At 34.4% G+C, this 57,671-nt stretch carries 50 protein-coding genes, 3 tRNA genes and 1 riboswitch (2 of these 54 cut by a window edge); of the genes, 26 read left to right on the top strand and 27 right to left on the bottom strand.

Annotation, left to right across the window (positions count from 1 at the left end; genetic code table 11):
• On the bottom strand, positions 1–536 hold the 5' end (the start) of the coding sequence (locus PSA_RS09250) for a hypothetical protein (RefSeq protein WP_042144716.1). Its footprint begins 907 nt before the window's first position; only the first 536 of its 1,443 coding nucleotides appear in the window; it begins with the start codon at positions 534–536; its stop codon lies beyond the left edge, outside the window.
• Between the two features lie 184 nt (positions 537–720).
• Between PSA_RS09250 and PSA_RS09245 the strand changes: the two genes are divergently transcribed.
• Positions 721–1,128, top strand: a complete 408-nt coding sequence (locus PSA_RS09245) for a hypothetical protein (RefSeq protein WP_042144714.1) — start codon at positions 721–723, stop codon at positions 1,126–1,128.
• Between the two features lie 19 nt (positions 1,129–1,147).
• Positions 1,148–2,107, top strand: coding sequence for a ribonuclease Z (locus tag PSA_RS09240; protein WP_042144712.1), 960 nt, complete (start codon positions 1,148–1,150; stop codon positions 2,105–2,107).
• A gap of 53 nt (positions 2,108–2,160) precedes the next feature.
• On the opposite strand, the gene PSA_RS09235 is transcribed toward PSA_RS09240, so the two are convergent.
• The gene (locus PSA_RS09235) at positions 2,161–4,545 is read right to left on the bottom strand and encodes an NERD domain-containing protein (RefSeq protein WP_197276817.1); all 2,385 of its coding nucleotides are present in this window, start codon (positions 4,543–4,545) and stop codon (positions 2,161–2,163) included.
• Between the two features lie 485 nt (positions 4,546–5,030).
• Here PSA_RS09235 and PSA_RS09225 point away from each other — a divergent pair, with 485 nt between their 5' ends.
• Positions 5,031–5,249 (top strand): DUF3313 family protein, encoded by a 219-nt coding sequence (locus tag PSA_RS09225; RefSeq protein WP_337589992.1) that lies wholly within the window; start codon positions 5,031–5,033, stop codon positions 5,247–5,249.
• A 36-nt stretch (positions 5,250–5,285) separates the two neighbouring features.
• Here PSA_RS09225 and PSA_RS09220 read toward each other — a convergent pair whose 3' ends face one another.
• A complete protein-coding gene (locus tag PSA_RS09220; RefSeq protein ID WP_042144699.1) occupies positions 5,286–6,200 on the bottom strand; it encodes a chemotaxis protein in 915 nt (304 codons plus the stop codon).
• 158 nt (positions 6,201–6,358) lie between these two features.
• On the opposite strand from PSA_RS09220, the gene PSA_RS09215 reads away from it, so the two are divergent.
• The 3 genes from PSA_RS09215 to PSA_RS09205 all read left to right on the top strand — a co-directional run bounded on the left by PSA_RS09215 (position 6,359) and on the right by PSA_RS09205 (position 6,665).
• Positions 6,359–6,435, top strand: a tRNA-Met gene (locus PSA_RS09215).
• A 48-nt stretch (positions 6,436–6,483) separates the two neighbouring features.
• Positions 6,484–6,568, top strand: a tRNA-Leu gene (locus PSA_RS09210).
• 22 nt (positions 6,569–6,590) lie between these two features.
• Positions 6,591–6,665, top strand: a tRNA-Gln gene (locus PSA_RS09205).
• A gap of 80 nt (positions 6,666–6,745) precedes the next feature.
• Here the strand turns inward: PSA_RS09205 and PSA_RS09200 are convergent.
• Together PSA_RS09200 and PSA_RS09195 are read right to left on the bottom strand one after the other, a co-directional pair.
• Entirely contained in the window at positions 6,746–7,381 is a 636-nt protein-coding gene (locus PSA_RS09200) for a transporter substrate-binding domain-containing protein (protein WP_042144660.1), read from the bottom strand.
• Positions 7,382–7,681: 300 nt separating this feature from the next.
• Positions 7,682–10,006: a TonB-dependent receptor gene (locus PSA_RS09195; RefSeq protein ID WP_082305685.1), complete on the bottom strand. Its 2,325-nt coding sequence runs from the start codon at positions 10,004–10,006 to the stop codon at positions 7,682–7,684.
• Between the two features lie 247 nt (positions 10,007–10,253).
• On the opposite strand from PSA_RS09195, the gene PSA_RS09190 reads away from it, so the two are divergent.
• From PSA_RS09190 to PSA_RS09180, 3 genes are read left to right on the top strand one after another with little or no spacing between them, the layout of a single operon-like run.
• A complete protein-coding gene (locus PSA_RS09190; RefSeq protein ID WP_042144658.1) occupies positions 10,254–10,568 on the top strand; it encodes a hypothetical protein in 315 nt (104 codons plus the stop codon).
• Positions 10,568–10,819: a hypothetical protein gene (locus tag PSA_RS09185; RefSeq protein WP_042144655.1), complete on the top strand. Its 252-nt coding sequence runs from the start codon at positions 10,568–10,570 to the stop codon at positions 10,817–10,819. The genes PSA_RS09190 and PSA_RS09185 overlap by 1 nt, the downstream gene beginning before the upstream one ends.
• A 3-nt stretch (positions 10,820–10,822) precedes the next feature.
• A complete protein-coding gene (locus PSA_RS09180) occupies positions 10,823–12,391 on the top strand; it encodes a PepSY domain-containing protein (RefSeq protein WP_052379939.1) in 1,569 nt (522 codons plus the stop codon).
• A 61-nt stretch (positions 12,392–12,452) separates the two neighbouring features.
• Here the strand turns inward: PSA_RS09180 and PSA_RS09175 are convergent, their stop codons facing one another.
• Positions 12,453–13,070: a cold shock and DUF1294 domain-containing protein gene (locus tag PSA_RS09175; protein ID WP_042144653.1), complete on the bottom strand. Its 618-nt coding sequence runs from the start codon at positions 13,068–13,070 to the stop codon at positions 12,453–12,455.
• 103 nt (positions 13,071–13,173) lie between these two features.
• Positions 13,174–13,809, bottom strand: a complete 636-nt coding sequence (locus PSA_RS09170; RefSeq protein ID WP_042144651.1) for an MBL fold metallo-hydrolase — start codon at positions 13,807–13,809, stop codon at positions 13,174–13,176.
• Positions 13,810–13,970: 161 nt separating this feature from the next.
• Positions 13,971–14,130, top strand: a riboswitch (FMN riboswitch).
• Between the two features lie 101 nt (positions 14,131–14,231).
• Here PSA_RS09170 and ribB point away from each other — a divergent pair.
• Entirely contained in the window at positions 14,232–14,885 is a 654-nt protein-coding gene (gene ribB / locus PSA_RS09165; RefSeq protein WP_042144648.1) for a 3,4-dihydroxy-2-butanone-4-phosphate synthase, read from the top strand.
• A 107-nt stretch (positions 14,886–14,992) separates the two neighbouring features.
• Here ribB and PSA_RS09160 read toward each other — a convergent pair whose 3' ends face one another.
• The 3 genes from PSA_RS09160 to PSA_RS09150 all read right to left on the bottom strand — a co-directional run bounded on the left by PSA_RS09160 (position 14,993) and on the right by PSA_RS09150 (position 18,771).
• Positions 14,993–15,445: a hypothetical protein gene (locus PSA_RS09160; protein ID WP_042144645.1), complete on the bottom strand. Its 453-nt coding sequence runs from the start codon at positions 15,443–15,445 to the stop codon at positions 14,993–14,995.
• Between the two features lie 90 nt (positions 15,446–15,535).
• On the bottom strand, positions 15,536–16,615 hold the full coding sequence (locus PSA_RS09155; RefSeq protein ID WP_042144643.1) for a DUF418 domain-containing protein: 1,080 nt from the start codon (positions 16,613–16,615) through the stop codon (positions 15,536–15,538).
• A gap of 74 nt (positions 16,616–16,689) precedes the next feature.
• Positions 16,690–18,771: a TonB-dependent siderophore receptor gene (locus PSA_RS09150; protein WP_052379938.1), complete on the bottom strand. Its 2,082-nt coding sequence runs from the start codon at positions 18,769–18,771 to the stop codon at positions 16,690–16,692.
• A 254-nt stretch (positions 18,772–19,025) separates the two neighbouring features.
• On the opposite strand from PSA_RS09150, the gene PSA_RS09145 reads away from it, so the two are divergent.
• Positions 19,026–20,849: a M20/M25/M40 family metallo-hydrolase gene (locus tag PSA_RS09145; protein WP_052379937.1), complete on the top strand. Its 1,824-nt coding sequence runs from the start codon at positions 19,026–19,028 to the stop codon at positions 20,847–20,849.
• Positions 20,850–21,167: 318 nt separating this feature from the next.
• Here PSA_RS09145 and PSA_RS09140 read toward each other — a convergent pair whose 3' ends face one another.
• From PSA_RS09140 to PSA_RS09120, 5 genes are all read right to left on the bottom strand, one after another.
• A complete protein-coding gene (locus tag PSA_RS09140; protein ID WP_052379936.1) occupies positions 21,168–21,671 on the bottom strand; it encodes an EamA family transporter in 504 nt (167 codons plus the stop codon).
• An 88-nt stretch (positions 21,672–21,759) separates the two neighbouring features.
• The gene (locus tag PSA_RS09135; RefSeq protein WP_042144641.1) at positions 21,760–22,224 is read right to left on the bottom strand and encodes a YbaK/EbsC family protein; all 465 of its coding nucleotides are present in this window, start codon (positions 22,222–22,224) and stop codon (positions 21,760–21,762) included.
• Between the two features lie 98 nt (positions 22,225–22,322).
• Positions 22,323–24,989, bottom strand: coding sequence for a M14 family zinc carboxypeptidase (locus PSA_RS09130; protein ID WP_042144639.1), 2,667 nt, complete (start codon positions 24,987–24,989; stop codon positions 22,323–22,325).
• A gap of 74 nt (positions 24,990–25,063) precedes the next feature.
• Positions 25,064–26,452, bottom strand: a complete 1,389-nt coding sequence (locus PSA_RS09125) for a RimK family alpha-L-glutamate ligase (protein ID WP_042144637.1) — start codon at positions 26,450–26,452, stop codon at positions 25,064–25,066.
• A 1-nt stretch (position 26,453) separates the two neighbouring features.
• Entirely contained in the window at positions 26,454–27,377 is a 924-nt protein-coding gene (locus PSA_RS09120) for a RimK family alpha-L-glutamate ligase (protein WP_042144634.1), read from the bottom strand.
• 217 nt (positions 27,378–27,594) lie between these two features.
• On the opposite strand from PSA_RS09120, the gene PSA_RS09115 reads away from it, so the two are divergent.
• The 3 genes from PSA_RS09115 (at position 27,595) to yeiP (ending at position 31,964) form a co-directional block, all read left to right on the top strand.
• Positions 27,595–28,743 (top strand): M20 family metallopeptidase, encoded by a 1,149-nt coding sequence (locus tag PSA_RS09115; RefSeq protein WP_042144631.1) that lies wholly within the window; start codon positions 27,595–27,597, stop codon positions 28,741–28,743.
• Positions 28,744–29,070: 327 nt separating this feature from the next.
• Positions 29,071–31,254, top strand: a complete 2,184-nt coding sequence (locus PSA_RS09110) for a M4 family metallopeptidase (protein WP_052379935.1) — start codon at positions 29,071–29,073, stop codon at positions 31,252–31,254.
• Between the two features lie 134 nt (positions 31,255–31,388).
• Entirely contained in the window at positions 31,389–31,964 is a 576-nt protein-coding gene (gene yeiP / locus PSA_RS09105) for an elongation factor P-like protein YeiP (RefSeq protein ID WP_042144629.1), read from the top strand.
• Between the two features lie 73 nt (positions 31,965–32,037).
• Here the strand turns inward: yeiP and PSA_RS09100 are convergent, their stop codons facing one another.
• The 5 genes from PSA_RS09100 to PSA_RS09080 form a co-directional block, all read right to left on the bottom strand.
• Positions 32,038–32,505, bottom strand: a complete 468-nt coding sequence (locus tag PSA_RS09100) for a glycine zipper 2TM domain-containing protein (protein WP_042144626.1) — start codon at positions 32,503–32,505, stop codon at positions 32,038–32,040.
• Between the two features lie 21 nt (positions 32,506–32,526).
• Positions 32,527–33,096, bottom strand: a complete 570-nt coding sequence (lpoB, locus tag PSA_RS09095) for a penicillin-binding protein activator LpoB (RefSeq protein WP_193216500.1) — start codon at positions 33,094–33,096, stop codon at positions 32,527–32,529.
• A gap of 70 nt (positions 33,097–33,166) precedes the next feature.
• Positions 33,167–33,592 (bottom strand): YcfL family protein, encoded by a 426-nt coding sequence (locus PSA_RS09090; protein ID WP_042144681.1) that lies wholly within the window; start codon positions 33,590–33,592, stop codon positions 33,167–33,169.
• Between the two features lie 24 nt (positions 33,593–33,616).
• The gene (locus PSA_RS09085) at positions 33,617–35,041 is read right to left on the bottom strand and encodes a COG3014 family protein (protein WP_052379934.1); all 1,425 of its coding nucleotides are present in this window, start codon (positions 35,039–35,041) and stop codon (positions 33,617–33,619) included.
• 250 nt (positions 35,042–35,291) lie between these two features.
• Complete coding sequence (locus PSA_RS09080) at positions 35,292–36,764, bottom strand: glycoside hydrolase family 19 protein (RefSeq protein ID WP_231665237.1); 1,473 nt, start codon at positions 36,762–36,764, stop codon at positions 35,292–35,294.
• A 303-nt stretch (positions 36,765–37,067) separates the two neighbouring features.
• On the opposite strand from PSA_RS09080, the gene PSA_RS09075 reads away from it, so the two are divergent.
• Positions 37,068–38,717 (top strand): CocE/NonD family hydrolase, encoded by a 1,650-nt coding sequence (locus PSA_RS09075; protein ID WP_042144622.1) that lies wholly within the window; start codon positions 37,068–37,070, stop codon positions 38,715–38,717.
• Positions 38,718–38,835: 118 nt separating this feature from the next.
• Here the strand turns inward: PSA_RS09075 and PSA_RS09070 are convergent, their stop codons facing one another.
• Positions 38,836–39,675 carry a class I SAM-dependent methyltransferase gene (locus PSA_RS09070; RefSeq protein ID WP_042144619.1) on the bottom strand — a complete coding sequence of 280 codons (840 nt, stop codon included), beginning with the start codon at positions 39,673–39,675 and terminating at the stop codon, positions 38,836–38,838.
• A 242-nt stretch (positions 39,676–39,917) separates the two neighbouring features.
• On the opposite strand from PSA_RS09070, the gene PSA_RS09065 reads away from it, so the two are divergent.
• Together PSA_RS09065 and PSA_RS09060 are read left to right on the top strand one after the other, a co-directional pair.
• Positions 39,918–40,853 carry a cytochrome-c peroxidase gene (locus PSA_RS09065; protein ID WP_042144615.1) on the top strand — a complete coding sequence of 312 codons (936 nt, stop codon included), beginning with the start codon at positions 39,918–39,920 and terminating at the stop codon, positions 40,851–40,853.
• Positions 40,846–42,240: a diguanylate cyclase domain-containing protein gene (locus PSA_RS09060; protein ID WP_052379933.1), complete on the top strand. Its 1,395-nt coding sequence runs from the start codon at positions 40,846–40,848 to the stop codon at positions 42,238–42,240. The genes PSA_RS09065 and PSA_RS09060 overlap by 8 nt, the downstream gene beginning before the upstream one ends.
• A gap of 28 nt (positions 42,241–42,268) precedes the next feature.
• On the opposite strand, the gene PSA_RS09055 is transcribed toward PSA_RS09060, so the two are convergent.
• Entirely contained in the window at positions 42,269–43,279 is a 1,011-nt protein-coding gene (locus PSA_RS09055) for a GlxA family transcriptional regulator (RefSeq protein WP_042144613.1), read from the bottom strand.
• A 130-nt stretch (positions 43,280–43,409) separates the two neighbouring features.
• Here PSA_RS09055 and PSA_RS09050 point away from each other — a divergent pair, with 130 nt between their 5' ends.
• On the top strand, positions 43,410–45,305 hold the full coding sequence (locus PSA_RS09050; protein ID WP_042144611.1) for a beta-ketoacyl synthase: 1,896 nt from the start codon (positions 43,410–43,412) through the stop codon (positions 45,303–45,305).
• Positions 45,306–45,425: 120 nt separating this feature from the next.
• Here PSA_RS09050 and PSA_RS09045 read toward each other — a convergent pair whose 3' ends face one another.
• Positions 45,426–46,226, bottom strand: a complete 801-nt coding sequence (locus PSA_RS09045) for a MerR family transcriptional regulator (RefSeq protein WP_052379932.1) — start codon at positions 46,224–46,226, stop codon at positions 45,426–45,428.
• Positions 46,227–46,249: 23 nt separating this feature from the next.
• Here PSA_RS09045 and PSA_RS25170 point away from each other — a divergent pair, with 23 nt between their 5' ends.
• Entirely contained in the window at positions 46,250–46,444 is a 195-nt protein-coding gene (locus tag PSA_RS25170) for a hypothetical protein (RefSeq protein ID WP_127924096.1), read from the top strand.
• Positions 46,445–46,602: 158 nt separating this feature from the next.
• Entirely contained in the window at positions 46,603–47,709 is a 1,107-nt protein-coding gene (locus PSA_RS09040) for a c-type cytochrome (RefSeq protein WP_042144609.1), read from the top strand.
• 43 nt (positions 47,710–47,752) lie between these two features.
• Here PSA_RS09040 and PSA_RS09035 read toward each other — a convergent pair whose 3' ends face one another.
• Positions 47,753–48,568, bottom strand: coding sequence for an ABC transporter substrate-binding protein (locus PSA_RS09035; protein ID WP_052379931.1), 816 nt, complete (start codon positions 48,566–48,568; stop codon positions 47,753–47,755).
• Between the two features lie 3 nt (positions 48,569–48,571).
• Positions 48,572–48,748 carry a hypothetical protein gene (locus PSA_RS25165; protein WP_157575760.1) on the bottom strand — a complete coding sequence of 59 codons (177 nt, stop codon included), beginning with the start codon at positions 48,746–48,748 and terminating at the stop codon, positions 48,572–48,574.
• A 340-nt stretch (positions 48,749–49,088) separates the two neighbouring features.
• Here PSA_RS25165 and PSA_RS09030 point away from each other — a divergent pair, with 340 nt between their 5' ends.
• The gene (locus tag PSA_RS09030; RefSeq protein WP_042144607.1) at positions 49,089–49,979 is read left to right on the top strand and encodes a LysR substrate-binding domain-containing protein; all 891 of its coding nucleotides are present in this window, start codon (positions 49,089–49,091) and stop codon (positions 49,977–49,979) included.
• Between the two features lie 15 nt (positions 49,980–49,994).
• Here PSA_RS09030 and PSA_RS09025 read toward each other — a convergent pair whose 3' ends face one another.
• On the bottom strand, positions 49,995–50,366 hold the full coding sequence (locus PSA_RS09025; RefSeq protein ID WP_042144604.1) for a hypothetical protein: 372 nt from the start codon (positions 50,364–50,366) through the stop codon (positions 49,995–49,997).
• A gap of 384 nt (positions 50,367–50,750) precedes the next feature.
• Between PSA_RS09025 and PSA_RS09020 the strand changes: the two genes are divergently transcribed.
• From PSA_RS09020 to PSA_RS09000, 5 genes are all read left to right on the top strand, one after another.
• Positions 50,751–51,230, top strand: coding sequence for a DUF3015 family protein (locus PSA_RS09020; protein WP_042144602.1), 480 nt, complete (start codon positions 50,751–50,753; stop codon positions 51,228–51,230).
• 71 nt (positions 51,231–51,301) lie between these two features.
• Positions 51,302–53,158: a DUF4105 domain-containing protein gene (locus PSA_RS09015; protein ID WP_042144600.1), complete on the top strand. Its 1,857-nt coding sequence runs from the start codon at positions 51,302–51,304 to the stop codon at positions 53,156–53,158.
• A gap of 182 nt (positions 53,159–53,340) precedes the next feature.
• Positions 53,341–54,945 (top strand): ABC-F family ATPase, encoded by a 1,605-nt coding sequence (locus PSA_RS09010; RefSeq protein ID WP_082305679.1) that lies wholly within the window; start codon positions 53,341–53,343, stop codon positions 54,943–54,945.
• A 188-nt stretch (positions 54,946–55,133) separates the two neighbouring features.
• Positions 55,134–55,382: a hypothetical protein gene (locus PSA_RS09005; protein ID WP_127924095.1), complete on the top strand. Its 249-nt coding sequence runs from the start codon at positions 55,134–55,136 to the stop codon at positions 55,380–55,382.
• Positions 55,382–56,581, top strand: a complete 1,200-nt coding sequence (locus tag PSA_RS09000) for a PPC domain-containing protein (RefSeq protein ID WP_052379929.1) — start codon at positions 55,382–55,384, stop codon at positions 56,579–56,581. The genes PSA_RS09005 and PSA_RS09000 overlap by 1 nt, the downstream gene beginning before the upstream one ends.
• A gap of 224 nt (positions 56,582–56,805) precedes the next feature.
• Here the strand turns inward: PSA_RS09000 and PSA_RS08995 are convergent, their stop codons facing one another.
• Positions 56,806–57,671, bottom strand: the 3' portion of a protein-coding gene (locus tag PSA_RS08995; protein WP_042144596.1) for a glycosyltransferase. Its footprint extends 46 nt past the window's final position; 866 of the gene's 912 nt are visible here — the last part of the coding sequence; its start codon lies beyond the right edge, outside the window — the gene reads right to left on this strand; its stop codon occupies positions 56,806–56,808.

The raw sequence follows: 57,671 nt of genomic DNA, 5'->3' as shown, positions 1-57,671 counted from the left end.
TCTTGGATATAAGCATTTGTGATAAGCTGATCTTTCATGAGTTGCTCAAACAATAACAAGCTCAAAATAGCACGGTATAAATGCTTACTTCTTTTATTTTGGTTATTAGCAGCTTTTATTGCCGTAGGTACCATCAATTGAATTGTGCCTAAAATACGCGCAAACTTATTATGTCTTTCATGACAATCTTTACCTTTGCATAAAGACAAAATATCTTCACAGACATTTTTTATAGGTAATAATCTTGCTGTTCTTTGCTCTCTTTGTTTAATATCAAAATCTTTTAATTTATTTTCTAGCTTTTTTAAAGCCAACTTTAACTTGTCTGATTTAACATTTTCAGCTATTTTCTGTTTTACTTGCGTTATTTGCGCTTCAATACTGAGTTTTTCGGCTTCATTTTGCGAAGCACACTCAAAGTAACTAGCCGCAACTTCATATATAGAATCTTTTAATGGTGTATTTGAAAAAATAGATGCAATTATCGTTTTTATTGTTTTAGTATAAACAGATTCTTTGACTATATTTTGTACCATAAATTACACCGAATAAGCTTTAAAAAGAGAAAACGACTAATAATGTCAAAAGAATATGCACCTAAAGAGATTTAAGCAAGGTGGTATCAATTATTAGGGTTCTATTTGATTTAACTGAAAAACTAAATTAATTTCTAAAGGTAATAATTAAATACTATCACTTTCGAATATAAAAGGAATAACAATGAAATTTGAAAACTTACTCAATTACCTAGATATGGGTGTATGTGTTGAACAACTACAAAGAGAAGCATTAGTTGATTTAGTTGTGCTCTTTATCGAGATAGATGGTGTTATTGATGATGCTGAACTTGCTTATACTAAAAAGTGGTTAAAAACTCTAACTTGGACTTCTCAAATGTGTACCGATACTTATTTACATGATGTGAGTGAAAAATGTAAATATGCCATAAAACATAATCAAATTAACGATTTTATCCTTCAAAGAAGTCACAATATCCATGATAAACCACTACAACTTGAAGCTATCAAACTAGCTGAAGGTGTATCGCTCGCTGATGGTGTATTATCGCCGATAGAAGAGCAAGCAATTGCATTTTTAAAAGTTTGCTTTGAAAAAGAAACAGCTTAATTACTAATTCAGGTTACTCATGAAATTTACATTTTTAGGTACTTCAGCCGGTGTACCTACTAAAAAACGTAATGTCACAGGCTTGGCAATTGGTTTAGAGCGAGAAAAAACGTGGTGCTTAATTGATTGTGGTGAAGGCACACAACATCAATTATTGCATACGCCCTATTCTTTAGCCGCATTAGAGGCCATTTTCATTACTCATGTTCATGGTGATCATTGTTATGGTTTACCAGGTATATTAGCCAGTGCGGGTATGGCAGGACGTCAAAGCGCTATAAAAGTCATTGCGCCAGCAAGTATTAAAGAGTTCATTGATGTCACTCTCAAAACGACAGATTGTTATATTCCATATCCTATAGAGTTTATTGCAACTGAAAACCTTAAAGCGCCAATTGAAGTTGCGGGTTTTGAAGTTGAAGCATTTGAATTATTGCACCGCGTGCCTTGCCATGCTTGGCGTTTGACTGTATCAAATTTAGCCCATAAGCTCAATATAGAAAAACTAGAACAAGAAAATATTCCAAAAGGTCCTATATGGGGCAAGTTATGCAAAGGTGAGACTGTTTCTCTAGATAATGGTCATAAATTAATAGGTAAAGATTATTGGATGACAGATCATAGAGTGAGAAAAGTCATCGTTGCAGGAGATAATTGCAAACCGGAACTATTATCCCAAGCAGCACATAATATTGATGTATTGATCCATGAAGCAACCTATACGCAAGAAGTGTCAGATAAAGTAGGTCCCTCACCTATGCATTCAAGCGCCAAAGAAGTGGCCCTCATGGCGAATAACATTAATTTACCAAACTTAGTTTTAACCCATTTTAGCGCTAGATATTCAGATTTTGGAGACTCTTCTCTTGATTTGATCCGCCAAGAAGCTGAAGATAATTATGATGGCAAACTATTTTTAGCACAGGATTTAGCATCTTACCATCTTAAAAAAAATGGCCAACTTTGCATTGACCATTAATCAGTTTTTCATTTGGCTTATTTTTTAATAATCCCTAATCTTAGTCTCTTATCTTACTCTTTAGGTTTTTCATCCCAATTTTCATCTAATGTGATATTAGACAAACTACTCACATCTGATTTATTTTCAATTTTTAGAGACTTATCAGTATTACCTAATGTTGGATTTTTTGGTGTCTCTTTTGAATCAGCAGCCCAAGTAGGATCTAGTGACAGATTCGAAAATAAATCACTGCTTTCACTTACTTTATGTGACGTTTGTGCTTGTTTTAAATCATCAACACTTTGGGTATTCACTTCGACAGCATCATGAGATAAATCATTTTCTAAGTTGTTTGAATCATCAAGCTCAGATTCTAAATAAGAAGCCAACGCATCATCAGCTTGTTTAAAATCATCAGCACTGTGAACTTCCACTTCAAGCGTATCATGAGATAAATCGTTTTCTAAGTTGTTTGAATCATCAAGCTCAGATTCTAAATAAGAAGCCAACGCATCATCAGCTTGTTTAAAATCATCAGCACTGTGAACTTCCACTTCAAGCGTATCATGAGATAAATCGTTTTCTAAGTTGTTTGAATCATCAAGCTCAGATTCTAAATAGGAAGCTAAAGCATCATCTGCTTGTTTTAATTCATCATTACTTTGAATATCAACTTCCAGTGTAATTTCACTAACATCCTCAGAATTAGATTCAGACTCTAAATAAGAAGCCAAAGCATCATCTGCTTGGTTTAAGTCTTTAACTTCTATATCACTAACTTTATCAACAACTTTTGCTTGCGGAGGTAATTCATTTTGACCTTGAGCTATCGAAGCTAACTGCTCTATAATATCATCCGATACAGCTTCAATACTTGATTGAGGTTTTGAATTTGGCTCATCCAAATAAGAGTCTAATTCTTTTTTTGCTTGCTCAATTTCAGCTAGTATCTCGTCACTTTCTGAGGAAGCAATTTGCTTAGCTTCAATATTAGTAAGCGTTTCTTCATTTTCTTTTTCATTAGACAGCTCAGGCATTTCTAAGCTTGCTAAAAATTCATCTTCAGTTGGAAGTTGAGTCAGCTCTTCTTCCACTGTATTGTCAGTATTATTTGTTTCATGTAAATTTACTACGACTTCTTCAACCTTGTTATCTTCTGGCTCTTCTACATGTTGAGTTGCAATATGTGCTTCATTTTTATAAAGCTCATTTAGTGTTTCTTCCAGTGAAAGCGGTTTAGCAGATTCTTCTTGCTTAGGTATATCGGAATTATTTATGACTCCATCACTTAAGTTTTGGTTTGAAGTTTGGTTCATTTGCTGATCTTCAGAGGCGCTATGGGTGACTTTCGGTTTTTCTTCTAAGTTATTTATAAGTGGCGCTGTTTTGTATTCTTCTGGATGTCCATTATTCTGACTTTTATTCCAATCTGCCGTTACTTTGTTATTTATTAATTGAGCGTAATCTTCAAAGTCATCATCACTTAAAACAAGTTCTTTAAAACTTTTAATATAAGTATTTAATTTACTTCGATTCATCACAGCTGCTGGCATAGGCGCCTTAAATTCTGTTGCATCATCGAATAATACAATTAACTGAATTTCTATTTTTACTTCCAAAAACTTTGCCAATGCAGCGGACTTTTGTTTTACATCTTTAATTGGATTATTAAACTCGAGCGTTTTATCGCCTGTTTTACTTGTCCATTTATCAGAATTTAAACCACCAAATATACCACCGGTTTGTGTTTGTGATGCAATCACAAAAATACCATAGGGAGAAACAGTGATCCGCTCTACTTTAACTAATTCTTTGTTCTCTAATCGCAATTCAAGTTGCTTAAATGACTTGTAAATATCTTTATCTAACTCATCTTTTTTTCGTTTTTTTGCTACAGGTCGTTTTTTAGAGATAGGTTTTATTATTGATTTTTCTTTGTTGTGTTTCTTTTCAGCATGTTCTATTTTTATGTTTTCTGCTTTGGACTTTATAGCTTTAACACTATTTTTTAGCTTTCCTGCTCTGGGTTTTATATAAAAGAGAGAGAAAATAACGAGCAATAAAACGCAGACTAATACCAGTGTTGGCATTAAATAAGCGTCAAGTAAAGTACTTTTACTTGAAGAGTTTGGAATAACAGGGGCTGTGTTCTTTACCTCTTGAGTAACTGGCTTAACCCCAATAGGTTTTACTTCTACCGCTTTCACTTCAACTGGCATCACTTCAACAGGCATGACTTCTGCTGGTAATACCTCAACAGGGGTAACTCCTATCGGTTTTACTTCTGTAGGTATTTCTTTGGCAGTTTTTGTTTTATTTGAAACTGGCTGTGTGGAGGACTTATTTACCTTAGCTCTATAACACCCTTGATCGAATGCACGTTTAGCTTGCCTATAACTACGGCTTTGTTTTGCATGACTAAATTGCTGTACTTGTTGCTTTAATAAAATACACATACCATCACTTACAGGAGCTGATAAACTCTTATAACTGATAAAACTAAACAAAAAAAAGATACAAAGTAAAATTCGATTAAATAACATATAGAGCACAATGGGATTTTAATATTTGTGTTAATTTTAGGTCTTTACAACAAATATTACCATCAGTCTTAAATCTTAAAATCAAAAAAAGTATCTATCTCAAACCAATTAAGTGTGTAATTAACATAAATATTGTTACAGATTTAAAAATAAATGCTCCTACTAAATTACTTTTAGTCACTTTTCACTTGTTATAGTTAATTTACCTTATAAAAAATCAAAGACTCAATTATGAAGTTTAAGTTTTTAATATTAGCAAGTAGCTTGTATGTTGTAGCTTGCTCATCTATTCCAAAGACACCTAAATACCAATCTGGTTTTTTAAAAGATTATACTAATTTTATCTCGAGTCCGAATGAAGATAAATCTAAACAAAGATCACTTACTAATTACTTTAAATCGGAATTAAAAAAACAGTTATCGGCGAAGCATCCATGGAAGTAAAATTTATTGATGCAAATACACAGCAGCCTTTAATAGCAGCCATTGTTGAACGAGAAACAAATGAAATGTACGTAGATGGTAAGCAAAATAATATTGATAGCATTAAATCTGTTATGAAAATATGGGCAAGTCGATTAGCGAATACCGTCAAAAATGCTCACTATCAAACTTAAATGAGTAATGTCAGCTCGATAGTAAACTGTCATTATTTAAGCTATATCTAACTGGTTTTGGTGCTCATAATGATGTTCAGCACCTCTTAAAATGGCCTCTATTAATTCAGCCGCATCAAACTTAGTTAAGGCTTCATTTGCGCCCACTTGATGAGCCTGACTAAGACTCATTTCACTTGAAAGAGAGGTGTGTAAAATAATATAGGCATTAGCTAAGGAAGGGGTATTTTTCACTTCAAACGATAATTCATAACCATCTAATCCTGGCATTTCAATATCGCTCACAAGCAAATGTACTTGTTGGGATGTTTGCGAATTACTTTTCATTATTTCTATAGCGTCATGACCATTACAAGCGACTTTATATGGAATATTTAAGCCATTAAGTGCATCCGATAGTTGTTTTCTTGCAACTCTAGAGTCATCAACTATTAAAATATTTAAAGGTTTTACCATTTCCCTTTGAATATCCGTAAGACTTGGAAAGTAGCCTGCGCTATCTTCTGGGTATATATGAGATAGTACTAACTCAACATCTAATAGTTGAATGATCTTATCTTCAATTTTTGCAACCCCAGTTAAAAAGGCATTTTGCCCAACAGAACTTGGAGGTGGCTTGATATCACGCCAATTGCAGTTAACGATTTTATCTATACCTCGAACCAAAAAACCGACCTCCTTTCTTTGGCAATCAGTAATGATTATATAGCTGTCTTTTAATTCTTCTGATGTGATCGCACGGTAACCGACTGCTTTAGCCATATCTACAATTGGTACGGTACGATTTCTGATTGTTGCAGTGCCTATAATTGTATCGTGCGAATTAGGTAATCGGCTCATTGAAGAATAGCGCACTAGCTCTTTAACTTTAAGGGTACCCATTGCAAACAACTGCCTTGAGTTTAACTTAAACAATAAGACACCTTGTGAGTGATTCGCCTTGTTGTTCATTATTTACCTAAATAGATTATCAACTTATTTTGCTTATCCTAATATTTGAGAAATTATTAATCAATTTAAAAAAATTATAATTATTTACAAAAAAGGGTTGACGATTCCCTCAATCATCCGCATAATCCGCCCCGCATCGCACAGATGATTACATAAATGGCTACTTAGCTCAGCTGGTTAGAGCACATCACTCATAATGATGGGGTCACAGGTTCAAATCCCGTAGTAGCCACCATTGACTTATTTGTGTAATGAACTAAAATACTTTACTTATAGTAAAAATGCGGAAGTGGCGGAATTGGTAGACGCGCTGGATTTAGGTTCCAGTATCGCAAGATGTGAGAGTTCAAGTCTCTCTTTCCGCACCATTTTAGTTAAGATTAAATTAGTTGGGATATCGCCAAGCGGTAAGGCACCGGGTTTTGATCTCGGCATTCCCAGGTTCAAATCCTGGTATCCCAGCCATTTAATCCTTTAAAAAATTCACTCTTTTTTCAATATAAAAAATATCCTAATTTATTTTTTAATCTTATATAAAACACTCTTTAACGTAATCTTTTCATATTTATTCTATATTTATACTTCAGTTGCTCTATGACACCATCTTTTTTAAGTTTTGCTAATGCTTTTAATAAGGGCTGCTTTAAATGTTTATATTTTGGTGATAAATAATGATAATTCACTTTTTGTTCGATACTGCGTTTAATAAAATGATCTTTAAATTTAATTTCATCTGTCATTTCAAAGTCCATCATAAGTACGCTATCCACTCTTCCCTTTAACAATAAATTGTTCAATGAATGGCTATTTTTAATTGGAAACTGTTTAATAGGCATAGAAAGCTGTTTTAAATAGTTTTCAGCTATTACAGCGCCTCTGGTATAACTAATAGACTTAAGACTTTCTAATTTACACATACCACATTGTTTTTCATTAGAGACTTGTACCAACTCGAATGTCAAAATAGGTAAAGGTATGCGTATTAAAGTAGGATGTTTTTCTTCAATACCAGCTTGGCGTGCTAACGCTCCTACTAACAATCCCTGTTCAACCATTTGTAATTCACGTGCGCCAGGGACTTCAATAAATTCAACGTTTTTACCCAACTCAGAATACAAACGCTTGAGTAACTCTTTAATGTAAAGTCCAGCTTGACTTTTTGGCGGTTGTATCAAAGTCATTTTATGGGGGTTGTTTGAATACGTATAAAAAGATGTAAGAAATAATATTAAAATCAGATTCCGTACAACACAATCAATTATTTTAACTTTTACGGTTCGAGACAATAAACAGATAATCATAAATAGATGGACTAAAAGTAAAACCATTATAAAATAATAGCACTTTTAAAAAGCTTAATAACTTAATTGAAATTGTCTGTATGATTTAAGCTATCAATCAAAGATTGATAGCTTAATGAGATATTGAAAAATCAAAATAGACTATCGACAGTAAGTCTATTTAAGCTTTAACATTACACTTTAAAACTTGGCATGAAATCTAAATGCAACTTCTCTTGGCGCACCATAAGTTTGTGTGCCATAGCCCGTATCAACCAAAGTTATATAATCTTTATCAAATAGATTACTTACAGTTAAGTAAGCTCCCATGTTATCCCATTCATACCCTATGCGCGTATTAACTAAAGCTACCGAATCATTCATAGGATCAAAATCAGGACGTGCCTCTTGAATGTCTTTTGGATCATTGTTCTGTGCATAAGGATTTGATACTCCACGTGATTCATCAACATAATTGGCATTAATATTAGCAAAAAAACCATTATCTCCTTTATAGGTTACTGCAATATTACCGGTCCATTCAGGCGAGTTTCTAAAGCTAAAACCAGCTAAATTAAACTCGTCATCATCTTTATTTAATGGAAAATCTTCAAACTCAGTGTCAGATAATCCAAGACCAGCTGAAATTGTAAGGTTTGAATTTAAATGGTAAAAGATTTCAGTTTCGAAACCTTTAACAAAAGAGCTACCTGCATTCCTTGTTTCTCTATCATATTGATTCGCACCTAATTGAACTTGAACTTGTTGATCTTTCCAGTCAACATAAAACAGGTTTGCATTGGCAACTAAAGCGCCATCTAACCAAACAGAACGATAAGATAATTCATAATTATTGGTATATTCAGCATCATAGGTAAATATCGTAGCTTGAGCAATATTAGTACCGACGCCGCCTGAACGATATCCTTTTTGATAGATAAAGCTCGTAGTCATATCTTCAGTAAAGTGATAACTCACACCTAGCTTAGGTAGAAATGCATTAAAACTTGCATCAACTAAAGGCTCATTCCCAGAGGCATCATCTGCCATTTTGTATAGTTGTGCGTTTAATCCTGCAATAATTTGCGCTGTCATAGGATCCAGATTTGCATTGCTTGGGTCTGGTAGTAGCTCACCGTTAGCAACCGTAATAACGCTTTGAGCTTCATTTTCTTGCGTTTCACGATCCCAACGAATACCCGCTAAAATATCCCACTGCTCATTTATTTCATAAGTTAAATCAGCAAAAATTGCACTTGAAACTACTTTTTGCGAAGTTTCTCCATGAGTTTTTAACTCAACAGGATCAACACCTTGATATAAACCTAAGATCATATCAGCATAGTTTTGCGGTAAACCTAGGCCTCCATATTCAGGTGACGCAACTAATAAAGTTGGCACACCCAATCTGGCAAGTGTTATTTTACGATCACCACCATTAATATCATCAACATCTAAACTAGAATGATATAAACCAATTAAACCTGATAATTGTTCATATTCAAATGTCGCTCTAAATTCTTGGCTAAATGTCGTGTCTGTTCTATCGTCAGTTAATACTGATTGTGATTCACCCACACCCGCATCACCATCCCATTGGTAGTTATAATCGCTCACAACATAATTAGATATTGAAGTCAGTGACCAAATATCGTTGATATCGTAGTCAGCCTTTATGCTGTAAAGATCATTTTCAGTTACATCAAAAGTTTTTGTATCATAGAGTGAATGTTTTTTAAGGCCCGAGCTAGTAGCACTGCCAGAAACGCCATCCTCTTGTTCATTATAGGTATAACTAAACATGACTGATAAATCGGGAATTGCTTCTGGCTCAACTCTAACTTTTAATCGATAAGTTTGATCTTCAGAATAATCAGATCTGTCGTTTCTAGTTATATTTTTAACAAAACCATCTCGTTCTGATTTTTCGCCACTAAATCTAAATGTAACTTGGTTATCAACTAATTCACCACCTAGTGCTATCGCGGCATCTTTTCTTCCGTAATCACCAAAACCAATACGTACCTTCATATCAGATTCATAACTCGGATCTTTTGTGCTCATTACCACAGCGCCTGCCAATGCATTTCGACCTTGAAGTGTTGATTGTGGACCTCTTAAAATCTCAACTTGGCTAACATCCCAGGTTGAAAAACCACCAGATTGAATCATACGATAAGGTAAAGCAGCACCATCAACATAAACACTCGCCAAGTAACTATTTCCACCACCTGATACATTAAATGCATCTATACCACGAATACTAAAACTATAATCGTCAAAATTTACATTCGGTGCATGCGCTAAAATTTCACCAAAATTCGTGATATTTTGTTGCTCCAAGTTTTTTTCAGTGAAAACAGCAACACTTGCCGCTGTTTCTTGTAAAGACCGATCAATTTTTTGACCTGTTACAACAATTTTTTCAACACCTGAAATGTCTTCTTGTGCAAAAGCCGACAAAGCAAAAGTACTTGTTAGTAATAACCCTGTGCGAATAGCCTGAGTTAGGTAGCTAGTTTTCATTTTTAAATCCTATTAAATCCCACGTCTCTGTAACAATTCGATAATAAAAATCACTCTCATTACAATTCGCGGCGATAATAGCAATAATTACTAATGAAAAGCTAGCGTTAATGCTCTATCTTTATAAAAACCCCTTTGTAAGTACCTAATTTCGGTCTGTCGTATTTAAAATAAAGGAAATTATCGCTTTAAATTTATGCAGCAATATATATAATAAAACAATTAAATAACAATTATTTGCATTATCATGACGATTTCAGTGTTACTTCTATGGATAGGATGCTTAGCTGTATTTCTCTCTAGCCCCAATCAAACATTAATAATCAAACAACCGAATAAAAGCATTACTTGGTCAATTTTCAGCGTTTGTTGTTCAGCTAGTTGGTATTTACTATTAGCTTCATATCCAGCTATAACAGCAGCCTTAGTCGTGCTATCAATCGTTATGGCTTTTTGGACAATAATTGTGATTGCTCATGGTCATTTAAAAATACAGCTTTTACCATTCGTTTCTTTAGGTGCTGTTTTTTCAATTGGTTTAGCACAATTAGGAGGTTTGTAATGTGGGCAAAAAGCATACCTGCAATTTTTGGTGGATGTCTGGTTTCAGTTTCTATCATGCTAAATCTTAACTACTTATTACCCGCAGCAGTAGATACACGCCTGTTTATAGGATTACTGTGCGCTTTTCCTTTATGGATCAGTATGATGGTTTGGTGTTATGTCAGTGATTGCGGTAGACAAGCATGGAAGAGGTGCTTTTCAGTATTGTTACTGTCAGTTTGTCTAAACGCTATTTTTGTATTGAGATAAATAATGAATAAAGAATTTTTGAAAAGAATCACAGATGCACATAGTTGGATTGGGTTAATCATATCCGGTTTACTATTTATTGTATTTTTTGCGGGGTCAATTGCACTATTTAGAGGTGAAATCACTCAATGGTCAATGCAACCGCATTTTAAAGCTAATCAAGGCGAATCACTACCTGTTAGCCAAATTCTTGAAATTGCCATCAAAGATAGAAATTTTGATGCTAAAGAACATCTTACTTTAGTACAACCAAATAAATACATGCCTTATCATCAAGTTTACATTGATGTAGAACATGAAGCAGGGCAAGAAGATCATGATGCCCTTTTGATCGATCCGATCACAGGTGAAATCATAGGCAGCCCGGATGATTTTTACTTAGCTAATTTTATATATAAATTACATTATGATTTAAATATGCCTTCGGGTTCATATGTTATTGGCTTTGTCACACTCTTTTTCTTTTTTGCAATCATTTCTGGTATATTTATGCACGCTAGAAAACTAATTTCAAACTTTTTTAAATATCGCGCTCAACAACTAAAACGAAGTCAATTACTTGATATGCATAATGTTGTTGGTGTAATGAGCCTACCATTTACTATTATGTATGCCATCAGTGGTTTAATTTTCAACTTAGTGATTATTTACCAAATCGCATTTGCGGTTATTTTGTACAAAGGCGATCAACAAGCATTATTAGATGATGCTGGCTATCAAGAAATAGCGCCCAAGTGGGCTGATAAAGCATGGGAAAACCCTAAAGTTGATGACATATTACATAATATTAAAGACAAATATAATTCAACGCCTAGTATGATTAGATTTTATAACTATGGCGACCAAAGCGCAGTGATGCAAATAAGAGGCGAAGTACATACAGAGTTTGCATATAGATATGAAACGGCAATAGCGGTGTCAAATCAAGAAGCCTTATATGTTAAAGATGAAAACAACCCTAATACACTCGTAAAAGGTTTATATGTTATCTCCAGACTTCACTTTGGTGATTATGCCGGATTAGATTTAAGGGTGTTATACTTTATTTTAGGAATTGGTGTATGTGGACTCATCATTACAGGCAACCTACTTTGGATTGAAAAACGCAGTAAACAAAGGAACCAATCACCAAAAACGCTGGCATTTGTAAACAACTTTACTTTATGGAGTACCGGAGGTGTTGTAATCGCAACGGCTGTCGCCTTCATTACAGAACGCCTAATGCCTATCACCTTTACACAAAGACCTGATTATATGGTGTATAGCTTTATTGCGACATTAATCTTAGTGGCGTGTGTTTTACCTTTTAATAGTAATAAAAAAGTTTTTTTAGGCTATTTACTTAAAATATCAGGGCTTCTTTTATTATCAACTGTGATACTTGATTGGGTGATGTTTGGTACTGGAATATTAGATTTATGGCAGCAAGGTATAAAAACTATCATAGCAACTGAAATAGGTTTAATGTTAGTTGCATGTATATTTATATTCACTAGCACCAAGCTCATAAAACCATATAAGAAAGCACAAGTAGCCAACGAAAATGAGGCTGTTTTAGAAGTTCAAAGCTAATATTATTTATCGGATAAAGACACATACTTGAAGTATGTGTCTTTATCCGAACTAGGTAGTTTTATATTCCTATAATTGGATTTATAAAATATCGAATATCGTCATTAAACCAATATGATAATACTGCTAAATTAACAATAACTGTGCACCAAAAACTAAATCTAAAAGATGACTTTTGTGATTTATGCCTTAAAAACTGTTGCGCTAATGCCGCTCCAGGCCAGCCACCAGCAATAGATAAAATATGTAAGGTACTTTCTTGAGTACGCCACTTATCTCTTTTTGCTTTTTGTTTATCTATAGCGTAAAGCATAAAAGTAACAAAACTTAATGCCCAATAAACTATGACAATATCTTGGGGGAAACTTTGAATTAACCAAGCAATAGTAATACTCAATAAAAATAAACTCGATAGATAAATAGAAAAGTGATTTTTTCTGGCGTTATTTACTTTGTTAATTTTTCCCTGATTACTCGAGAAAATTGCATTTTTAGCACAAGGCTTACCATCTTTACCTTTTGATGGTGTATAGGTGACTATCTCATTGAGTGATGGGATATAATTACGACTAGTAAAAGCCGATATATGAATAAATATATCAGCACCGCCTGCTAATGGAGAAATAAAGCCAAATGCTTTTTCTTCATTCCATGAAATTAATTTTCCTTTGGCCCTCAATGCTTGCTCCGTATTAAATTGTATACTCTTCCTTGTTAATCAAGAGTATACAATATGCTCGATATAAAATAAAACCTGTATCTATCAAAATTTAAACTAATGATTAATCTCGGACATAAGGGTTAGAGCGTCGCTCTTCTCCAAAAGTACTCATAGGACCATGGCCTGGAATAAAACGCACATCATTACCTAGTGGCCATAAATTTTCTTTTATAGATTTAATAAGTGTTGGTTGATGCCCTTTTGGGAAATCAGTTCTGCCGATACTGCCATTAAATAATACATCTCCTACTTGCGCTAACTTAGTTTTTTCATGATAAAAAATCACGTGGCCTGGGGTATGACCTGGGCAAAAAAATACATCTAATGTGATATTGCCAAAAGTCACTTTATCACCTTGGTCTAACCAACGATCTGGAACAAATGCCGATACGGGTTGAAAACCAAATTGTGCTATTTGCTCAGGAAATAAATCAATCCAAAACTGATCTTCTTTATGAGGCCCTTCAATTGTTAAAGATAACTTTTCACTTAACTCAGCACTGGCACCTGCATGATCTAGATGGGCATGGGTTAAAAATATTTTTGTTAAAGTAACGCCCTGCTTTTCAACCTCAGCCAAAATTGTATTTATATCACCACCTGGGTCTACAATAGCCGCCTCTTTAGTTTCATCACACCAAAATAAGGTACAGTTTTGTTGAAACGCGGTAACAGGAATGATTTTATACTGCATCATAAAATTTAACTTCTTTTGACTAAAAACAATTATGTCGATTATTCATTATTTATATTTTGAATTCCAGCCTTGTCGCGTTAAAATATACGCGCTAAAAATTAATACTAATTGTATTAAGTAAGTTCCCATCCAGCGGGAGTTAATTAGTACAATTGGTATAAGCACATTCTCAGGGCGGGGCGAAATTCCCCACCGGCGGTAAATTCAACTTTGAATCAGCCCGCGAGCGCTTTAAATGTTTAATTTTAATCTATTTAAAGGTCAGCAGATCTGGTTAAAATCCAGAGCCGACGGTCATAGTCCGGATGAGAGAGAATAAAAATACATTCAGTTTAATGCTGAGTGTATTTTCTTTGCATACGTAAAAACTTGCAACTCTACATTCCCTGATCCTGGTAATCATAAATTTTAAGGAATTTACCATGAGTCAGTCTTTATTAACTCAATTTGGCGAGCCTCACGCTCGTGTCGAAAATGCATTAACCGCATTACGCGCAGGCAAAGGCGTATTAGTTGTTGATGACGAAAACCGTGAAAACGAAGGTGACTTTGTTTTTTCAGCTCAGCACTTAACCACACAACAAATGGCTATGATGATCCGCGAAGGTAGCGGTATTGTATGTTTGTGTTTAACCAATGAGCGAACTAAACAACTGCAACTTCCGCAAATGGTGCAAGATAATACTAGCCAAAACAATACAGCTTATACTGTGACGATTGAAGCAAAAGAAGGGGTGACAACAGGTGTATCTGCCGCTGATCGTGTTACTACAATCAAAGCAGCAACTAAGGCAAATGCTAAACCTGAAGATTTATCTCGTCCAGGCCATGTATTTCCTTTAAAAGCCAATAGTGGCGGCGTATTAGTGCGTAGAGGTCATACTGAGGCATCTGTAGATTTAATGGCTCTAGCTGGATTGAGTCCCTTTGGCGTTATTTGTGAACTCAATAACCCTGATGGCTCAATGGCCAGGTTACCTGAGGTAACACAGTTTGCTAATAAGCATGATATGCCTGTGCTATCGATTGAAGATTTGGTTTCTTATATCACTGAAAAGCAAACCATCGCAAGCTAGTTATCAAGCATATTCAATACTAAGCCACATATTATATGTGGCTTTTTAGTTTTATAAACCTAAAGAAAACCATATCTTTTAGCATTCGAAGGATAGTGAGTCTGTTTTTAGGCGGCTATAAATAAAATTTGCCATTGTGAAGTTGGAAATTTAAAGCCAAGTTTATCATTTTTAGATGAACAGAATTTTGCTATGGCTTTATTTATATCAACAGCATATTCAACTAATTCAAAAAGGGGTAATTTTATAAAAGAATGTAATTGGACTTCTTTTATTTCAGTTGAAATAGTTTGTAAATTAGAATTACGCTTTAAATACTTTGTCGCTATATTTTGATGTGAAATATCAAACTTGAACTGTGTATTTATCGAATCTATGCGAGTCAAATCATAAAACAACTTAAAAGTTGCGATAACCAATACAATTAAAACAAATAACATCAACTTAAACTTTTTTTGGCTTAATTCTGCACCTGATTTGAAGTTTCCACTGACGATAGGCGGGTTAAGTCTATCGCTTTTAATTAAAAAGTTATTATGTTTAAAATAGTTTTGACTCATTTAACTTAAAATAGATAATCCTTTAATGTAATCAAAATTTACACAAAAAATGTGGATTAAATATGGAGGAGTTTTTTAAATCACTAACAGTTAACTGACTGCTTTTTTAAACAGTATTTCAAACGGTCCCAATTTAAAAAATTTAAGCCAAACATTACTAAACACAATACTCAAAATACAAAAGCTAATCGCACTTAAAAATGCTATTTCTATAGAGCTAGTATCAAAAAGCCCCAGCAACTCAATTAACCCCATACCTAAAATAACATGCGCGATATAAATACTTAAAGATAACTGCCCCGTTTTAGCTAAGCATTTAAGTAAATAAGATTGCTGATTGTTTTGATAAATATAAACACATGCCACAATAATCATCATCGAAGAACATACAGCTGAAATCATATATTGTGGTAATGGAGGGATAATTGAAGTAGAAAATAAGAAAGTTACCTCATCATTTAATAATCCAAACTCACTGTTATCAATTGCAAACAACCTTAAACCGTAAAAGCTCGCTTCAATAAAAACTAATCCTGATAAAGCGACTAAAAATAATAACTTTTGTGTTTTTCGTTCTAATAAAGTTTGACGTCCTAACCACATACCAAAGACTAAAAATGCCGACCAAGGAAATACAGGATGAAATCCATTAAAAAATTGATGCCTTAATATCCCATCCAAACTCCAGAAGTTTTGATAACTGAGCGTTTTCCAGTTCCAACCATGTCCGTAATCAATAAAAAACATTAATACAGGGAAAATTAATATAATTGCGATAGTCAGTTTAAGTAAGTTTTTATCGCGCAAATTAATTGAAACTAAGCCAATTAAAAAGTAAAAACCATAAAAATGTAAAATATCAGCTGGCCAAATTAAGGTAAATATATAACCTAATCCAATTAATAATATAGCCCGTTTAAATAGTGATATTTGAATTCTAAATTTTTCGAAATTGCTTGTTTGAAGCTGACTGTGGCGAGATAAAAATGTAATACCCATACCCGCTAAAACAACAAATAATGCAGATGCCCTGCCCTCAAATAACTCAGTAAAAGTCATTAAAAAACTATTACCGTATTTACCACCCATCACAATTTTAAAATTGACAATTATCATACCAAATATGGCCAAAGCGCGGGCAAGATCAAATCCTGCTATACGATTATTCATATTTCCTCTCTAGGATATAAAGCAATAGGCTTCAAGTATTTAATAAATTGAAGCCTAGTTATTAAATGAAGATGCTAAAAACTGACACTAAATCCAATAGAAGGTCGCATTTCAAAGTCATCCGTTTCTTCTTTAATAATCAAATCATTCGTCGATTGTATTTTTTGGTAATCCAAATCTATGTAACTGACATTATCTTGGCCATAAACATTCATCACTTCCAAAATTAGCATGGCATCTAAATCAAAAAAGTCTGTTTTTCTTTCAAAACGAATATCTAGCCTGTGAGCAACATCAAAACGCTCTGAAAAAGGTTCGCCATATTGTGGTAAAAACTTCCCTTCATGATCTGGATTATTAGTGACCCCCGTAATAGGTGTATAAGCTTGACCACTTCTCGCTGTAAAATTAAAGCCACCATTCCAACGTTCGCTAATTTGATAGTTAAACACCACATTCATAACTAAAGGCGTGTCTGTATAATAATCTCTGGTGATATCACGTCTTAAGTCTGTACGTTCACTTTTAGCATAACTCAGTGACATCCAGCCATACCATTTATCGGTTTTATTCTTATTGATTAAGAAATCAAACCCATACGCTTGTCCTTCAACATCATTACTATACAAAAGATCTGAATCAGCATAATTTTCGGTTAATGCCAAAGGTAAATCTGACATGGTTTTATAATAACCTTCTATTGACCAACTCCATTCGTCTGCGAGCTCTTGTTGAAAACCTAAACTAGTATGCTGAGCTGTTTGCGACTTTAAATTAGGGTTGCCGATTTCTGGCACTATAGTATCTAAATCTTGTAAACGATTATATTCGCCATATTTAAAGTTGATGGTACTTTCATCTGTTGCAAAATAACTTAATGCGACTCTCGGGTGAACAAAAGTTTCATCTGTATAATCGTTATGTTGCCATTGCGCTCCAAGCTCTGTTTGTATTTTATCTGTGGCTTGCCAGATATGCGATACACCAACAAATTGATCATCTATATCTTCTGTCCTAGTGTCTTGTACTCTGCCGCCTTTATTTAAAGTACAATCAGGGTCAATATCTGTACACGTATATTGAATCATATCATAACTAAACTCTATTTCTTTATCATGGTATGCTGCATCAAATATAAAACTATGCTCTTGATTAAAATGATAATTTACTCTGGCTTTATATGTAATTTGTTTTTCAGTTTCATTTTCATAAAACCCACCATCAGTTTGACCTCTACCATATTCAAACTTGCCAGTTTCACTTAAAGAGCCTATACCCACTTTCAAATGGAAACCTTCTCCATAATGATCCCATAAAATATTTTGGCTATTAAATCCTCTGCTAAACGTAGCATCACCCTGATATTCTGGATTTTTTAATGCTAGCTCTGCACGTTGATTAAAGTTAGCCTTGGCGCTATCTTCTGCACCGGTAAATGAGAAGGTAAACATATTATTATGATTCACATCCCATATTAGTTTACCCTGATAATCATGATCATCAGGCGCTTGATTAACTGTTACACCTGTAAGCTCTCCATCATCATCTTCTAACTCTTCACCTTCTTCAAAAAATAAAGGCAAGGTACTTTTACGGGCCGAAAAGTAAAATGCAGTGTTCTCTGTTAATTGTCCTTCGGTAAAAATGCCCGCATTAAACATAGTAAAATCTAATGTTGTTTTAAGCGGTTGATACTTGGGGTTTCTTAAAGAGACATCAAATACAGCACCTGTTGCATTGCTATAACTGGTGCCATAGCTCGCTGAATATAATTGAAAATCTTGAATGATATATTTATTAAATATAGAAGAGCCAAAGTCATGAAAAATATACCCAGCAGGCATAAAGTCAACTTCAAATAAGTTATCACTTGGTGCAGAGCCTCTCACTGCAGGTTCACTCATAGCGCCACCAGCAGCAACCACACCAGGTAGTGCATAAACGGCTTGCAACGGATCACCCATCGCGCCAGGCATACTTGTTAATTTTTGTGCATCATCAGTGATCTGGGTTAAAACACTACTTCGCTTAGTTTGCACTTCAATTCGCTCTATTTGTTTTGTTTCAAGTACTTCTTGAGCATTCACATTATGAAAGTTAGCACTCATAAATATCGCGAGTGCTGATAGCTTAAATTGTATTTTTGATGATGTCATTAGGTCATCCCTGTAGTTAATTTGCATATAATTTAGATGAATTCAAAGCAAAATAATGTCAGAAATGTGTAGTGGCTTTGTCAAATACTGTATGTAAATGTATAAAAGTGTAGAAATAGATTCCGAAAACATGGAAATAAACATTAAAATTACAATATATTAAAGATATTTTAACAATGTAGTGTTGGCAATTGTTGTATTTACTTTAGCTACAAAACGATATTCGTTTTGGCTAAATTTTAAGGAAAATAATAATGACAACACAGATCCAAGCCATATCAATTTGTTGTACGCTAGCATTGATTACCTCACCGAGCTTTGCCAAAGAACTTTGGATCACAGCCGATGCTGATTCAATAAAAACCCTTCAAAAAGTAAATGCAAAAATTCAAAGTAATGCACAATCTATATCACAAACTCAAAAAGTAATTGCTAAATTTGATGATAAGAATGTCATTCAGCTAAGTAAACTAATGCACGATGAACACAGGCGCTGTGGTGGTTTTACCGTGCATTCATCAAAACAAGATGCTATTGCAGCCAGCTTACTGCCTTCAACTTTGGCAAGCTTTATTCCACCTGTTATCAATCAAAATATCAAAGTAACAAATGCGTTAAGTCAGCTAAATGCTAATAATATTAAGAACACAATTAATGACTTATCAGCATTTACCAACCGGTACTATCAAACAAGCCATGGGGTCAATGCTGCAAACTCAATAGAGGATCGTTGGCATAACTTATCAAAAAATATTAACTGGGCGACCGTAACAGCATTTAACCATAGCGCATGGCAGCAGAACTCAGTTATTCTCACTTTAGAAGGTAGTGAAAAACCAGATGAAATTATCATTATTGGTGGTCATTTAGATTCAATTAGCGGTACATCAACAGGGGAGACCACTATCGCACCAGGTGCTGATGATAATGCATCTGGTATTGCCACTTTAACAGAAGTATTAACTGTATTTTTGGCAACTGGAGAACAGCCAAAACGTACTATTAAATTTATTGGCTACGCAGCGGAAGAAGTAGGTTTAAGAGGAAGTGGAGAAATAGCAACACTCGCTGCTAACAATAATGATAACGTTCTTGCTGTCATGCAATTAGATATGACAGGTTACATAGGTGGTCCAGAAGATATTGTATTTATGGATGATTATACTGATTCAGGATTAAATACTTATTTAACACAATTGCTTGATGTATATCAGCCAAATGTAAATTATGCATTTAGTACATGTGGCTATGGTTGCTCAGATCATGCTTCGTGGCACAATAAAGGATACCCAGCTGCAATGCCCTTTGAATCAAAAATGAATGCGTATAATCCACATATCCATACTGCCAATGATACACCAGATAAATTAGATACCACTGCTGAACATGCACTAAATTTTGCAAAGCTCGCCACTAGTTTTGCAATCGAAATGGGTTTTAATATCGCAATTCAAGAGTCGCCAACGTTAGAGAATAATATCCCAGTAACTAATTTATCGGGCGCCAAAAATAGCATTAAAAATTATAAATTTATCGTACCTAATGCAGCCACTTCAGTCACAATTGCAAGCTCTTCTGGTACGGGTGATGCCGATTTATATATTAAAAAAGGCGCAGAACCAACCAGTACTAATTACGATTGTCGCCCATATAAAAATGGTAATAATGAAACATGTAATTTCACTGAAAATGTCGCTGGTGAGTACTTTGTTCAATTGAATGCTTATAGTAGTTATAGTGGCTTATCTTTAAAAGCTTCTTATGAGCTTGGCAATACAGGTGGTAATAGTGGCAGTGAAACCAATTTATCAGCGAGCACTGGCAATTGGCTTTATTACCAAGTAGCAGTACCTGCAGGCACTTCAAGTTTAAATGTTTCAATAAAAGATGGTAGTGGCGATGCTGATTTATATCTTCAACAAGGTAATCAGCCTACAAAAACAAGCTATGTATGTCGGCCTTATAAAAATGGCAACAGTGAGGCTTGTACTCAAACAAATCCACAAGCTGGAACATGGCATATTGGGGTTTATGCCTACTCAGGCTTTTCAGGTTTAAATTTAACTTGGCAATATTAAGTTCAACATATATCCAAGCCAGCTAAAAATTTAGGATTCTTCTGGCGTTAGAAACACTTTAGAAACTTCTAAGCAATACTGAAACCGGTATTTTGAAGCTACGTGGTTTAAGAAGCAGCTGTTCACCAGTTGCTTCTATTATTTTATTGACCTATTTTCTGAGATATTTTTTACCCAGTATCACCAATAAAATACCACCTAAGACTACGAAAGATGATAAAACTAGTCTTTGTGTGATGATCTCATTAGCAAAAATGACGCCGCCGATAGCAGCAATGATAGGCACACCAAGTTGAACAACTGTAGCTTGAGATACACTTAACCCATTAAGAGCAATATACCAGATAAAACCATCAAAATAATACCTGATATTGAAGGTGTCATTAAGGTGGGTGAAACTAAATATATAAAGCCAACAAATGAAATTATTAAACCCAACCATTCACTATAGTGAAGCTTATTCCCTTTTATCAAATTTACGATTAGCATCGAGATTTGCACTGAAGCAAATAAAATAAGTGCCCCAACGCCAGTATCTAAGATGATATAACCTAAGGAAAAGCAAATCGCATATATAAACAACATGGTTGCAGCTAACCAACTGCCCTTAGTTCTTATATGGTTCTTTTTATTAATCGCTTTATTTTTAAGTATTAAAATCAAAAATAAAATCATAATGCCAGATAACAGCCTGATCACAGTAAAACTGGCTGAATCTATTAAGTTTTCACCTAATGCGAGTCGGCATAAAACAGAGTTACCAGCAAAAGCAAATAATGCAAATACCGTAAAGCTAATCGTTTTTATATAATTTTGATTCATCTATGGTTTATACCATTATGTTAACTTTTAAGGGAGTAACCATAACTGACATAACATGCCTAGAATTGAAACCCCCAAAGATTCTGAGCTATTTAGCAAACTCACAATATTGTGGTTGTATTAAAGTTAAATAATCTTGTGTATTTAATATAAATGACTTTGTTAATATGCCGGCATTAAATGCAATTTTTTCATTATATAAAATTGATTCATCTAAATATAAATCATATGGATAGATAGGTTTACCAAAAGGCGGTAAAGCCCCCTTTTCAACATAGCAGATATCTTTTAACTCTTCTTCGGTGGCAAATCTGAGTTTTTGTGTTTTAAGGATCTTTCTTACTTTATTAGAATCTACCTGTTTTTGTGCTGAAATAACAAATAGATGAAAACCTTTTTTATCTTTAAACAATAATGTTTTACCACCTATTTTTATATCTTCGCCTCTGGCTTGGGCTGATATTTCACAGGTTGCTGCAGCTTCATGGTCAACTTCTTTATAACTAATATTGTTATTTTCTAATAATGCTCTTAGGTTTTCTGTGATACTCATCGTTCATATAGACAACTTATAAATCATGTTGGGTATCATAATTGTAAAAATATAATTAGCAAGCGGGATAAATTCCCGCTTACACCCATATCAAAGTGTTAATCATCACCTAAAAACATATCTTCATCTTCTAACTCATGTGGCAAGTCATCATCTAACTCTTCTAAGTTAATACTCTGTGTTTGAGCATAATAAATTGCTGTTGGAGCAGAATAGTTTGGGACATTATCATAACTAAATACACTATAATACTTAGGGATGTTTGCATTACCAAAGTTATCAAATGTATATTCGTCTTTGCCGCCATAAATCTTTACACCATCAAAAGGTGACTTTGGCGGATGAAATCGATTTCGTACAACAAAAGAACCTACAAAATCAGAATCATCTGGGTTTTGCCAAGTCAATTTAACTTGTTTATTTTCAATCAAAGCCTCTAAGTTTGTAGGCTGTGCTAAAGCGTATTTTCGACGCTCTAGATAATTAATAATAAGCTTAGCTTTAAACTCTTCGTTATCACCATGAAAATCAACAAGTGCATTAGTCGCTTGTGATTCTGCTGTTGCTCGAATAATAAAGTAGAAAGGTTTATTTTCACAATGTAGCCGCTCTAATGCTTGCATTGAATAGCTATCAAATATGAAATGATGCTGAGATTTATCTTTAAGCAGCTCATTAGAAATTTCATAGCCAATATACTCAATTTTTTCTCTTTGTTTCACACTTTTATAATCAACATCTTTAAGCTCCACCAGTTCAATGGTAAATCTAATATCTTTTGATGTTGTTAAATAATTTTTATTATTGAGTTGTAAATATGCTTGTGTGATCACTGTGATATCTGAGTTTGGCAAAACATCTAGTGCAAATGCCATTTGTCCGTATACAATTTTACCTTGCTGATCAAACCCTGATTTAAGTTGATCACTTTGTACAAATTCAGGATGAATTGTATTAAGTACAGCAGGACTCATCTCTATAATTTTAGGCGGCTGCGAATAAATTATATCTAAGTAAGGGCGATAATGTAAACCACTTCCAAAAGGCCCGTAACCAATATCAAACTGCATCATTTGAGAATCATTACCTAAAGGCAAGCTTGTTGGCCCTTTGATCCTCAATAAAATCTCTTGGTTTTTATTTAAAATAAGTTGATCTAATACATTACGTTCTACGCCATTAAACTGCCATTTACTCCAAATGCCTTGTGTCATTTTATCTGACTCTATTGTTTGACCTAAACTACAAATACTATCTGCATTGGCTATTTCATCATAATCATAAATATCAATTATTTGACTCGCATCTAAGATATCAATCGACCATTCACCAAACTTCTCAATTTTTGCATTAACACGATTCATTGGGTAAAGAGAGAACTTGGCATTTTTAATCATGCTGCGCTCTGGTAAGTTACTTAAATCAAAACGTATTACACCGTAACTAATACCACGTTTTTTATTCACCCCGATAAACATTGAGTTATAACCAAAATGTTCTTTATTTTTATTAGTGTAATTTTGCGCTAAATAACCCACATCTTGCTTTGCAGGGAATAAAGTCATAGAAAATTCATTACTTGCTAACTTGGTTTTTAAACGTAATTCTGGGCTAAAAGGCGATTTAATTTTTGTTACTTTATCAACAGCTCTAATATTATAAAAATAACTCTGCCCACTTTTTAACTGTACGTCTGTAAACTCTGATGACTTAGTGATAGCCACTAAAGTTTGCTCATTGCACATATTTTTATTTGTTTCGCTACGATATATTTCAAAGTACAAATCATCTTTAACAGGGCAAACCCACTCAAGCGTTGCTGTATCTGTGCCGATTTCTTTAATCGTAAACCCTTCTATTCGCTTAGGAGCAAGCTGAGAATAATTAATTGCTTCAGATAAAGCATGTATCAAGGCTGGGATATTTTCATCAATACTTTGCGCCATGTTTTGCATATAATCAGGAATATTACGCGTACCCACTTCAACAACAACCGCTAATATCCCCTTCGAATAATAATATTCACGTCCACTGCCTCTAATTAAATTAGCGGGTGGCTTTCCTCTATGAATACCGTATTGTCTGCCAGTTACTTTCTTAATTTCATTATTCATATTGGCACATAAGATATTAAGATCTGTGCCCTCTATCTCAACTTCATGATTAAATTTATGGGCAGGAAAAAACACATTCCCTTGTGAATGATAATCAAGGGATACTGTTATATTTGAATGTGTTTCAACAAAATCTCGAATGGCCCGAGTTTCAGGCTCAGAGAAAGGATAAGGACCGCCATAAGTATTGCTATTACTATCGCCTCCTTTTCTAAATTTTGAATCAAAGTTACGATTTAAATCAACGCCATAAGACCCATCGCCATTTACTCGTCTATTTTTACGCCAAAATGAAAAATGATTACGTGAATACTCAAAACCGTCGGGGTTTAAACATGGCACCATATAAAGTGTATTACGGGTTAAAGTATCCATTAGCTTAGGATTAACACGGTAGTTATCCAAAATATACTTAATGAATTTAATCGCCAACTCATTGCCAATCCACTCTCTGGCATGAATAGAGCCCGTATACAATAAACCTGGTTTTTCATCGGAGAAGGCAACATCAATTGATATAGTTGCCATCATTATTGGACGATTTTCCCACGTTTCTCCGATACTGTGTAATCGAATTAAATTAGGGTGTTGATTCATCGCATGCTGTAAGAAGTCGATGGTTTCTTGATATGACGCGTATTGTATTTTCATAAGGATACTTTTATTGATTATCAAAAATTTTTAATGGGCAACTTCAAATTTAAAAGCTGCCCTAGTGCCACAATTTATAAATCTTTACTAAATTGTGCCCAATGAGATTGAATCACTTCTAATTTCTTGGCCTTAACATTTTTTATTTCACATAACTTTTGAGGGTTGTTTTGCAACGCGTCAACAACGCCCTGCGTTCCTAAGGTATTTACAATTTCTTGTGCCATTTTATTGCCTATACCTTTAATACTTGTGAAAAATGACATTAAACTTAATTGCGATATGGCAGTTTGATCGTCTGGTGTTTCTAAGACCAAAGAATCACAACTTTCATCTTTACTCACTTGAATGGGCGCTGGTTGAGTAAATAATTCAGGATTATTTAGCTGAAAGTTATCTTGAAAATTCCATACATCACTAGGCCATTCTTCACCATTATTTTGCTCAATTCGCATCACTGGATAACCAAATTCATCTAATTGATTAAACAACTCATTGCTATCACAACTCGGCGTATGCTTGCCAAATGTAATATGCCTCATAGTTCTAAGCAGACTGACATTGATCTTGCCTAATTCTTCCCAGTTCCACATAGGAATATGAGGCGCTTTAAATTGCCCATTTGAATACTTCCACATCAGGTATTGACCGATCCAATCGCGAATATAAGGAAAAGCAGCAAAGGCAGTTGCACACTCTAAAATATAAATCTGACCATTTTTACCTAACGCAATGTCACATGCCCAATACTCAGCATTAGCCGCTTTAGAGGTTTCAATAGCCAGTTTTAATACATTTTTAGGCACATTTGCATAATCCATACTGCCGCCTTGGCTGGTATTTGTTAGCCATTCACCTTCTGGTGGTCTTCTCCAAAAAGCACACACAGGTTTATGCCCTATTAGCATCACTCGAATATCGGCTTCCATAGGAACAAAATCTTGAACATATACTGGGTAGTATTTACGTTTATTTAATAAAGCTTTTGCTTCACCATAGCTGTCAACTTTATGTACAAAATATCCACCATAATTTGATGGCCCAAAAGACCGCTTTATAATTTTAGGATATGTCGCTTTTTTCAGATATTTCTCTGCACGATCAGGTACATAAAAAATACTTGTTTTAGGTGCTGGCAAATTATATTTATTACAAAAGTGCGTTACATTTTCTTTTGATTTATTTGAAAACTGTGCATCTAGTGAGGGTACAAATTCAACATGAGGTAATGCTTTTGCGATTTCTCTAAATGTTTCATATGCTGTCGCCGGAATATTACCTATTAATACATCTATTTTTTTTGTTTTTATTTCATCTATAAAACGTTGTTTATCTTTACCCCAACGATAAGTGACTTGCTCAATTTTGTTTGGCCAGCCCTTAAAGTTAGACTTATCAAAAAAGCGCATAACGTGGTTTAAATACAAAAAGCCTAGTTTAGGTAAAGAGTTTTTATTTTTCATTTTACGCAACCTTTGAGGTAGATTGAGAAACAGTTCGATCAATTAAATTAACAATCGCGTCTAATTTTTTATTATTAAAATTAAGCCCTAGTTTTTCTTGCTCTGGTGTAGCAAATGCTGGAATGCTATTAATTTCTAGTACCACATAGCGCTCTTGTTCACGGTCATAGATTAAATCTACACCAGCTATCTCCAAACCAGCTAAATCAGCGGCCCGCTTAGCAAGGTTAACAACTTGATCATTTGGTTCTCGAACAAAAATGCTGCCACCAGAAGTAATATTTGTTTTCCAATCATCTTTTGGCGCTTTTCGGCCATAACAACCGACGAGTTGTCCATCAACAATATCAATGCGGTAATCCGTATTGTCATAATCAATAAAACGCTCAAGATAAAAATAACGTAAATCAGTTCGGCTTAAAAAAGGTAATAACATATCAAGGGCTTGCTCCCCTTCAATTTTTACAATACCGACACCGCCCCAACCATCAGTTGGTTTGTAAACAAGCTTCCCTCCCCAGTCTTTAATGGCTTTTTTTAAACCGTGGGTATCATTTTTATGACATAAGCGATATTCAGGGGTAGCAATAGAGTGATTATTTAGTAGATGTGCCGTTTTAAATTTATCTTCAGACAATGCAAATGCTGCATAATTATTTATGGTAGGAATACTCTGACTAATGGCTTCATATAAATACAATTGATATTGGCTCTGCTGTCCTGCGTTATAACTTAAAAACAAATCAAGCTCTTCCATTATGATACCATTACAAAATATATTGCCATCTCTGGCATAAGCATCTCTCAAGTTTAGCCCTGTAACACAGTTAATATCTCTTTGCTTAAGCGCATCGACCATTTTCGTTTGAATTTGACTTCCGCCACCATTTTCATATAACCACAAACCAACATTTGCTATTGCCATCCTTTATCTCCTTTAAAGCCTTTGTTGCCAATTAAGCTTAACCAATAAGTGTTTTTGTTATCCCTATTAAAATCTAGTTTTATGACAGTTAGTTGAAGCAATATAAAATCACTAAATTGTTCATTAAACGGTCACAAAAATGAAACTTAAAATTTAAACTTTTATATTTAAATACAGTGATACATCACAATAGAAATCACTATGGAAGGCTTAATTAATGACTAAATCAATGAATTTTTCTGAGCTTGAAAAACTAATCAATATCAATTCATACAGCAAAAATAAATGCGGAATAGATCAAAATGCAGATGTTTTTAAATCTTGGATGGCTCCTTTGGGCTTTGAAGCTCAAACATTTGAAAGAGCACTCATAGGCGATCATATTTTATTTAAGTCCAAAAAAAAGCCTGGCAAAAAAATATTGTTACTAGGTCACTTAGATACGGTTTATCCACCTGGGACATTTGAAGGTTTTTCTCAAGACGATAACTGGGTTTATGGACCTGGAGTATGTGATATGAAAGGTGGTAACTTTGTTGCATTAAATGCATTGAGAGAGTTAAAAAAACAACTTGGTGACATTTATAATGTTGATATGCTGCTTGTGAGTGATGAAGAAACAGGTAGTGATGATAGTAAGTCCCTTTCAAGTCAATTAGCTGCAAACTATGATTATTGTTTTGTATTTGAAGCTGCGGGTAAAGACCATGAGGTTGTCATAGCAAGAAAAGGCGTTGCAACTTTTAATATCGAAATTAAAGGTAAAGCAGCTCATGCAGGAAATGAATATAGCAATGGCATTAATGCTAATTTAGCAGCTGCTCATATGATCATAGACTTAACTGCTTTGACTGATTTAAAACAACAAACCACTGTTAATGTGGGTAAATGCGCAGGTGGTATCGGCGCTAACACCATCTCTCCAAAAGCAAGTTTAATTGTTGAAGCTCGTTTTAATTGTTTTAATGAAAAACTGCGCGTATTGGAGAATATCTATCATATAGTCGATCATGCCAAAGTTGAAGGCGTTAAAATCAACATAAGTGGAGGTGTGCAAAGAGATGTCATGTCATCAACCCCAAAACAAAAAGCATTATTAGATTTTATCAATACAGCCATTGGTTACACGTTACCTACTGAATCACGTGGTGGAGTAAGTGATGCTAATACCATGTCTGAAGCTGGGTTAATAACATTAGATGGCTTTGGACCATTTGGTGATGGCGACCACACAATACACGAACGCGCTTGTAAAAAAAGTTTTATAAGACGTATCAATGAGATGAGTCAAATTTTAATTCAATTATCAAACCCCAATTATGATACACACTCCGATAGCTCAGTAAAAAAAATGCAATCTGCTTAACGTTTTAATGTAATCTATCGACTGAATAAATCAGTCGATAGATTACACTTATTCATATTCTGTAAAAACAACAAAAAAGCAACATTTAAAATAAAACAAATTGGTTAGTTTTCACACACACCAAAAAATCCTTATATTCTCAAGACAATAAAAGAACAACAACTATTAAAGTAAATTCAACATCAATACCTACCATACAATGTTAATACATTGTAAATTAACTTTCTTTTAATACATTTTAGTTTTACAAATAGGGACACCTCTATCAAGGTACTTAACGTGCTTTGTTATGTGACATAAACAATAAAATTTCTTTAAGGATTTAAGATGAAAAATGTATTTAAATTTGCTCCTGTAGCCGTTGGTATCATTTTAAGTATGAATACACATGCAGCACAGTGGCAAGATGCACAGCAAATAAGCGCTAATAACAATATAGCTAATTCTGTTATACAACAAAGCATTAGCCAACAGCTTAATTTGCCAAATGACTACCAAATGAAAGAAGTTCGAACAGTTGTATTAAAAAACGGTAATGTAAAAGCGAGATATCAACAACAATATAAAGGGATCCCGGTTTATAACAGTGCCATTGTTGCCCAATCTAATAGCTTTGGCTTGATGCAAGCAAGCGTAGGTCAAGTACTCACTAATATAGAACAAGATATTATTTCTACTGCTGTAACACTTTCTGCTGAACAGGCGATGAGAAAGTTAATCTCACAAAGCACAATAAAGGTTAAAGCCGAAAATAAAAAATCACAGCTTTACGTTTATTTAGATGATCATCAAGAAGCTCGTCTTGTTTATGAGCTTTCCTACTTCAATGCACATAAACAACCTACACGCCCATTTGCTATTATGGATGCCAATACGGGTGAAATCATCAAACAATGGGAAGGTCTGGCTCATGCACTAGTGGGAACAGGCCCTGGAGGAAATGAAAAAACAGGTCAATATGAATATGGTACAGACTTTGGATTCTTAGATGTCACTCAGTCAGGTAATACATGTACTATGAATAACGCGAATGTAAAGACTGTGAATTTAAACGGTTCAACATCAGGTTCTTCAGCATACAGTTATAGCTGTCCAAAAAATACATTTCAACAAATCAATGGGGCTTACGCGCCATTAAATGATGCACACTTCTTTGGTGGCGTTGTTTTTGATTTATATAATGATTGGTATGGCACTGCCCCTTTAACTTTCCAATTAACAATGCGCGTTCATTATTCTAGTAATTATGAAAATGCATTCTGGGATGGTTCAGCAATGACATTTGGTGATGGCGCAAATACTTTCTATCCACTTGTAAGTCTGGATGTTTCTGCTCATGAAGTAAGCCATGGTTTTACTGAGCAAAATTCAGGTTTAGTTTATAGCAATCAATCAGGTGGTATTAATGAAGCCTTCTCTGATATGGCTGGTGAAGCTGCTGAATTCTTTATGCAAGGATCTAACGATTGGTTAGTAGGCGCGCAAATATTTAAAGGACAAGGTTCTTTACGCTACTTTCAAGATCCAACGCAAGATGGCAGCTCTATTGGCCACGCATCAAACTATTACAATGGTATAGATGTGCATCATTCAAGTGGTGTATTTAATCGTGCTTTCTACTTACTTGCAAACACGGCTGGTTGGGACACAAAAAAAGCATTTGAGGTTATGCTTAGAGCAAACCAGTTATACTGGACTGCTAATACAACATTTGATGAGGCGGCTTGTGGAGTAAAACGTGCGGCTACAGATGCAAGTTATAATGCAGATCATGTTATTACAGCCTTTAATACTGTTGGTGTAGACGCGACATGTGGTGGCGGAGGTGGCGGTGACACTGAAACTCAACTAGAAAATGGTGTTGGTATAACAGTTTCAGGTAGCAAAGACTCTCAAACTCTTTACTATATTGATGTACCAGCAAGTGCAACTGATTTAGCTGTTCAGATCAGTGGTGGTAGCGGTGATGCCGACTTATATATGAAAGCTGGCAGCACAGCTTCAAAATCAAACTATGACTGTCGCCCATACAAAAATGGTAATACTGAAAGCTGTACAGTTGCAGCGCCAGCAACAGTGCGTTATTCCGCGATGTTAGATGGATACGCGGCTTATTCAGGTGCTACTTTAGTTGCAAGTTACACTGAAGGTGGCTCTGGTGGCGGTGGTACAGGTACTTTTGAAAATAATCAAAGTTACTCAATACCTGATAACAATGCATCTGGCGTTACTAGTGATATCGCAGTCGCTGATATTGGCAATGCATCAAGTGTAAGTGTAGATGTTGATATTAGTCATACATATAAAGGTGACTTAAAAGTAAGTTTAATTAGCCCGAGCGGTGTAAGTTATGTACTGCATAATAATTCAGGTGGTAGCACTAATGATATTAAAAAAACTTACTCTGTGACCTTAAATGGCACTGACACAACAGGTACTTGGCAACTAAAAGCTGTTGATAGTGCATCTTGGGATACAGGCAAAATTAACCGTTGGTCTATGACTTTTTAAAAATTCGTTTTAAATTTCCCGAACGTTTCATCAAACCTATATTGCTTGCAATATAGGTTTTTTAACTTATCTAGTTGCATATAAACCAGTAAATGTTATTTTTACCCCATTGTAATTTTCAGGACAAAAATATTATGCCAAAGGCAAGTGACGTTAAAAAAAATACAGCAATTGAGTATAACAACAGTGTTTACATCATCAGGGATATAGAACGCTCAGTACCGCAAGGTCGTGCTGGTGGCAGTTTATACCGTATGCGTATGTACGATGTAGTATCAGGTCTTAAAGTTGATGAAACATTTAAAGACAGTGACATGCTGACGCTTGCTGATTTATTTCGTCGCCAAGTTATGTTCTCATACCTAGATGGTGATGAGTTTGTATTTATGGATAACGAAGATTACACGCCTTACAACCTAAATAAAGAAAGCATTGAAGACGAAGTGCTATTTATTGATGAAAATACGCAAGGTGTTCAAGTTGTTTTAGTTGATGGCGCAGCTGTTGGTATTGATTTACCTTCAAGTGTAGAGCTTGTGATCACAGAAACTGACCCTTCAATTAAAGGTGGCTCTGCTACTGCTCGTACCAAACCAGCAATTCTTTCTACAGGTTTAACCGTTCAAGTACCTGAGCATATTTCTACTGGTGACAAAATCAAAGTAAATACTGAAGAACGTAAATTTATGGGCCGAGCTGAATCTAAATAAGTCAGCCTTTTAAACTACAAATTAAAGGGGACAACAGTCCCCTTTTTTACGATCTCGATTTTAAAGCTGCTAACTAAAAAGCTTTATCTATTCTTACACTACCATTAGCTAAGTAAATTAAACGTATTTTGTCATCTCGATTAAATATCATTCTAGAATCAAAATCTTGTACAACCATGTACCTTTTACCTTGCTCGGTTTTAATCATCATCTCAACTAAACGTAAGGTTTTTTCACGATATTGAGGATGTTTTTTATCTGAGATAGAAGCACCAATTAAAGACCCTAAAATAGTTGCTGCTACTTGACCGCTACCGTCACCAAATTGACTACCAATGGCACCACCAACTAATGCACCACCAAAGACTTTCCAACCCTTATTGCGATCTCGGATTAATTCCTGCTGTGTAATGTTTCTAACAGATTGTACTTTACCAAATAAAACTTCCTGTACTGGTACGGCTTTATTTCTTTCATACCCAGCACTGACATATGTACTGAATATAAAAGTCATAAATATTAAGGTGATTACTTTTTTCATAATAAATACCTTTAAGCTTTTCTACCAACCTACACGGGCAGTTTCACGAGTTTTACGAATTTCAGTTTCATCAGCCCACTCTACTAATCCACTTTCTAAGTCCATCAGTCTCATAGTGAACTTATAATATACGTCAGCTTTATCTTTATTAGATTTTACAATACTCGATAAGTTACCGTATAACATATATTGCGCGCCCACTTGCTTACCAAAAGCAATTGCCTTATTTGGGTTAACCATGCCACCACTTTGTTGAAAGTTTAATTGCTCACGAGCTGCTTCTACTCTGCCCATATCTACAAAACGAAATTTTCCTGAGCGTAATAGCTTAGTTGAAACAGAATCTGTAATGGACTCAGTATCTATATGTTCACTGGTTTTATTTTTGATTCGCTCAACAAAAACCACTGGTCTGCTATTGGCAGTTAATGTGCCTACAACTGGCGAGAGTAATAATGAATCAGTCATTTGAGTGGCTACTTTTTGTAAATCCGTAGAGCCAAAATTAATATCTGTTGTTTCGACTGCCGTTGCATCACCGTAACTTACTACAGCCTTATTTGCACAACCTGTTAGGGCTAAAACAGTCATACCGATTGCGGTACCTACAATTGCTTTTTTCAAGAGATTATCCTTCTTTCAAATTTAATCTAAATTAGTTTTAAAATCTTTGTGCTTTAGTTGATACTTCACGCACATATACTTTGAACTTGGAAGCCTTAACAGATGGCGCTAAAGCGTCTAAATTAATTACTGCAAAACCATGTAAATCAAGAGGCTTCCAAGGCGCTTTGCCTGCTTCAACCGCAAAACCTTGCTCATCAAACCATTCAAAATGATATTGTAAGTTTTGTGATTTTTTATATTTGCTGCTGAGCTCTAAATTTAACTGCAATAAATCATTGTTCTTGCGGGTAATAATGTTGGAAATTTGTAATTTTTTAGCTAATTTAGGATTATCTAATTTTAAATGTATCTTATAGTTATCTGATGCGGTCATTTGGCTTGAACCTATGCCCGACGTAATAGGTTTAGCACAACCTAACATCATAAATACACTAACTAAAATGACGAATACTAATTTCATAAAATGAGACATCTAACAGGCCCTTTATAAGTTAATTGCTTTGTAATCAATATGATTACCCGTTGCGGTTATATTTACTAAAGTGATGCGATTTGCTTTTACATCAAAGTTAATTTCTTTATTAAGTGCGCCAACTTTGATTGAAATATTATGATTCCCCTCAGTTACATCAGATCTCATTATCTTGCTAGATTGCGGAAGTGTTAACCAGCTTCTTGTATCTGCTCGCTCTGACGACAAGTTATAAATATTGGCCAAAATATTACCAACATCTCCACCTTCTTTACTCATTTTTTTACGCATTTTTTCTTTTGCGATAAGTCTAATAACCTGACGGGTAATTAAACTCGGTAATTGTGATTTTAAAGTTTGCGCAGCAAGTGCTTCAACTTTTACAATTTGATCAAAAGTGAGTACTTCATCATTTATACTTAATTGCGCATTCGGAAAATACTGTTCAGATTTATGATAAACAGGTAGCGAAACACTATAAAAACGCATTTCATCATCACTAGTATAAACAGGTAAGCGTAAACGCATTTCATCTCGCTCTTCAACCAAACCTTGATCATAAATAACAACTACTTGACCTGTATTTTTTTGCTTATTTTTCTGGTATTTGCCAAAGCGTTTTTCAAACTTTGCTAAGTCATCTGTCATGCCTAATTGTGTGGCGAGTTTTAATACGTCATTTTGTAAATATTGATTATCTGGGTATATTTCTAATGCTTTTTTATAATCAATATAGGCATCGTTTAACTCCCCTGAAGCTTCATAAAGTACCGCTGACATATAAAATGTGTAGGCATTTTGAAAGCCATTTTTAGCTTCACCAATCACATCTTCCATTTCTGGGTATGTCGTACTGATACTTTGCCAATCAAGCCTTGCATCATTTTGTAAACTTGCTATTGCATCATTTATGACATCAAAGTTATTTTCTAAAGCAGCTCTTTGTACTAAATTTGCTTTTCTAATTTCAACCAATGCCGCTTCATAATCGCCTAAATAAAGATAATTCAATGCTTGATAGCTATGCATCATGCTTTGCTCATAATCAGGCACCACATAAGTAATCGCGTTATCATTACTCAATACAGCACCAATATTTTGTATACCTTTACTCATTTGCAGCTTAGCTTTAAGTTTTTGTTCATCGATATAAGCATTTGCTTGGCTAAAATAAAATTTACTTGCTTTATAGTCACCAGATAAATGTTTTAAGCGCCCTTTTTCTAATAGAGCTAAGACATAGTTAGTATCTGAGATCTCTCGCTCAGGCACTTGTTGTAAAGCTTGTTCATACTGACCATTAATAGCTTGTAGCTGTACAGGCTTCATTTGCTGTGCATAACCAGAGAATAAGTCTCTAAATTGCATGGTCGCGCAACCAGACAAAGTGAAAACAACTAAAATACACACAAATTTTGAAAATATAGGCTTTAACATGAAATACCAATTACTCTAAAATCTAAAAACACTATCAACCAAATGTGTTGATGTTGATATTCTATATAAAAATGAATTGAATAAAGTGAGCAATTGTATTGAAAGTGTAAGAAATCGTAAGATAGGTTTTATCATTATTAGCGCCATCAATTAAGGTCAACGCTTTTAGCTTAATATGTGAACATTAACTTAAACTGAACAAAGGCTTTAGCGCTGAAAACACTAAAGCCCTTAAATTTATACTAGATTGTTATTCTACAACTTCAACATCGAAATAGTGTTCAACACATTTTTGATAATCACCTTGCTGTAATGCAAAGTGACGGGTTTGATAACCAACTAGTTTACAAGCGAATGATTTGCCCTCTGGGTTTTCAGGGTAGTAACCCCAATCTTGATCCCAGTAAACTAAAAGTGCTCCAGCACCATTTTTATCAAAACGCTTTTGATCTTTACAACCTAATTCTTCATTGGCTTCAATAGGCACATTCAGATTATTTGCATGGGCTTTATAATAAGCAATACGATTAACTGACTGTGGTTTTTCATAACCATGACCACATTCAATACCACCATTAATAACATTAGTTGTAGCACCAAATCCAGGCTTTATACCATTGGCTGTATCATGTTCATTTGGTAGCCAAGTACCATCTATAACATGTAACATGCTAGGTTTTGGAGATGCTGGATAAGCAAAAAAGAACACAGCTGATGCGATATTTAACCAGCTAGTAGCTACGCGCTCAGGATCATCTAATAATACTTTAGTATCCCCAAACATAGCTTGTGAAAATGGCCCATAATTGTAGTTATAGCTTAACTGTTTAGCACCACGACCAAAGTATTTTTTATAACTGCCATCTGCATTTGTACCACATTGCCATGTTTGACCTTGCCAAGTATCAGGAGAACACTCCGCGTTATAGGGACAATTAGGTCCATCTTCACCACAACCAGCTTCACGTACATATACTAAGCCTTGTCGCCATTCTTCAATAGCAGAATTAGGATCGTGACCACCGGTTTCCTGCGTAAAGTGAGCAAACATAGTCGCTAAAGACTTACGACAAATCGCATCAGAATCTCGCCCATCATCATAAGTTGCACAAAAACCTGAAAATTTAGCGATAGATTTTAAAAATTTTGTATAAGTATAAGCCGCATCACGATCAGGGAATGTATTGACCCAAGATGCTTCATCAATAATTTGCTCTACACGTTTAACGTTTTCGGGGTTAGTCACACGTCCAGGTTTTACAGCTTCCACTATTTGATTATCTAATGTCGCAATTGACGCTTTAACTTCAACAAATAATGGTGTATCCGTTAAACTTAATTCATGAGCTAAAATTTCACTTTTAAGCATAGTATATCCACCACCCGGTTTTGGCTGTGGACCAGATGGATTACCAGGTTCAGTCGTATCACCACCACTTGAGCATTCGCCTGTGTTACCACCTTCACATTCCCTTAAAAATTTCCAAGGTCCCCATTGATTTGTTTTATCCGGCGTATCACCTTGTGTCCAATATCTCGCTTCAAAAAGTGATGCACTATAAAAGACCTGATCTCCTCCTAAATAAACTCCATTAGGTTTGAAGGCTTCAAAGCTTGTTGATGCAACTTGTTGACTGGTATCTGCATTAACTGCATTAATAGTGGTAATGCTGGGCAATATAAACAACATGCTCACTAATGTTTGTTTTTTTATTCTAAACACAATTAGTACCTATTTTGTTAACTTGAATTTACATCCTGATAACAAATGACAGCGATGTCAATTTTTATTCATTTGTTTATTTCAACTATTCAAATTTCAAATTCATATGAAATAGAAAATACCTTTCTATATCAATCTTATATAAAAGCAAGAAGTACCCAATATAGAAACCTCATGAATGTTCAATATAAGTATAAAAAATACCCAACACCTAAATTACTTACTAGAATAAAAACTCTAAGTTGGTTTTTTGAACAATTTGAGACACGAATAATTCAATCTAAAAATAACAAGAGAACAATTATGAAAAATACTCGGTCTTCAATACAGCTTCACTATATTATTTTACTACTCGCATTTATTTTTAACTCAAATCAGATACATGCAAGCCCATTAATTGACTTGCTCAAAGCTTTAGTTGGGCAACCTGTATTTAAGCAATCTGATTTATATACGACAGATGATAACATTATAATTTCGGCTTATGATGGCATTCAATTACATGCAAATATATTTGTACCAACCAGTGGCTCAGCACACTACCCTACGGTGATATTTATAAATAGTTGGGGGCTCGATGAATATGAATATCTCACCGAAGCCGCAAAATTTGCTGAGCAAGGCTATGTCGTTTTAAGTTACTCCACCAGAGGGTTTGGTAATTCTCAGGGAAAAATAGCCACGGCGGGCGAACAAGACCTTCAAGACGTTTCTGCAGTTATCGATTTTTTATTAACAAATTACCCTGTTGATGAAACTAATATTGGTTTGGCTGGAGTGTCTTACGGTTCTGGGATCAGCCTTTTAAGTGCAGCACATGACTCCCGAGTAAGCGCAGTCGCCGCTATGAGTACATGGGGAAGTTTAACGGGTTCACTATACGGGCAACAAACGCCTAGATTAATTTGGGGAGCTTTACTTACTGGACTCGGGTATTTAACAGGCGATCCAAGTGATGAAATAGCACAAAATTACATCGGGTTATTGAAACAAGAAAATATAAGTGAGATCACTCAATGGGCAAACTTACGCTCCCCATTAAATTATATAAATGAACTCAATGAAAGCGGTACACCAATTTATTTATCTAACAATTTTGGTGATAACCTTTTTCAGCCCAATAGTGTATTAACCTTATACGAAGCATTAACAACGCCTAAATTATTAGATTTAAATCAAGGAACACATGCTGTGGGAGAAGTGCTTGGAATGGGTAATGCACAGCATCATGTTTGGAAAAATGTCCATGATTGGTTTGATCATTGGCTAAAGGGTGAACAAAATGGCATTACACATAAAAAGCCTGTCGAAATAGAAGTGAAATTTGGACAATACGAGCAATTTGACACTTGGCCAAGCACTGAGATTTCACAAAAGGTTTTGTACCTTCATGAAAAAGAATTTGATGGCGATGGTGATATGAAAAACACTCCCTATGCACCTTGGTGGCCAAAAACCGATACTGTTTATTCAGGATTAGATACTTTTGCGACAACAGGTATTCCATTACTTTCATATATCACAGAAGACTATTTATCATTACCTATTCTTTCCAGTATGAGTTTGATCAGTTCAATCAATGCGATTCGATGGGAATCTGATTGGCTAAATGAAACATTAGAATTAAGAGGCATAAACAAGATACACCTTAATGTTACGCCATCATCAGATAAAGCTTTGTTAGTTGCGTATTTGTACGATGTAAACTGGGCAGGCATAGGCACTTTAATTACGCATGCACCCTATACTATTTTAGATGCGACGCCCAATGAAGTAATAAAAGTAGATATAGACCTAGTAGCAACAGCATATGATGTACCTAAAGGTCATTACTTAGCACTTGTTATAGATACAGCTGACATTTTATATAGTCCACCTACAACATCACTTTACAATTTTAAAATAAATTATGCGCAAGGTATTAACAATACTCTAACTTTATCTCACAAATAAAAAGCTCCTGAAATTTCATTGTATAAAAGCTTTTTAAATAAGTTATAAATGACTATAAAATAAAAACCTTAACTGAAATCAGTTAAGGTTTTTAAACTTAAGATATTTATTTAATTATTTAAAGTTTAGCGCCCGCTTTAACAAACTTTAAAGTCATACGATCACTTTCACCTATTGCCATATATTTAGCACGGTCTTTATCTTTAAGTGCTAATACTGGTGGTAGTGTCCAAACACCTTTAGGGTGATCAGCTGTATCTTTTGCATTTGCGTTAATTTCACTGCTTGCAGCAAGCTTAAAACCAGCTTCTTCTGCCAATTTTATTGTTAAAGAAGCTGGAAAGTAACCGCTTTTCTTATTTGTTTCCCAATCTTGAGATTCAGGCATTCTATGCTCTACAACGCCTAGTGCACCTCCCGGTTTTAATGCAACATATGCATCTTTAAATAACTGGCTAACACCTTCTTCTTTCCAATTATGTAGATTTCTAAAAGTTAAAACTAAATCTGCAGTGCCTTTTGGCGCTAATACACTTGGTTTTTTAGGTGTAAAATCAGTAAGCTTCATTTTGCTAAAAATTTCATTGCTTGTTAATTTTTTTTCTAATCTTTTACGAGCTTTACTATAGTAGTTATCTTCTCCAGTATCAGGATATTGTGCACCATAAAACTGGCCTTTTTCTTTTAACGCTGGCGCTAGAATTTCACTATACCAAGCACCGCCTGGTGCAACTTCAACAACTGTCATTGAAGGTTTAAAGCCAAAAAACTCTAAAGTTTCTTTTGGATTACGGTACATATCACGACTTTTGTTTTTATCTGAGCGATATTCACCTGAAATTGCTTTATCTAAAGCTGATGCACCATGACTATGTTCGCTGTGAGCATTAACCATAGTGGCACATAAAATACCAGCTGTAACAACTGAACTTTTAAAAAGTGTTTTTAAGTTTGACATTATTTTTATTCCAGTAGATTTTAAAATTTAATCGATTCTAGTTATAACAGAATTTTGTTTACTTTAAAGCCAAAATACGATTAATCACATCTGTTAATAGGTAATAAATTCGTAACAAAATATAAATTTAATAATTTTGAATTACTTTTTCAATTTTGCCGGTCTTCTATATTTACGGTTAAAATAAAAGGATTTGTTTGGCCTATACTCACTAATATAATTTATAAAAAATTAAGGTAATGATGCGTATTTTAACTGTCCTTTTTATAATTTTATCAATTTTAATTTTTTCATTCGCTCCCTTTTCTTATGCTCAAGAGCCTTTACTGCCTTTAAATATTACTGAAGAAAATCAATCGAAAATTCAATTAGGCAAGCAGTTATTTAATGACGTTTTATTATCAAAAAACCGAATGTTCTCATGTGCTAGCTGCCATCATGCAGATAAAGCATATTCAGATGGTAAAGCTTTTTCTTTAGGCGCTGATGGCAAACCATTATCTATGAATACGCCTAGTTTAGAGTATTTGGGTTTAAACTATTATTTCACTTGGACTGGAAAGTTCAGTAGCTTAAATAAGCATCTAGATATGTTAATTACCAGCCCAAAAATAATGAACAATACTTGGGAAACTATCATAAAAAGACTCTCGAATACGCAACATTACCCATTGCTATTTACCAAAGCAGGATATTTTAAAATTGCTCCAGAAACGGTCCGAGACGCCATCATCTCATTTGAATTAAGTTTATCAAAACCTTCTAGATTTGATTTATATCTTCAAGGTGATACCCAACAACTAACAACTGAAGAAATCAAAGGGTATCAATTATTTAAAGACTATGGATGCAGCAGCTGTCATCAAGGAATGAACGTAGGTGGTAACATGAGGCAAAAATTTGGTGTTATGCGGCCTTATTTTAATGAAAGTAATATAAAACTACGAGATTATGGCTATTTTAATACTAGTAAAAATGAAAGTGATAAATATTTTTTTCGTGTTCCAAGCCTTAGAAATGTAAGTAAAACAGCGCCTTACTTTCATGATGCATCGGCTAAAACATTAACAAAGGCGATAAAGATAATGTTTAAATATCAGCTTGGTATTTATCCAAGTGATCAAGATGTTAAAAATATCGAAGCATTTTTAATGAGTTTGGATGCGATTTATGAATAAACAAATTTATCACTATATTGCATTATTTTTTATTTTTTTACTTTTAAGTTTGCTTATTTGGGCTAATTTTAATTCACAGATATCCACTTTAAAATCAGAAAGTGCTTTAAATTTATTATTGCTAGAGCTTAATAAGCAAGACTCTGATATTTCACAATTAATTTTGAAAAGCCATAGTAACTTAAATTCAAATTTTGATGAACTTGCCCATGCACAAAAAGCCTTAACTGAACAAATTGGAAGTTTAAAATTATTATTAAAAACAAATAACATCCAAAATATCAATGAGTCTATTTCAGGTGACAATTTATATTTTTTATATCAAAAGCGCTTATATCAAATCGAAAAGTTTAAATCTTTACATGCCAACACCAACAACTCATTACGTTACTTACCTAAATTAGAGCAACAAATAAAAGCTCAACTCGATAATAAAAAGTTTAGTTTATTAATTCAAACAATAGATAACATAGTGATCAATGCGTTAGGACTTAAAGTATTTACTGAGGCTAGAATCGCGCAAAAGAATAATCGCATTCTGTTAAGTTTAGAGAAAATGACACCTGATACAAATGAACAAAGCAAAGAGTTAATCAAGTTATTTATTTGGCACGCATATAAGTACCAAGCTTTAAGAAAAGAGATGAACCTTTTAATCCCTCAACTGATTAATAACCCACTGGCAATTGAGCTTGATAAATTAGAAAAAATAATAGGTAAAATACAATTTGATAAAATCTACATGACTAAAAAAATGTGGTTTTATATTCTAATTTATGCCGGCCTATTATCAGTTATGGTTGTGGCTTTTTTAATTAACCGTCGTTACCTTATTAATAATGTTTTAAGGCATAAAAAACTCAGTGAAAGAGATCAATTAACTAACTTAAATAACCGTAGAAGTTTCATTTTTAATTTAGAACTAGCGCTAAAAAATGCAACTAAAAACAGCAGTCATGGTGCAATCATTTTTATAGATTTAGATGGGTTTAAAGAAATAAATGATACTTTAGGTCATCAAGCAGGCGATAAAGTATTGATAACAATTGCAAATAGACTATCTGGTATAGAAAGTAAATTTAGCAAAGATGCGTTAGAGCTAAACATAGCAAGATTAGGTGGTGATGAATTTGTTATATTGATTGAGCATAATTGCTCTGATTTTGATAGAGTTTTAATTGAACAAGTCGCTCAAGAAGTTGTAATGCAATGTGCAATTACCTTACCTGATGAACTTAAAAATGCCGACTTATCTGCCAGTGTGGGTATTTGCTTATTTCCACAGCAAGGCACTGATATAACTTTACTGCTAAACAATGCAGATAAAGCCATGTATCACTCAAAACGTAAAGGCAAAAATTGCTATACGTTTTATCAAAGCAACTAAAGGCATAATTAAGCTTATAGATAAGCCCTTAACTAAAGAGTTTTTTACGTACTAAACCTCTGTATTCTTTTGGGGTTTGGCCTAAATGTTTTTTAAAAACTCGTGTTAAATAACCCTGATCGCTATACCCTACTTCAAATGAAATCTCTTGAATTGATAAATTGCTTGATGAGAGTAAATCTTTTGCTGATTCGATACGTACTTGTTGCCAATAGTCAGTGGCTTTTGTGCCTGTAGCTGCTTTAAAACGACGTGTAAAAGACCGCTGACTCATATTAAATTGTGCTGCAACTTCATTTAAATCTAAGGTAGATGATAAGTTTGTACGCATCCAAAACTGTATTTGAGCAATTAATTCATCTGCATGCCTATCTGCACCGCCTTCTAAATAACGTTGCTCTTCATAAGGTTTTCGGATCTCATGCGAGAAGTTTCTTTCAACATGTTGTGCAGCTTCTCGGCCATAATATTGATGGATAATATGTACAATAATATCTGCTAATGAATTTAAACTGGCTGCACAATATATGCGTTCTGACTGTGTAATAAAAAAGTCAGGTTTTAAGTCTACTTCGGGGTAATCACGTCTAAATTGCTCAGCATAATGCCAGTGCGTTGTTGCAGGTAAGCCATTTAATAATCCTGATTCAGCTAAAAAACAATTACCGGTACCCACACCAATTAATGTACTGCCACCAGCCCATAAGTTATTTAACCAAGAAATGAGTTTTGGGTGTTTTCTTAAAACAGGTCTCGGGTTACGCCAAATACTCGGTACAATAATTAATTCTGCAATATCAGCCGATTCGGGCGTGTTATCAGCCATAATATTAATGCCAGCTCTTGATTTTATGGGTTGTAAATTTTCACCAACAAGCTCGATACTCAGTGATTTACTGTTTTTATTATGACTAAGCGCAAAAGCTTCCCCTGCACGTAGCATTTCAACCGGTAAAGTAAGACTAGTTGCCAGCATATGCTGATAAACCAATAAAGAAACTTTGATCTTATTTGATATTTTATTATTTAAATTGGGCATATTAATCCCTAGCATCATATTTTGGCCATTATATCCTTATTTTTGGCTTCTTTGTTATAAATAACTTTTTAAAAGCAACTTAAACTGTATACATATTTAAAACAGATTATTACACGTTAAAAGGTTTCTCATGATAGCTTTACCTCTTATTGTTGGCATGGGCGGAATAAATGCCGCAGGCCGAACTTCTTTTCATCAAGGCTACCAACGCATTGTAATAGGAAAATTAAATCAAGAATTACGTCGTGAAACTTTTGTTGGTCTTGCTACTTTAATGAATTTAGTAAGCTATCAGAATGATCAATTAGTTGATGCTGATGGCCAAGCAATTGCACCAAGTGAAATAGAAGAAAAACTTGGGCAACAGATTTTAGATGGCACTTTGATCCGAAAAATTGAACAAAATCATTTTGATGTTGATGCAACCCATTGGCAGCAAAAAATGACTTTAACCCCTTCTGGCAAGACTATCGTTTTTGAAACAAGCAAACGTAAACTGCCTTCTCCATTACCACGTATTTGGCAAATTACAGAGCTTGAAGCGGGCAAAGTAAAAGTAGAGATCCCTGGCGATTTAGACATTACTCACGACGGTTACCGCGATAACCCAATTAAAGCAGCTGGACAATTTCCAACAGGGTTTGAACCTGCAAATATGTATAACAGTCGTTACCAACCACGTGGTTTACAAGCAACGATATTTGGCGCAACTGATGCGATCCGTTCATTAGGTATGGAATGGCAAGCAGTTGTTGATAAAATTGGTCCTGATCAAATTGGTACTTATTCAGCTTCAGTTGCAGGACAACTGCAAGAAGAAGGCTTTGCAGGCTTAATGAAAAGCCGTATGCGTGGCGGACGTGTTTCAACAAAAAATTTAGCCTTAGGCCTAAATACCATGTCTACCGATTTCATCAATGCATATGTAACAGGTAACGTTGGTACAACTTTCACTGCATCTGGTGCGTGTGCTACTTTTTTATATAACCTACGCGCTGCTGTTCAAGATATCCAAACAGGTAAAATTCGTGTCGCTGTAGTTGGTAGTGCTGAAACGCCGATCACGCAAGAGATTATCGAAGGTTTTGGTAACATGAGCGCGTTGGCAAACGAGGAAGGTCTTAAAAAATTAGATAACAGTGATACAGCTGATCATCGCCGTACGAGCCGCCCATTTGGCCAAAACTGTGGTTTTACAATTGGTGAAGGCGCACAATTTGTTGTATTAATGGATGATGCATTAACACTAGAATTAGGCGCTAAAGTGCTTGGCTCAGTAGCTGACGTATTTATTAATGCTGATGGTATTAAAAAATCAATTACAGCACCTGGTCCAGGTAACTACATAACTATGGCTAAATCTGTTGCCCTTGCACAAAATGTACTAGGTAAAGAAGCAGTCACTGAACGTAGCTTTATTTTAGCCCACGGTTCAAGCACGCCGCAAAACAGAGTAACTGAATCTCTAATTTATGATCGTATCGGTAAAAGCTTTGCAATCAATAACTGGCCTGTCGCTGCACCAAAAGCATTTGTTGGCCATACAATTGGGCCTGCAAGTGGTGACCAAATGGCTATGGCTTTAGGTATATTTGAACACAACATCATGCCGGGTATTACAACAATTGATAAAGTAGCTGACGATGTATATGCAGAACAATTAGATATCAGAACTGAACATTATGAATGTCAGCCAATGGATATTGCCTTTATCAACTCTAAAGGATTTGGCGGAAATAACGCGACTGCAACGGTACTTTCACCTAAAGTAAGTTTAGAAATGGTAGCAAAACGTCATGGTGATGAAGCAATGGCGAGTTACCGAGAAAAGTTAACCGTAGTTGAAGCTGCACAACAAGCTTATAAAACGCAAATAAATAATGGTCAGTACGATCTTATTTATAAATTCGGCGAAGGTTTAATTGATGAGAATGAAATCAATATCACCGAAACTGAAATGACTTTACCAGGCTTTGCTAATCCTATTGAGCTAAGCCAAGAAAACCCTTTTAAAGATATGGTTTAAGCAAATTATATCATCTCCAAAAGGCGCTCATTGAGCGCCTTTTTTATTCCCTATAACTAGCCCTAAATAAGACTTAAACTGGCGATATTACATCACCCATAAACTCGTATTACTTTAAAGTTAAATCTCTAACTGCTGATATTCATCAAGATTGTGTTTCAATTCTTTATCAGCGAAAATAATCATCGCTTCATAAATATGCTCCGCCATACCTATTTGATAATTATCATAAACAGCCTTAGTAATTGGCTCTGATATCGTTTTGTCGGCTAGTATTAAGTAACCGTTATATCCAATCCCTTTAAAACTATCTCCGTACATTTTTTTAAATAAACGGTTCATCAGAATATAATGACCTTTTATTTTTTTCTGAACTTTTTTGGAGCTTACACAATCAGATAACATTGATTTATAATCAAATGCCCAGTCATCAGTTTCCTTTTTAGATAGTGCTATGTCTTTTTCACTAAGCTCAGCTAAAGATGAAAGCATAGAATCAAATGCATCATCACCTTTGAGTTTCATGAGTTTTTCTGTAAAATCTTTAGGCATATCACTAAAAAGTAGCTCTAAGTTTTTTTCACCCGCTAAAATATTCATCGTAACCTCGATACTGTTAATAATTAATTGCGTTTCTTCTTGTCGTTTTAACAGTAGTTTTTTTTGATTACTCAATGTTTTCAAAAAATCTATCTCTTTGGCGTAGATTAAGTCTTTTATTTGAGCAAGACTGAAGTCTAATTCACGATAAATAATTATTTGTTTAAGTAAAGCAAGGTGTTCTTGGCTATATTCTCGGTAGTGATTATCAGTACGACGATATGGCGTTAATAGTCCAACCTTATCGTAATAATGAAGTGTTCGAATAGTAACACCCGTAATTTCGCTTAACTTACTTACACTATAAGTTTTATTTAACATAAATTTCCAATGAACTACTGTTAATGACAAATAGAATCATCAACTATCACGTAAGGTTAGAGTCAAGCAGAAATGAAATACATAATGCCGTTGTTTTACCAACTACTTTACCATTGTCAATATATTGTAATGGTGGTGCATTCTCTGTGACAAATTCTAATACCCGAGCTGATACACAACTAATAGAAAAGAGACAACAAAATACAGGTATTAGATAAAAATACATATAAATACCTAAGCGTTTAATGCTTAATTAATCATAGCATTTCATAAAGAACATATTCATTTGTTACCAGCTGTTTCAAAAAGCAATATCACATTGATAATACAAATAAAGCCCAGTAACCTTAATTATCAGCTAACAATAAAGATTATTATGACGATAATAAAAAAACTAATTTTAATACTCTCTGGGCTTATCATACTGCTGCCCCACTCCATTTTAGCGCAACAAAGTGAATACGGCACTTTACCACCGCCACGTAAACTCACTGCTTCACAAGCAAAAGTCGCTGAAAAAAACTATCAAAAATATTGTGCTTTATGTCATGGCGCCGACCGGCAAGGTCATGTAAATGATCATGCACCTTCATTACGTAGTAAAAGCTTATTTGAATCAGGCGTACCTCATGCGATTTTACGACCTATGCAATATGGCCGTGTTGACACTGCTATGGGAGGCTATCTTGATGAAGTAGGCGGTCCAATGACTTTAGATGAAACCTGGGATTTAACTTACTGGCTATTTGAAAAAGCGGGCTATCAAAGATTCAGACTTTCAACAAACCCTGTTCATGGCAATATAAAAAGTGGTGAGCAAGTTTATCAAAAAGAATGTGCTAGCTGTCATGGTATTAAAGGTGAAGGGATCACCGGTCCTGCTTTAGGCAATCAGTCGGCGCTTGCCCATAATACCGATGATTTTATCAGGCATGCTATTCGCTATGGTCGCCAAGATACACCCATGCAACCCTATAAAGATAAGTTATCATCAGATGATATCAATAACATCACTGCATTTTTAAGAAGTAAAGCCAGTGGTTGGAAAATGGAAAAAACCGTATTAAAAGCATTTCCGACACCTGATAAATATGTAATAAATAAACAAGGAGATGATCCTAACTTTAACCTTGCTGATGGCATGTTTGTATCTTCTGATGATTTAAATACAGCACTTAACAATAAAAATAAAATGGTATTGCTTGATACTCGAGTACCTTCTGTTTGGCAAACAGCCCATATCGCAGGCTCTATCCCTTTTCCTTATTACGCTGACTTAGATGAAACTGTAGAGGGCATTCCAAAGGACGTACAAATTGTAGCCTATTGTTCGTGCCCTCGTGCTGCTGCCGAGCACACAATTAGTAAACTCCGAATGAAAGGTTATACCCGTACAGCTGTTTTATGGGAAGGCATATTTGGTTGGATGCAAATGGGCTACCCTGTGATGCGCGGTGATATTGAAGATATAGAGGAAAAGTAATTAATTTCTTTTTAAAAAAGCTGAGAATTCAATTCTTAGCTTTTTATTTTATATAGCGATTTAAAATTTCCTTAACCTCGCCTGTGTTTTTAAATTTAATTAAAGCTAAATTCATACGTTTTATAAAATCAGCTTTTGTTTCAAGTTGACTAAACCCTTTTGCATAACCAATATATGCTTGCTGTTCCATAATCAACATTGATGCCTGTATATCATCAAAATTTAATAATGCATTTTGCTGTTTCATTCGCTTAAATTGCCATAAAGTCGATAACTTATCATTTATATAGCAATCTATTCTTTTTGATAATAATTTTAGAATATTAGCGCTCGTATTTTTATTCTCCCAAATTTTAACTGAGCCTAATTTAGCAGCATTTGTTATTGTATCCCCTAAAATTAAAAAACCGGCATTAACTCCAATATTTAAAGCTGGTATTTTTAGTTTGTTATCTAAGTATTTATCAATATCAATGTCTTTATTACAAAATGCAATAACACTTTCAATCATTAAAGGTTCTGAATAAGGAGTAATAAATGGCCGTTCCTCTAGATGTTTATATGGTGGTAATACACCCATTACGTGGCCTAATTCAACTTCATAAATAGCTCTTTTCCATGGCATAGGAATTAATTCTATTTGATAGAATGGCATTAACTCTTGTGCTGCAAGTAATACCATTTCCACATAAATCCCCTCCAATTTATCATCTTTTAAATATGAATAAGGGGGATAGGCATTATCAACTACTATTGAAACCTTTGGCCTATTTATTTCATTCGCATTCAAAGGACTTAAAAATAAGGCAACAAATACAATCACTTTAAATATAAGTTGGTAAAAATATTTACTAAACACGATTTATAAACGCCATTGAGGTAAAAAGTTAAACACAAGGGAAAGAGTGAGATATGCACAATCTGTTTCAATTTTTGTATGTAATTTTAATTCAGGAATGCAATTTTCATTAGCTAGAAAAACACTTACTTTCACTTTTAAAGTCCCCAAAAAAACTAAATCAAGCTTACTGATATCCATAACCCTTCCTGAGCTTACTGCCATATATACATAAGTTTAGACTATAATATTAATTCTCTTTTAAACTAATATCATCAGTCTCCTTCTAACCCTTTTATTTTAAATAACGCGATATTTTATTATTAATAGTCCACGCTAATTTTAAACAACTGCTTTGCGATTGTGTTAGGCCACAATCCCAGTAGATAAATTAGTTTAAATACGTTAAAAATTTTCATAGGCGTAATACCATAACACTAAAGGTTGACCATATGATAATTGTAGAGGCATACTTAAATTAATAATATCTGAACATATTAAAATAAAGTTCAATATAACTTAACCCACTTAGGTAAACCAAATGAATATCGCATTAAGACAATTAAACATTTTTAAAATGGTTGCCCAAGAAAAATCCATTACATTAGCTGCTAAAAAGTTATTTTTAACTAAGCCCGCTGTTAGCATGGCTTTAAATGAGTTAGAAAACCAACTAGGACATAAGCTATTCGACCGCCATAATAATCGGCTACTCATTAATGAATTTGGGTTAAAGCTACAACCATTAGCCGATGAACTACTTGACCGAACTCAAGATATAGAGAGCTTATTTGATGAAAAGACCAGTTTAACTGGGCAATTAAAAATTGGCGCCAGTGATACTATAGGTAATCAAGTTGTGCCCTATTTATTAAAAGATTTCAGACTTGAAACCCGACATACAAAACAAAACCTTACCATATTCAATAGCACTGATATTTATGAGAAACTCGCTAAATTTGAACTTGATATTGCATTAGTTGAAGGTAGAGCTAAATATGACAACTTATCGATAATACCTTGGTTATCAGACGAAATGTGCATTGTATGCGCACCTGATTCACTACTTGCTAATATAGTGATCAAACAAATCAAGGATTTAGAAAGCCAAGATTGGATTTTTAGAGAAGAAGGCTCGGGCACTAAACATTATTTTATGCACTTTTTAGAACCAGAACTAAAAAACTGGCGTATCTCATTTCAGCTTACCAATACCGAAGCCATAATCAACAGTGTTGCCGCCGGATTAGGCGTTGCATGCTTATCAAAGTTAGCCGTTTCACATGCAGTAAAAGACAAGCGACTCATAATGCTCAACTTGCCTAAAAACCAAACCCGCCAATATTATTTGGTACACCATAAAGAGAAATATATATCGCCTTTATTACAAAGCTTTATTTCATTTTGCCAAAACTGGCGGACAAACATATAAATACAGGTCTAAAGATCAAAGCGTACTCCAGCGACCAAGTAACTCAAGACCTATATTTAAATGACTAAAATTAAATGCTATTACAATCAAAATCAGTACACATGGGGCATAAAACAGATATGAAATTTGTGATTTGTACTTCCTGACTGAAAACCATGCAATAGAGAATGCGATTAATAAATGAAAAACACCGTTTATATTTAAATGCTTAATATCACCAGACATACCCAGTGCCACTAATGCGCAGAAAATACAAAATGCCTTACCAGATTCTGCTAATTTATTATTTTCACTTTGCAGGTAGACTGCAATAACAAGTACAAAAAGAGAGGTGATGATTATCGACCAAGAAAACCAAATGTAATTATCAAATATTATTTCTGACATTTTTCTACCGTTGAGTTTAAAAACCATATAAGGTTTATAGTTATTAATTTCACTACAATATGTGATTAATTATATAAAAACAATGCTATAGCTAATGAATGCATAGGTATTTAGCAGCTAAAACTGCCATCAAATACATAAAACTGCCTTGCTTAATAAAATTAAATCAGACAGTTATTTAGTGCATCATAAAAAAAATATATATCTTCTTTACTACGAAGCTTTATTTCATTTAGACGTGATCACCAAAATACCGCAACTTTATCAAGAAGTTTTACGTGGAGTTTCTAATCTGTTCATAAGAAATTTTACTGGTAATTTGATTATGAAATGATTATATTCCCCGTTTTACATACTACGTAGTAACTTCAAGGAAGTACCAAAATGAAAAAAACAATAATCTCATCTTTATTACTAGGCACATTAACTACTTTAGTTTCTTTACCTGCAGCGGCTGAGAAAAAACAACTTAACCCGTGGACTGATTGTGGTATTGGCGCAATGATTTTTAATGAAAATACTGCAGCAGCTGCAATCTCAAATGTAATTTGGGATTTAGGTACCACTGCCGTATCTTCAAATATATCTTCACAAGAAACATGTGAGGGCGAAAGAGCTAAAACAGCAATGTTCATTAAGGCAACTATGCCTACAATCGAACAAGAGTTAGCCGTTGGTGAGGGCGAATACATTACAGCTATGCTAGAGCTTAGAGGCTGTGAAGCAAATACTCATGGCGAAATTGTTAAAGCAATCCGAGAAGATTATGTAGCTGAATCAGCTAATAGTCCAGAAGCTTTATATAATGTTCTAGAAAAAAATGTAGCATCTGATTTTACTAAGTCTTGTGCAACTAACGTATAAATCTAGTAGTAAGTGATACATGAAGGACCTTTTAAGGTCCTTTCTTTTTAGCTAAAACTCAGAGTTTAATAGTGAAATTTCAATTATCTGCTTTTGTATTTATCATTACCTTTTTTTTGTTGTTAACACCAATTGCAAAAGCTGAGTTTCAAACATTAGAAGAATTTTCACACAATAAACAATGGAAAAAATTACTGCATATAAAGTCAGATAATCAAAGTTATATTACAAGTGAGCACTTTTGGTTGAGTAAAACCAGAAACAGCACAGCTTTAACAGAACTAAAAGCCACTATAGCAGCTTTCAAGCAACCGCTAACCAACATAGAATTTGTAGATCAACACCCGCAATGTCAATTCCCAGCCAGATACCAGGTAATCAAAAAGCATATTGATTTATCTCAATATGGTACATTTAAAGATATTACTTGTACCAAATATCAAAAATGGCGAAAACAATTAAATATTGAATCATTAAGTTTAGTATTTGCATCAGGTTACATGAGTAATCCAGCTTCAATGTATGGCCATCTTTTTTTAAAACTCAATAATGTAAATAGTAACAATTTGCTTGATTCAAGTATCAATTATGGAGCAATAGTGCCCAATGCTGAAAATCCAATAATCTATATTTTAAGAGGTATTTTTGGTGGTTATGACGCAGGTTTTTCTGACAAACAATTTTATCGCCATCATCATAATTACACTGATATCGAATTAAGAGATTTATGGGAATATAAACTAAACTTATCTCAATTCGATGTTAATTTAATCACAAATCATATTTGGGAGTTATTAGGGGTTAAGTTTGATTATTATTTTATTGATGAAAACTGTGCCTTTCATATTGCAAAATTATTAGAGCTTGTTTTAGATCAACAACTCATCGCTGATGATAGTCTATGGGTGATGCCAAGTTCTGTGATAAAAAAATTAACTAAGCATAACTATCATCAATCTTTAGTTAACGACATAAAATACATCCCATCAAACGAATCAATTTTACATAATTACTTTGAGCAATTAACCCAAAATCAAAAGTATGTTTCGCAGGTTTTAATTGCAAACCAATTTGATTTTTCAGATCATCAATACCAACAGCTGGTCATTAAAGACAAACAAATTGTTATAGAAGTTTTATTACAATACTTTGGCGTGTTACACGCAAAAGACAAAGACAACCAAAGCTTGCTTCAATCCAAAAAAAAATTATTGAAGCAGAGGTTTACTTTACCTTTAGGCAAATCATTAACTCATCAAAATAATAAAGAAAACATCCCCCCACATTTAGGTATGCCACCATCTAAGTTCTCAATTGGTATGTCTAGCAGTGATCGCGATTATTACAATACCATTGGCTTTAGAATGAATTATTTTGATTACTTATCTTTTAGCTCTAAAAATAAATTTACTAATGTCGAAATGCTTGATCTTACTTTAGCCATTGAGGATAAGGCGCTTAAAGTAAAAAAAATTGATGTGATTGATATTACTTCTTTATATACAGCTCCTAAAATATGGCAAGATGATTTTTCCGATGCTTGGGCTGTTACCGTTGGTTACCAGCAAATAAATAACGCATGCCTTAATTGCGGTGTATATTTTGCCCAAGGTCACTTAGGTAAGTCCTATGTTGTTAATGACAGTACGTTAATCTATTCCTTGTTAGGAGCCAAAGCTTTTGTTGGCTACAAAGATAAAATCTCACTTTCGGCTAAATTAGGCTTTATTACAACACTCAATAAAAAACTCAAGTCTAAACTCGAATTTTCATATAGAGATAATCACAATTTAGCTGACCTCAGTAACACCAAGCTTAATTTAGAGCTAAATTACCATTTTGCACCTAATTGGGAATTACGATTAAAGTATGAAAAACAGAAATCAAGCTTAGTCGGTATTAACCTTAATTATTTTTGGGATTTCTAAATCCCGCTATCATAAATTTAAAACTATAATTCACCATCTAATTTATCAACTTGGATTAATTAGGCTTTATCGTATCTCGAATAATATGCCATTGAACCACTATTTCATGTATAATACGCGGCCTTAAATAGTGCGTGGTTAATAACCACTTGTTATAAAAATCAATTTTGGAGTAACTGGTTATCATCCAGACTAATAACATCACAATGCAATTTGGTGCTGAGCCTTTGTTTGAAAACATTTCAGCTAAATTTGGTAACGGTAACCGCTATGGCTTAATTGGCGCAAATGGTTGCGGTAAATCAACATTTATGAAAATCCTAAGCGGTGTCCTTGCACCAAGCGCAGGTAATGTTTCAATCACACCAGGTTTAAAAGTGGGTACTTTAAGTCAAGACCAGTTTGCTTTTGAAGAATATTCTGTTATTGATGCTGTGATCATGGGTGATAATGCCCTATGGGAAATAAAACAAGAACGAGACCGTATTTATTCTTTACCAGAAATGAGTGAAGAAGATGGTATGGCTGTTGCTGAACTTGAAAGCCAGTTTGCTGAAATGGATGGTTATACAGCGGAAAGCCGTGCCGGGCAGATATTACTAGATGCGGGTATTGAAGAAGAGCTACATTTTGGTCTAATGCAACAAGTTGCACCCGGTTGGAAGTTACGTGTTTTACTAGCACAAGCACTATTCTCAAATCCTGATATTTTATTACTTGATGAACCAACAAATAACCTAGACATTCATACTATCAACTGGTTAGCTGGCGAGTTAAATCAGCGTAAATGTACTATGTTAATCATTTCCCATGATAGACACTTCTTAAACTCTGTATGTACTCATATGGCTGATATTGATTATGGTGAATTACGTATTTACCCTGGTAACTACGAAAAATTCATTGAAGCATCTAGCCTAATTCAAGAGCAGTTACTTGCAGAGAACGCTAAGAAAAGTGCTGAAATAAATGAGTTACAAGATTTCGTAAACCGTTTTGGAGCTAATGCATCTAAAGCAAAACAAGCAAGCTCTCGTGCTAAAAAGATGGATAAAATTAAACTTGATGAAGTTAAATCTTCTAGCCGTTTAAAGCCATCTTTAAGTTTTGATCCTGGCAAAACCATGTATCGCTCTGCTCTTATCTTAGAAGAGTTTGGCCATGGTTTTGATGGTGAAACTTTATTCCAAAATGGCGATTTAATATTAGAAGCTGGTGCTAAATTAGCTATTATTGGTGAAAACGGTGTTGGTAAAACAACCATGCTTCGTTGTTTAGTTAATGAACTTAAACAAAATCATGGTGTTATTAAGTGGTCAGAAAATGCTTCTGTGGGCTACTGCCCTCAAGACAGTTCAGCTGATTTCGACAATGATTTAAGTATATTTGATTGGATCTCACAATGGCGTACAACTAAACATGATGATTTAGCAGTACGTGGTATTTTAGGCCGTTTATTATTTACTGCCGATGATGCAAATAAAAAAGCCCGTAATTGTTCGGGTGGTGAGAAAAACCGTTTATTGTTTGGTAAATTAATGATGCAAGATATCAATGTATTAGTAATGGATGAGCCAACTAACCACATGGATATGGAAGCAATTGAAGCATTAAATAATGCGCTAAAAGTTTACGAAGGTACTTTAATTTTTGTAAGCCATGACCGTGAATTTGTATCATCACTCGCTACGCGAATTATTGATATTAATGACAAACAGGTGATCGATTTCCAAGGCACATTTGATGAGTACATGTCTAATTTAGCACTTACTCAAGACGTCGCTTAATCCATAATCGACTACGTAAACATTACGTAGTCGATTAACCTGCAGTAAACCTCTTTATTAGTAACTCCACTTTCTAACAGAAAAATTCAATCTGTCTTTTTTACCTACCATACAAAAACTCTCACATATCACATTTTTAAATTGCACTATCAACGCACTCACTAGCCATTCCAATTAAGGGTAATATGGTGTCATTTACTAAACAAAATGCCTCTATAAGTACAAGTGGTAATACTGTTTGGATTGGTAATAATCAAAATAGTGATACAGTGACATTAGTACAATCACCTATAGGCGTAACTGGTACAATTCGTTCTGACAATACCTTATTCAAAATCGCACCAACTCAAAATGGCGAACATACCATTACTGAGATAGATGAAAAACTGATTTCACTGTCAATGCAACTGCAGCAACATCAGATATCAAGTTATTAGTGGAATATACCAATGCTGCAAAATCTAAAGTGAAGGATATCAACAGCTTAATTGATTTAGCAATTACAGAAACCAATACAGGCTATTCAAATTCAGGTGTAAACGCTACTGTTTCACTTGCTCATAAAGCACAAGTGACTTACACAGAAGCAAGCAATTCAAGTACTGACTTAACACGTTTAGCAGCAACAAATGATGCTTATATGGATAAATTGCATACATTACGTGATCAATACGCTGCAGATGTGGTTGTATTGGTTAATGATGTAAATGGCTATTGTGGCCAAGCTGATGCAATTGGTGCCAATGCATCTTCAGCATTTGTAATTGTAGATTATGATTGTGCTACAGGTTATTACTCTTTTGGTCATGGTTATCAGGATCCACAATCTCGCTGGCGCACAGTTATGGCGTATAACTGTACTTCAGGCTGTACTCGTATCAACTACTGGTCAAATCCAAACAAAACCTACAATGGTGATTTAATGGGCACAACCACTAAAAGTGATAATGCACGTGCGCTAAACTTAACATCTCCAGCTATGGCAAGCTTCAGAACAGGTGTTGTTTTACCTCCTGAAGTGACTGCACTTGAAAATAATACAGCTATCGCAATCAGTGGCGCAAAAGACAGTGAAACATCATATACATTTAGCGTACCTACCGGGGCTTATAATATTTCAATCTCAACGTCAACTGGTACAGGTGATGCGGATATATATGTGAAAAGAGGCTCAACAGCGAGTAAAAGTAATTATGATTGTCGTCCATATGAGTCTGGCAATGTTGAAAATTGCCCGCTAACACAAAGTGGTGAATACTCAATTATGGTTTCAGGATATGCAGCTTATAGCGGTGTTAATTTAATTGGTTCTTACCAACTAGGTGGTACAACATTACCTATTACTGTTTCTGAATCAAACCTATCTGATGCTAAAAGTGGCTGGAAGTATTTCACTGTAGATGCACCAGCTAATGCTACAAGTATTAAAGCCGTTTTATCTGGTGGAACCGGTGATGCTGATATTTACATTCGTAAGGGCTCACAACCAACAACTAGTAGCTATGATTGTCGTTCATGGAATACTGGTAATAGCGAATCTTGTGAAACAGCCATTACAACTGAATCAACTTGGCATGTGGGTGTTAACGCTTATGCTGCATACACAGCGGCAAACTTAGAAATCACAGTAAACTAACAGCAATAATGTAAATCTAAGGGGCTTTTTTGCAAACAAGCTCCTTACTTAGTGCTTTGAATAACACCACCATAAATATCTATGGCTAAATCTCTCTTATTTGAATAATGCTCAGGTGTTAAGCCTATTATTTTTTTAAAATTCTATCGTGAAGTTGGAATTAGTGACAGTGAAATACTCAAACACACTGTATTTAAACAAAGTTAAGCGCTTTCAAGAACCTTTTATAAATTTAATGTTTTTACCCAAGATGCTTTCCAATGAGAGCATGGTTTTTGCTTATTATACTCTTCAACTATTTTACCTAAGGCATTTCTTACTTTAATACTACTCTCATTGTAAAAAGATAAAACGTCTTCGCAATTATCTAAGTTAGCTTCAATTAAACGTAACCCAAGTTCTGAGTTTAAAAATGATTGACTTGGTATATTAGTAACTATGGGGATCAACCCAGTGCTCAGCGCTTCTTGTAAAGACAATGACTTCCCTTCTCTTGGACTTAAGCTGATATAAAAAGCACATAATTCAATCAGATTTTCAATTTCTTGATGTGTTTGTGAACCATGAAATATTATATTTTTTTGGTCATAACATTTTTTCAATTTTTCTAATAGCGTGCCATCACCAACTATATGTAACTTTCCTTTAGAACATGTTTTAATCCAAGCAGCACAAAGTTTATCAACACCTTTCGTTTCTTCTATACGACCGAAATAGATTGCATCATGTGTATTATAGGAAGCCTGGCTAAATAGAGATGACTCATTTTCAATTATTGCAAATTTGCTATTAGGTAACTTATCAAAAATATACTCGTTAACCAAAATGACTTTTTTACAAAATAAACTTAAAAATTTAAATAATTTATAATTGGACTTAGGGTGTTTACCCGGACCATGCAAGACTAAAATATCTTTTTGAAATACAATTCGCATCATACATAGCACGGATGCCCTAGAGTCATGAAAAATAAAAGTATTGGTTGGGTTAATAAGTTTGAATAACAACTTAATCAAACTTACAAACCCAGCGCCTTTTAATGTTATAAATGTAATACCCAACTCTTGCTGCATTTTTCTTACATAAATTT

The sequence above is a fragment of the Pseudoalteromonas sp. '520P1 No. 423' genome, from assembly GCF_001269985.1.
In the GTDB taxonomy this organism is placed as follows: domain Bacteria; phylum Pseudomonadota; class Gammaproteobacteria; order Enterobacterales; family Alteromonadaceae; genus Pseudoalteromonas.
This window is presented reverse-complemented; position numbering and strand designations above follow the sequence as displayed.

Coding starts and splice junctions, on each gene's coding strand:
- PSA_RS09245 (WP_042144714.1), top strand. CDS start 721: ATGAAATTTGAAAACTTACTCAATTACCTAGATATGGGTGTATGTGTT.
- PSA_RS09240 (WP_042144712.1), top strand. CDS start 1,148: ATGAAATTTACATTTTTAGGTACTTCAGCCGGTGTACCTACTAAAAAA.
- PSA_RS09235 (WP_197276817.1), bottom strand. CDS start 4,545: ATGTGTATTTTATTAAAGCAACAAGTACAGCAATTTAGTCATGCAAAA.
- PSA_RS09220 (WP_042144699.1), bottom strand. CDS start 6,200: ATGAACAACAAGGCGAATCACTCACAAGGTGTCTTATTGTTTAAGTTA.
- PSA_RS09200 (WP_042144660.1), bottom strand. CDS start 7,381: ATGACTTTGATACAACCGCCAAAAAGTCAAGCTGGACTTTACATTAAA.
- PSA_RS09195 (WP_082305685.1), bottom strand. CDS start 10,006: ATGAAAACTAGCTACCTAACTCAGGCTATTCGCACAGGGTTATTACTA.
- PSA_RS09190 (WP_042144658.1), top strand. CDS start 10,254: ATGACGATTTCAGTGTTACTTCTATGGATAGGATGCTTAGCTGTATTT.
- PSA_RS09185 (WP_042144655.1), top strand. CDS start 10,568: ATGTGGGCAAAAAGCATACCTGCAATTTTTGGTGGATGTCTGGTTTCA.
- PSA_RS09180 (WP_052379939.1), top strand. CDS start 10,823: ATGAATAAAGAATTTTTGAAAAGAATCACAGATGCACATAGTTGGATT.
- PSA_RS09170 (WP_042144651.1), bottom strand. CDS start 13,809: ATGATGCAGTATAAAATCATTCCTGTTACCGCGTTTCAACAAAACTGT.
- ribB (WP_042144648.1), top strand. CDS start 14,232: ATGAGTCAGTCTTTATTAACTCAATTTGGCGAGCCTCACGCTCGTGTC.
- PSA_RS09160 (WP_042144645.1), bottom strand. CDS start 15,445: ATGAGTCAAAACTATTTTAAACATAATAACTTTTTAATTAAAAGCGAT.
- PSA_RS09155 (WP_042144643.1), bottom strand. CDS start 16,615: ATGAATAATCGTATAGCAGGATTTGATCTTGCCCGCGCTTTGGCCATA.
- PSA_RS09150 (WP_052379938.1), bottom strand. CDS start 18,771: ATGACATCATCAAAAATACAATTTAAGCTATCAGCACTCGCGATATTT.
- PSA_RS09145 (WP_052379937.1), top strand. CDS start 19,026: ATGACAACACAGATCCAAGCCATATCAATTTGTTGTACGCTAGCATTG.
- PSA_RS09140 (WP_052379936.1), bottom strand. CDS start 21,671: ATGAATCAAAATTATATAAAAACGATTAGCTTTACGGTATTTGCATTA.
- PSA_RS09135 (WP_042144641.1), bottom strand. CDS start 22,224: ATGAGTATCACAGAAAACCTAAGAGCATTATTAGAAAATAACAATATT.
- PSA_RS09130 (WP_042144639.1), bottom strand. CDS start 24,989: ATGAAAATACAATACGCGTCATATCAAGAAACCATCGACTTCTTACAG.
- PSA_RS09125 (WP_042144637.1), bottom strand. CDS start 26,452: ATGAAAAATAAAAACTCTTTACCTAAACTAGGCTTTTTGTATTTAAAC.
- PSA_RS09120 (WP_042144634.1), bottom strand. CDS start 27,377: ATGGCAATAGCAAATGTTGGTTTGTGGTTATATGAAAATGGTGGCGGA.
- PSA_RS09115 (WP_042144631.1), top strand. CDS start 27,595: ATGACTAAATCAATGAATTTTTCTGAGCTTGAAAAACTAATCAATATC.
- PSA_RS09110 (WP_052379935.1), top strand. CDS start 29,071: ATGAAAAATGTATTTAAATTTGCTCCTGTAGCCGTTGGTATCATTTTA.
- yeiP (WP_042144629.1), top strand. CDS start 31,389: ATGCCAAAGGCAAGTGACGTTAAAAAAAATACAGCAATTGAGTATAAC.
- PSA_RS09100 (WP_042144626.1), bottom strand. CDS start 32,505: ATGAAAAAAGTAATCACCTTAATATTTATGACTTTTATATTCAGTACA.
- lpoB (WP_193216500.1), bottom strand. CDS start 33,096: ATGACTGTTTTAGCCCTAACAGGTTGTGCAAATAAGGCTGTAGTAAGT.
- PSA_RS09090 (WP_042144681.1), bottom strand. CDS start 33,592: ATGAAATTAGTATTCGTCATTTTAGTTAGTGTATTTATGATGTTAGGT.
- PSA_RS09085 (WP_052379934.1), bottom strand. CDS start 35,041: ATGTTAAAGCCTATATTTTCAAAATTTGTGTGTATTTTAGTTGTTTTC.
- PSA_RS09075 (WP_042144622.1), top strand. CDS start 37,068: ATGAAAAATACTCGGTCTTCAATACAGCTTCACTATATTATTTTACTA.
- PSA_RS09070 (WP_042144619.1), bottom strand. CDS start 39,675: ATGTCAAACTTAAAAACACTTTTTAAAAGTTCAGTTGTTACAGCTGGT.
- PSA_RS09065 (WP_042144615.1), top strand. CDS start 39,918: ATGCGTATTTTAACTGTCCTTTTTATAATTTTATCAATTTTAATTTTT.
- PSA_RS09060 (WP_052379933.1), top strand. CDS start 40,846: ATGAATAAACAAATTTATCACTATATTGCATTATTTTTTATTTTTTTA.
- PSA_RS09055 (WP_042144613.1), bottom strand. CDS start 43,279: ATGCCCAATTTAAATAATAAAATATCAAATAAGATCAAAGTTTCTTTA.
- PSA_RS09050 (WP_042144611.1), top strand. CDS start 43,410: ATGATAGCTTTACCTCTTATTGTTGGCATGGGCGGAATAAATGCCGCA.
- PSA_RS09045 (WP_052379932.1), bottom strand. CDS start 46,226: ATGTTAAATAAAACTTATAGTGTAAGTAAGTTAAGCGAAATTACGGGT.
- PSA_RS25170 (WP_127924096.1), top strand. CDS start 46,250: ATGACAAATAGAATCATCAACTATCACGTAAGGTTAGAGTCAAGCAGA.
- PSA_RS09040 (WP_042144609.1), top strand. CDS start 46,603: ATGACGATAATAAAAAAACTAATTTTAATACTCTCTGGGCTTATCATA.
- PSA_RS25165 (WP_157575760.1), bottom strand. CDS start 48,748: ATGGATATCAGTAAGCTTGATTTAGTTTTTTTGGGGACTTTAAAAGTG.
- PSA_RS09030 (WP_042144607.1), top strand. CDS start 49,089: ATGAATATCGCATTAAGACAATTAAACATTTTTAAAATGGTTGCCCAA.
- PSA_RS09025 (WP_042144604.1), bottom strand. CDS start 50,366: ATGTCAGAAATAATATTTGATAATTACATTTGGTTTTCTTGGTCGATA.
- PSA_RS09020 (WP_042144602.1), top strand. CDS start 50,751: ATGAAAAAAACAATAATCTCATCTTTATTACTAGGCACATTAACTACT.